We start from the raw sequence: 57,671 nt of genomic DNA, 5'->3' as shown, positions 1-57,671 counted from the left end.
GCTGCTGCTGGCCGTCTGCGACGTGCTTGTCGTGCATCTGCTGCGCCATGGCGAGCAGGCCTGCGGCGGATTCGGCGGCCGGGGTAGCCGCGGCGCGTGCCGGGGCAGCTGCCTGCTCGGCTTCCTTCTTCTTCGCGACTTCAGCGGCCTTGGCGGCTTCAGCAGCCTTGGCCTTGGCCGCGGCTTCGGCTTCGGCCTTGGCGCGGTCTTCCTTCTCGACCTTGACGGGTGCCGGAACCTTTTCCACGACGGGAGCCGCGGCGGCGGAGCTGGCAGGCGTGCCGGCGCCCAGTTCGGCGAGCTTCTTGCGCAGCTCGTCGTTCTCCTGGTTCAGTCGTCGCAGTTCAACGACGATCTCGTCCAGGAAGTCATCAACTTCATCCTGGTCGTAGCCTTCGCGGAACTTGGTCGGCTGAAAGCGCTTATTGACAACGTCTTCTGGCGTCAAAGCCATCTGTTCACCTCGTTGGTCTAGTTAGTCAGTAGGCCTTCCGGCCGTCAAAACTACGGTACCTAAATATGGTCTGGTTCCTCTAATTCAACACCGCAGTGTCAAACCGGAGTTTCTAACTGTTTCAGGCAGCGGACCGGGTCCGCCGCCCACTACGCCGAGATCGGCTGGGAAACCACGAGGAACTTGGCAACCGACATGGCGATGGTGACTGCCACGAACAGCAGCAGGAAGCCGAGATCCAGTGATATTCCACCGAGCCGCAGCGGCGGAATAAGCCGCCGTAGCAGTTTGATGGGCCGGTCTGTGACTGAATACACAGCGTGGGCCGTGACGAGGGCCGCGCCGCGCGGCCGCCAGCCGCGTGCGAACATCTGCACCCAGTCGAAGATCAGCCGGATGATGAGGGCAACAAAGAACAACAGCAGGGCGATATAGACAAGTCCGAAAACAATTCCCATGAGCTAACTCATATCTCCGTGTTCATTCCGGATACCGCAGTGTCCGCTTGATGGTTACGCCTCTATTTCAACACGGATAATTCAGCAAGGATGCCAGACGGGTGTCCTCGCCTGGCATCCTTGACGAAAATAGTCGACTAACTCTGGTTGAAGAAGCTTGCCTGCGTCTCGCTGACCTTCTTGTCGTCGCCGATGACTTCAACGTAGGACGGCGACAGCAGGAACACCTTGTTCGTCACCCGCTCGATGCTGCCGCGCAGGCCGAAGACCAGCCCGGCCGAGAAGTCGACGAGCCGCTTCGCATCCGCCTCGCCCATGTCCGTAACGTTCATGATCACGGGGATGCCGTCACGGAAGCTCTCGCCGATGAGCTTGGCGTCGTTGTAGGACCGCGGGTGGATCGTGGTGATCTGGCGGAGTCCGGTGTGCTCTTCGCGGCTCGAGGCCGCTCGCTTGATGGGTGTCACAGGTGCGCGATATTCCTCTTCAGCGGCGTAGGGCTCTTCCCTGGGGGCCTCGCGGACGGGCGCCGGTGCACGGCGTTCCTCGCGGTCATGCTCCATGGAATCGTCCTCATCCTTGTGCGATGTTTGGTGCTCGGACTCGTAGTGTTCGTCGCCATCGGCGAGCCCAAGATAGATCATTGTCTTGCGCAGAGCGCCGGCCATGGTCGACTCCTAATCGTGTCCGTAAGCGGGCCGATCAATGACATAGCAGCCTTGGAATCCCCGCCATTACCTTCCAATACGTTGAACCTACCGCAACGCCGGACGCGGACCGAGAATATCGGAACCAATGCGTAGGTGTGTCGCCCCGAACCGGATGGCCTGTTCCAGGTCCTGGCTCATGCCTGCGGAAATGCCTGTGGCGCCGGGATAGTCAGCGGTGAGACGGGCGGAAAGCTCCGCGAGCTTCTCGAAGGCCGGTGCCGGATCGGCGCCGAAGGGGGCGACCGCCATGACCCCCGCGAGCCGGAGTCCCGCAGCACCTGCGACCTGTTCGGCCAATGCGGGAACCCCGCTTGGTGCCGCCCCACCGCGGTGCGCCCCTGCGTCCTCGTCCAGGCCGACCTGGATGAAGCAGTCCAGCGGCGGGCGCCCGGTGCGTTCAGTTTCGGCTGCCATCGCCTTGGCCAGCGCGTCTACGACGGCAGCCCGGTCCACGGAGTGCACGGACCCGGCGTACTTCACCACGGACTTGGCTTTCTTGCTTTGCAGTTGGCCGATGAAGTGCCAGTCCAGCCCGAGGTCCTGAAGTTGTGCCGCCTTTTCTGCGGCTTCCTGGTCCCGGCTCTCCCCGACGTCCGTGACGCCGAGGACCGCGAGCCGCCGGACGTCCGCGGCGGGATGAAACTTGGTGACGACAATCAGCCGCGGCGGCTTTACCTGCCGGCCGGCGGCTGCGACGGCGTCCCCGATGCGCCGCTGGACGGCGGCGAGCCGCCCGCGGAGCTGCTCCAGCCGGGGATCGGGCTGCCCGTTGGCGGGATCCGGTGCTTCCATCGGCTCATTCACCGGGCCGACCCAGCGCCGGCCGGCACGGCATCCGTCCACACCAGTCCGGCGAACCGTCCGGTGTGCCGGTCGCGCCGGTAGGAGAACAGGCGTTCGTCTTCCAGGGTGCAGTGGCCGGAGTATTCGACCCGGACACCTGCGTCCTGCAGTTGGCTGCGGACGGCGGCCGGCAGGTCCAGGCCCGGGGTGCCCCGGGACGTCGTGCACCAGGCTGCGGGGACCCGGGCGGCCACCTCGTCGCGCATGTCCGCGGGGACTTCATAGCATCCTCCGCAGACGGACGGGCCAATCCAGGCGCTGAGCCCTGCCGCGCCAAGTTCGATCATGCGGGCCACGGCCGCCGGAACGACGCCGGACGCGACACCGGGTCGCCCGGCGTGCACGACGCCGACGAGGGGATCCTCCCTACCGAGGCTGTCCCCCACCAGGACGATCGGCACACAATCAGCGACCATCACGGCCAGCGGTTCCCCCCGGGACACCATGGCATCGGCAGTCGGGGCGACGGCAGCCGGGGAACCGCCGGCAGCCGACGCGGCGCCGATGGTGGCCACCGCATTGCCATGGACCTGGTTCATGAACTGGAAGCTCCGGCCGTGGAGTCCGAGGGCCGCCTCGAGGTCGCCGCGCCGGTGCCGCACTGCGGCCGGGTCGTCGCCGACATGGAGCGCCAGGTTGCCGGCGGCGGCGTCAGTGAAGGCCACCCAGACGCCGGGCCGGACTTCTGCCCGCCAGGAGAACACTCAGAACACCGCCAAACTTGTTTGCAGAACATCGATCCTACGAGAAAGCACCATGGCGCTGCCACCCGGCAGCGCCATGGTGCTTCAGGATCTACTTGAGGAAGTCAGGGACATCCAGGTCGTCGGAGTGGCGGCCGGACAGGTCCGGCTCCACCACCGAGGGCAGGTCGACGTCGAAGCCCGAGTCGGCCGGGACGGCGGACGGGCGCTGCTGGCCCCAGCCGCCGTAGCTGGAAGCGCCGACCGTGGCGTGCAGCGGCTGGACCTGGGCCGAGGCCGGAGCCTGGGCCGGTGCGGGGGCTGCTGCCGGCACCGCCGGGCGCTGCGGTGCTGACTGCGGAAGGGACTGGTCCATGGACGGCGAGGTGGCCTTGACGTCGTCGAAGCCGGCCGCAATGACCGTCACCCGGGCCTCGTCGCCGAGAGCGTCGTCGATGACCGCACCGAAGATGATGTTCGCCTCGGGGTGGGCCACTTCCTGGACCAGGCGGGCCGCTTCGTTGATTTCGAAGAGCCCGAGGTCCGAGCCGCCCTGGATGGAGAGCAGGACACCGTGGGCGCCGTCGATCGATGCTTCAAGCAGCGGGGAGGCGATGGCAAGCTCGGCGGCCTTGACGGCGCGGTCCTCGCCGCGCGCCGAGCCGATGCCCATCAGCGCGGAGCCTGCGCCCTGCATGACGGACTTGACGTCGGCGAAGTCGAGGTTGATCAGGCCCGGCGTGGTGATCAGGTCGGTGATGCCCTGGACGCCGGACAGCAGGACCTGGTCGGCGGAGCGGAAGGCGTCCAGGACGGAGACGTTGCGGTCGCTGATGGACAGCAGACGGTCATTCGGGATAACGATGAGCGTGTCGACTTCGTCGCGGAGCGCGTCAATGCCGGCCTCGGCGGAGCCGGCGCGGCGGCGGCCCTCGAAGGTGAAGGGACGGGTGACGACGCCGATGGTCAGGGCACCGAGCGAACGGGCGATCCGGGCGACGACGGGCGCGCCGCCGGTGCCGGTGCCGCCGCCTTCTCCGGCGGTGACGAAGACCATGTCAGCGCCGCGGATGACCTCTTCGATTTCCTCGGCGTGGTCCTCGGCGGCCTGCCTGCCGACCTCCGGGTTCGCACCGGCTCCCAGCCCGCGCGTCAGCTCACGCCCGATGTCGAGCTTGACGTCTGCATCGCTCATCAACAATGCCTGCGCATCGGTGTTGACCGCGATGAATTCGACGCCGCGGAGACCGACCTCGATCATGCGGTTGACTGCGTTCACGCCACCGCCGCCGATGCCGACGACCTTGATGACGGCCAAGTAATTCTGCGGAGCTGCCACGTTACGTGTCCCTTGTTCGTGTTCTGTGCGAAAACTGCTGGAGTCGGGCTTGAAGCTTTGAACCTTAACCTTCGAGTTGAAGGTTATAGTTATGTCAAGTAACTCATGCTGTGACGCTATTTGCTATGCAGAGGACATTCAATAACCGGCGCCGCGTGTCGCGGTAATACCGGCGAAATAGCCTCCATTGGTGCCGTGTTGTGATGCGTTGCTCCGGCGCCGGGCGCCGGGGTGGTGCGTCCCCGGCCATCTGATTGACCGCTATCGGGTGACCGGGTGCCTGGGCACGCTGACATCGTAGATCCGGACCGGGTTCTTCGGGTCCGCCGGCGCCTTCAGCAGGGCGGCCAGGACCTTTGCCTTGAGTTCTTTCTCCCCCGCGTTGCCCCAGACGATGGTCTGGCCGTCCACCAGCTTGAGCTCCACGGCGTCCACCGATTTGGCCGAGGCGTTCGAGAGTCGGGCGAGCACATCGGCCGGCAGCGCTCCCAGGACTTCGGTGATGGCGTGGAAGAGGTCCTGGGGCAGCGTGCCGCCTCCGCCGTCGATGACCGGCAGCAGGGTCGAGGCCGGGTCTGCGGCGTCGCTGAGCAACACGCCGTCGGCGTCAACCAGCTGGTGGGCATTGCCCTGCCGGACCAGGGCCACGGGTACGCGTTCGGTCACCGTGACCTGCAGTGTGGAGGGCGGGCGGGCCTGGGTGGTGACGTGCTTAACCTGGACCAGTGGCTGCAGCAGGGCCGTGACGTCGCCGTCGCTGATCTGTGGCAGCGGCTTGCCCTGCAGGGGCGCAAGGGCTGCCCGGACCTGGTCCGCGGTCAGCAGTTTGGTGCCCTGCACGGTGACCGTCTGCAGCGCCAGGACGGGCGAGTAGACGGCCGCGGCGATAATCGCCGCGACCAGCACGGCCAGGGAACCGATGATGCCCTGGCTGATGCGCCTGCGGCGCCTGGCCTTGGGTTCGGGAAAGGACAGCACATTGTCCCGGGCCGTCGGGGATTCCGGTTTGGTTCCGGCTGCGGGGACGGCGGTGGCGCCGGTTGGGCTGCCGTCCTTGGATGCCGAGATGACGTCGGACGGCGCCGAGTCCCCGCGCGCCGACGGCGGCCGGCGCGTTCCGGTCCGGTAGTTGGGGCGCCGGGTGCTAGGCACCGGGGGCTCCGCCGTTCAGGGCCGCGACGATCAGCGGGCCGTAGGACGTGACGTCGCCGGCTCCGACCGTAAGCACGATGTCCCCGTTCCCGGCGGCGGACACGAGGGACTGTACAGCCTCCCGGCCCGGCCCGACGAGCCGGCCGCCTGGGCCCAGGTGCGCGGCGATCAGTTGGCTGCTGACGCCCGGAATCGGGTCTTCGCGGGCCGGATAGATGTCCAGGACCAGTGCGGTGTCGGCGGCGTTGAGCGCCGCGGCGAACTCCGCGGCGAATTCCCGGGTGCGCGAAAACAGGTGCGGCTGGAAGAGGACATGCAGCTTGTGGCCGCCGGCCACCGACCGTGCGGCGGACAGCGCGGCGCGCACTTCCGTGGGGTGGTGGGCGTAGTCGTCGTAGACGCGGACGCCACGGCCGCCGCCCTTGAATTCGAAACGCCGGGACGCCCCGGTGAAGTGTGCCAGGGCGCCGGCGGCCACGGCGGGGTCGACTCCGAGTTCCAGCGCGACGGCGAAAGCCGCCGCCGCGTTGAGGGCATTGTGCCGCCCGGGAACGTGCAGTTCGAGGGGGAAGCGTCCGGCCGGCGTGGAAATTGAGACGTCCCCGGGCCCGCCGTCGTGCAGCACGACCTGGGCGTCTTCACTGGTGCCGTAGAGCACGACGCGGGTGGTACCGCGCTCGAGGGTCCGCAGGGCCAGGGCCCTGGCCCCGGCGTCGTCCGCGCAGGCCACCAGCACCCCGTCCGCCGGAAGCAGGGCGGTGAACCGGTCGAAGGAGGCGTAGACGGCGTCGGCGGTGCCGTAGTAGTCGAGGTGGTCCGGTTCGACGTTGGTCACGACGGCGATCTGCGGGCGGTAGTTCAGGAAGGAACCATCGGATTCGTCGGCTTCCGCGACGAAGATCGGCGTGCTGCCGCTGGCGGCGTTGACGCCCAGTGCCGGGACGTTCGCGCCGATGGCGAAGGACGGGTCGAGCCCCGCGCCCTGCAGCAGGACGGTGATCATCGACGTTGTGGTGGACTTGCCGTGCGTGCCGGCAACGGTCACGGCGGTGTCCTGGGCCATGGCGGCCGCCAGTGCCTCCGAACGGTGCAGCACGGGCAGTCCGGCCTCCCGGGCCGCCGCCAGCTCCGGATTGTCCGGGCGGATGGCGGAGCCGGCGACCACGCTCTGGGCGTCAGCCAGGTTGGCGGCGTCGTAACCGACGCAGATCCGTGCCCCGGCCGCTGCCAGGTCTGCCATGACCGGCAGGTCCTTGGCATCGGAGCCGCTGACCGGCAGGCCCCGGGCCACCATGATGCGTGCGACGGCGGACATTCCCACGCCGCCGATGCCAATGAAGTGCACACGGCCGAGGGATTGCCCGGTGCGGGCGGCCGTGCCGCTGTTGGGGTCTTCGGGCTGGGTCATTGCTCTACCGCTTCCTGCTGTGCTGCTTCACGGGCGTTGCCTGCGCGGACGCCACCGTTTCAAGGACGAGTCCGGCCATGCGCTGGGCGGCGTCCCGGATGCCGAGCCGTTCGGCGCTGGCCGCCATCCGGGCCAGCCTGTCCGGGTCCCGCAGCAGCGGGATGATGTGCCCGCGGACCCACTCGGGCGAAAATGTGCTGTCCTCGACGACCAGCGCACCGCCTGCGGCGACGAGACCGGCGGCGTTGAGCGCCTGTTCGCCGTTGCCGATGGGCAGCGGAACGAAGACGGCAGGGAGGCCGACGGCGGCGACCTCACAGACCGTGGCGGCGCCGGAGCGGGCCAGCAGCAGGTCAGCCGCGGCGTACACCGTTTCCATGCCGTCGACGTACTCGCGCTGCTGGTAGCCGGGGGCAGCCAGCGGCTTGCCGTCGGCGTCGTGCACGGCCTTGCCGCGTCCGGTGATGTGCAGGGTCTGGATCCCGGCCTCCGCCAGGAGTCCAACCGACGCCGCGATGGTGCGGTTGATGCTCTGGGCGCCCGAGGAGCCGCCGGTGACGATCAGGGCCGGGCGCTGCGGATCCAGGCCGAGGGCGGCCCGGGCTTCGTTCCGGGCTGCGCTCCGGTCCAGACCGGAGATTTCCGGGCGCATCGGCATGCCGACGTGCCGGGAGGCGCCCAGCCTGGTTGCCTCGAAGGCCACGGCAACATGGCCGCCGAGCCGTGCACCCACCCGGTTCGCCAGCCCGGGGCGGGTGTTCGCCTCGTGGATGACAATGGGGATCTTCCGGCGCCAGGCGGCGAGGTACATCGGCGTGCAGACGTAGCCCCCGACGCCGACCAGGACGTCAGCTTTGGCCTCGTCGAGGATTCCGCCGGCCTGTTTCACGGCGGCAACCAGCCGTCCGGGCAGCCGCAGCAGGTCCAGCGAAGGCCTGCGCGGGAAAGGGACCCTGCTGATGGTGGCGAGATCCAGCCCTGCGGCCGGAACCAGCCGGGCTTCCATCCCGGCCGGTGTTCCCACCGCGAGGAGCCGGGCTTCGGGGCGGGCCTCCCGGAGCGCGTTCGCGATGGCCAGGAGCGGGCTGATATGTCCGGCTGTTCCGCCGCCGGCGAGGACGACGGACAATGACGACTCGGTGTTCATGGAGGCCTATTTACGCTTTCGTGCCGGATTGCTGGGGGCGGGGGTTCTGCGGGGGGTCTTCCGGTCAGCGGTTGCTCCGGGCACGGGTCCCTTGGCCGTTTTGGCGGTGCTGCCGGCGGGTTTCCCGGCTGCCTTCCCGGCTGCGCCGCGTGCTGCGCCCCGCTTCCGCAGGGTCGCCGCCAGTGAAGCCGGGCCGAACCTCAACAGCCGCTTCGGTTGCAGGCCGGGCGCCATCTGTGCCCGGGCCAGTGACAAGACTACGCCGATCGCGCACAGCGACATAAGCAGCGCCGAGCCACCGTAGGAAATGAACGGGAGCGGGATTCCGACCACGGGGGCCAGCCCGGTGACCACGGCCATGTTGACTGTCGCCTGGCCGAGCAGCCACACCATGATCGTGCCGGCCAGGACCCGGTGGAACATGTCCTTCTGCGCGACGACGACCCGGTAGATGGCGGCACCGAGGATGGCGAAAAGGACCAGGACCACGAAGGTTCCGACCAGTCCGAGTTCCTCCCCGATGATGGCGAAGATGAAGTCATTGTGGGCTTCAGGGATCCAGCTGTATTTCTGCCGGCTTTGGCCGAGCCCCACCCCGAACCACCCGCCGGAGGCGAGTCCGTACAGGCCGTTCGTGGACTGGTAGTTCAGGTCGGAGCCGTCCGCGCAGGTCTGGCCGGTCCAGGACAGGATGCGGCAGACCCGGTTGGGGCTCGTCAGGGCCAGGACGGCCGTGCCCGCGGCAAGGACAACCCCGGCGATGCCGAACAGGTACAGCCGCACGCCGGCGAAGAACAGTGCGGCCGCCGTGATCATCATGACGATCATGGCGGTGCCGAGGTCGTTGCCCATGAGGATCAGGGCGATCACCCCGCCGGCGCCCGGGATTACCACCGGGATCAGGGCGTGCTTGGCCTGGGACAGCAGCTTGGCCTTGCGGTCCAGCACGGTGGCCATCCAGAGGGCAAGTGCCAGTTTCGCCGCCTCGGAGGGCTGGAACGTGAAGGGGCCGACGTCGATCCAGTTCTGGTTGCCGAGGGCGCTTCGTCCGACGAGCAGCACCAGCACCAGCAGCACGAACGCGGCGATGATGGCGATCCAGGCGCCGCGTTTGAGCCACACCACGTTGACCCGCGAGAGCAGGAACATGCCGAAAACGCCGATCCCGGCGAACATCCCCTGCTTGAGGGCGGCGGTGTAGGGCGACTCCCCCGCGGCGATGGCCTCGACGCTGGAGGCGGAGAGCACCATCAGGATTCCGATTGCCGTCAGCGCGAGCGTGGAGCCAAGGATCAGGTAGTACGTGGAGCCGTTGCGGGACTTGCCGGACCCTTCCAGGGCGGACCAGAATCCCTGGTACCAGCCCCGGATTTTCCGGCCGGCCGACTGCGGGCCTTTTGGCGCCTGGGCCGTTGAGGCTTTTGCTGCCGGCGCCTTCGCGGTGGGCTGTCGTGTCGCGGCCGATGCGGACGCGGGCGTACGTGTGGGCGTGCTGACCATTGTTACTCCTCGCCGGTCTGAGCCTGCCCTTCCACGAGCTCGCGGACAGCTTCGATGAAGGTGTCGCCGCGGTGAGCGTAGGAAGAGAACTGATCCATGGATGCAGCCGCCGGGGCCAGGAGCACAGTGTCCCCGGAAGCGGCCAGCTGCGCCGCCGACGCAACGGCCCGGGCCATCACAGTCTCGCTGAAAATCGGCGAGGGGCCTGCTTCGGCGTCGGCCGTTCCGGCAATCTGCACGTCTTCAGTTTCGCCCTTCTCTTCACCGATCACGGGGACATCCGGCGCGTGTCGCCGAAGCGCGGACCGGAGATCGCTCGAGTCCGCCCCGATCAGGACGACGGCCTTGAGCCGGCGGGCATGCTCCTGGACGACCGCGTCGTAGTTCACGCCCTTGGACAGCCCGCCCGCGATCCACACGACGTTCTCGAACGCGGAGAGCGAAGCGGCGGCCGCATGCGGATTGGTGGCCTTGGAGTCGTTGACCCAGAGGATGCCGTTGTGGCTGGCCACGAGCTGGATGCGGTGGTCCCCCGGAAGGTAGTTGAGCAGGCCCTTGCGGACCGCGGCCGGTTCCACCCCGTAGGCGCGGACCAGTGCCGCGGCAGCGAGGGCGTTGGCAACCATATGGCGTGGGGCCACCGGGCCGAGGTCCGAAACGGACGCCAGTTCGGCGGCGCTGTCTTTGCGCTCTGCGATGAAGGCGCGGTCCACGAGGAGCCCCTCGACGACGCCGAGCATGCTGACCGCCGGCGTGACCGTGGTGAAGGCCACCGCACGGCAGCCCTCGACGACGTCGGCGTCCTCGACCATGCGTTCGGTTTCGATCTGCTCGGCGTTGTAGATGCATGCTTTTTGGGTGCGTTCGTAGACCTTGGCCTTGTCGGCCAGGTAGGACGTGTAGGAACCGTGCCAGTCGACATGGTCCTCGGCGACATTGAGGCACACACTCGCCACCGGGGAAACCGAGTGGCTCCAGTGCAGCTGGAAGCTGGAGAGCTCGACGGCGAAGACGTCGTAGTCCACCGGATCGCGCAGGGCGTCCAGGATCGGTGTGCCGACGTTGCCGACGGCGATGGCCTTGAGCCCTGCGGCCTGCAGCATCGCTTCGGTCAGCCCGACGGTGGTGGTTTTTCCGTTGGTGCCGGTAATGGTGAGCCAGTCGGCGGTCTTGCGTCCTTTGCGTTCGCGGACCCGCCAGGCAAGTTCGACATCGCCCCAGACCGGGATGTGGGCCCTGGCCGCGGCGGCGAGGACGGCCTGGTCCGGCCGCCACCCCGGGGAGGTGACCACGAGGTCGGGCTTGGCACCGTCGATCCTGGGCATAGTCGCGACGGCTTCCTCGCCCAGCAGCACCTCGGCCGCCCCGACGATCCGCAGTGTGTCCGCCTGGGCCTGCGCCTTGGGGCCGGTGGCGGCGTCCACTACGACCACGCGCGCGCCAAGTTCGATCAGCGTGTCCGCGGCGGCGAAGCCGGAGACCCCGATTCCGGTCACGACGACGCGCAGCCCGGCCCAGTCGGAGTCCCAGCTGACCAGGTCCCGGATCCGGGGCGAGGTGGCGAGGGGTGCGGGAATTTGACTGGTCACAGCAGTACCACCCATTCGGCGTAGAAGATGCCCAGCCCGGCGGCGACGAAGAGTCCGCACAGAATCCAGAACCGGACGACGACGGTGACCTCGGCCCAGCCTTTGAGTTCAAAGTGGTGCTGGAGCGGGGCCATTTTGAAGAATCGCTTGCCTTTGGTGATCTTGAAGTAGCCGACCTGGATGATCACCGAGAGCGTAATCAGGACGAAGAGGCCGCCGATGAAGGCCAGCAGCAGTTCGGTCCGGGACAGGATGGCGAACCCGGCGACGGCGCCGCCGATCGCCAGCGAGCCGGTGTCGCCCATAAAGATCTTGGCCGGGGAGGTGTTCCACCACAGGAAGCCGACCAGCGCCGCACTCAGGATGGCGGCGAGCAGGGCAAGGTCCAGGGGGTCCCGGACGGTGTAGCAGCCGGCGCCCGCCTGCCGCGGCGAACCGCAGGCCTGGTTGCTCTGCCAGATCCCCATCAGGGTGTAGGCGCCGAAGACCATGATGGAGGCGCCGGCGGCCAGGCCGTCGAGGCCGTCGGTGAGGTTCACGCCATTGGTGGCGGCGGTGATGATCAGGTTGGACCACAGCACAAAAAGGATGGCGCCGACGACCGTGCCGGCGAAGGCCAGGTTCAACCACGGGATGTCACGGACCAGGGAGATCTGGTAGGAGGCCGGCGTGACGCCGTTCTCGTCCGGGAAATACAGCGCAAGGACCGCGAAGATGATGCCCACGGCGGCCTGCAGGACCAGTTTGGCCTTGGCGTTCAGGCCAAGGCTTCGTTGCTTCGAAATCTTGATGAAGTCATCCAGGAAGCCGACGAGTCCCATCCCGACCATCAGGAACAACAGCAGCACGGCCGAGGCGGTCGGACCGGGCGAGTTCGGGTTCATCAGCCACATGACGAGGTGGGTGATGCCGTAGCTCGCGAGCACCGCCAGGACCACGACGGTGCCACCCATCGTGGGGGTGCCGCGCTTCGTGTGGTGCGTGGTGGGCCCGTCATCCCGGATGAATTGCCCGTAGCTCTTCCGGACCAGGAAACGGATGAAAAGGGGGGTGCCCAGGAAGGAAAACAGCAGGGCCAGGCCAGACCCCATCAGCAGTGCAATCACAGCAGCGCACTCCCTTCAGTGGCGGTTCCGGCAGCGTTTCCGGCGGCACTGTCGGCAGTCCGTCGCTCACCGGCACCGGCAGCGGTCCCGGGCGCCTGTGGGGGTAATGCTATCCGATCGCCCAGATGGCGCAGCCCGATGCTGTTGGAGGACTTGAACAGGACGAGGTCACCCGGTTCGAGCTCGGCCTGCAGCAGTTCGTAGGCCTCCTGGGGAGTCTCGGCGAAGACGCACTCGTTGCCCCAGGATCCCTCGTTGATGGCCGAGACATAGAGCGATCGGGCCTCGCGCCCGACGACGACAAGCCGGGAGATGTTGAGCCGGACGACCTGTGTGCCTACCGCGATGTGTTCGCGGATGGAGTCGTCGCCCAGCTCCAGCATGGCGCCGAGCACCGCCCAGGTCCGGCGGCCCCTGCCGAGGTCGGCGAGGGTCCGCAGCGCGGCCCGCATCGATTCCGGGTTGGCGTTGTACGCATCGTTGATGACGGTGACGCCGTCGGCCCGTTCGGTGCGTTCCATCCGCCAGCGGCTGGCGGCCGCCTGGCTGCTGAGGGAGGCCGCGATCCGCGCGGCGGGAACGCCGGCGGCGTGGGCCGCTGCCGCCGCTGCCAGCAGGTTGGCGATGTGGTGCGCGCCGATCAGCCTGGCGGTGACGTGGTGTCCGGCGGCCTCACCCGGCAGGAAAAGGTCGAATTCGGGGTGTCCGTCGGCATTGAGTTCGGCGCCCTCGGCGCGGACCCGCTCTGCACCGGCACGCCCCGGACCGACTCGCTCTTCACCGACCCGCTCTTCACCGACTCGCTCTTCACCGACCCGCTCTTCACCGACTTCGTCGGAGTGGTCGTCGCGGGATGGCTGGGCGGAGTAGCCAAGCACGGTGGCGGAAGTGCGCCCGGCCATGGCCGCGACGCGGGCGTCGTCCAGGTTGAGGACGGCGGTGCCGGTGCCGGCGAGGGCTTCGACGAGTTCGCCCTTGGCCCGGGCGATGTTCTCCACACCGCCGAATTCACCGGCGTGGGCTGTGCCGACCCCGAGAACCACACCGATGTCGGGGCGGACCATCTCCGCGAGGTAGCTGATGTGTCCGACGCCGGTGGCACCCATCTCGATCACGAGGTAGCGGGTGTCGGCGCCGGCCTTGAAGACGGTGAGCGGGACCCCGACTTCGCCGTTGTAGGAACCCTGCGGGGCAACGGTCGTGCCTTCCGCGGCCAGGATCCCGGCCAGCAGGTCCTTGGTGGTGGTCTTGCCGGCGGAACCGGTAATGCCGATCACCGTCAGTGGCTCGCCGTCGGCGGCCCGGCCGGCGCGGATCCGCCGGACGGTTTCCGCGGCGAGGGCGCCCATCGCGAGGACCGGGTCCTGGACCACGACGGCGGGGTGGTTGCGCCCGGCGTCGTCCGCCACGTCATGCTGGACCAGGGCAAGGACAGCACCGCGTTCGAAGGCCGCGCCGACGAAGTCGTGGCCGTCGGCGGTCTCCCCCGGCTTGGCCACATAGAGGGAACCCGGGGTGGCTTCGCGGGAGTCGGTCACCACGGAACCGGGGGTGATGCCGGGGTCCGCGGCCAGCCGGCCGTTGGTTATGTCGGCGATTTCCGCCGCGGTAAATGCAATCATCTCGGTTTAGGACTCTATCCGCTGGTCTTCGAGAACGGTGAATCCCCGAGCTGTCAAGGCGGAGCGGAGCTCCACCCTGTCGTCAAGGGCGTGGTTGACGCCCTTGACCTCCTGCCAAATCTCGTGGCCCCGTCCCGCGACGAGGATGGTGTCAGCCGGGCCGGCGAGTTCCACCGCGCGCCGGATGGCGGCTTCGCGGGGGAAGACCTCAATGATGCTGCTGCCCAGGCCCTCGCTTTCCCTGGCCTCCGTCGCGCCCGCCAGGACGTCGGCGCGGATCCGCGCGGCGTCCTCGTCGTGCGGGTCGTCGTCGGTGACAATGACGGTGTCGGCGAGGCGCGCGGCGATGGCACCCATGGCCGGCCTCTTGCCCTGGTCCCGCTGTCCGGTGGCGCCAAAGACGATGATCACGCGGGATCCCGGTTCCGGGGAGCGGACGGCCTCGAGTGCGCGGGCCAGCGCGTCCGGGTTGTGGGCAAAGTCGACCACCGCGGCGGGGGCGGTGGAAACGAGCTGCATGCGGCCGGGGACGGCGACGGTGAAGGGGTCGCGCGCATCAAGGGCGGCCTGGACGGCGGCGGCATCGTGGCCGGCCGCGAGCACCATGGCCGTTGCCAGCGCCGCGTTGGCGACATTGAAGCTTCCGGGCAGGCCGGTGTGGACCCGCAGTTCCGTGCCGTCGCGGTGGCGGAGGCTGAAGTCCGTGCCCAGGCCGCGCGGCGCCGGACTGTGGACCGTCCAGTCCGCCGTCGCTGTCGCAGTGCCGGCGTCGTGCGTGGCCAGCGTGGTGACCGGGATGCCGGCGGTGGCGGCAAGCTGTACCCCCCAGCGGTCGTCCACGGTCACGACGGCGCTGCGGGCCCTTTCGGGGCTGAAGAGCCGCGCCTTGGTCTGGAAGTACTCCTCCATGCTGCCGTGCAGGTCGAGATGGTCCTGGGTCAGGTTGGTGAAACCGGCGACGTCGAACACGACGCCGTCCACCCGGTGGAACGAGACGGCGTGCGAGGAGACCTCCATGGAGGCCGCGTCGAGGCCCCGCTCACGCATCAGGGCCAGCAGGGCGTGCACATCGGTGGATTCCGGCGTGGTGAGCAGGCTGGGAATCGCTTCGCCGCCGGCCAGGATCTCGATGGTGCCGATCAGTCCCGTCTTCTTCCCGAGGGCCTGCAGCAGGGCGTTGATGAAGTAGGTGGTGGTGGTCTTGCCGTTGGTGCCGGTAACGCCGTAGAGCGCCGGAGCGGGCGCATCCTGCGGCCGGCTCCGGTAAATCAGGGCGGACAGCTGGCCCACGAGGGCGCGCGGTTCTTCGGCCAGCAGCACCGGCACGGCAATGTCGTGGGAGAACGCCAGCAGGCGTGCACCGGCGTCGTCGGTCAGCACCGCCGCTGCTCCCGCCTCCACGGCCTGGGAGACGAAGTCGGCCCCGTGCCGGCTCGCGCCGGGCAGTGCGACGTAGAGGTCCCCGGGCTGCACGGAGCGGGAGTTCAGCGAGATCCCGGTGACCGCGACTGAGGCGGAGGCCCCGGGGACAACGACGCCGATCGACTGACCGATGATTGCCAGCGGCACGGCGGCAACCGCAGTGGGCCGGAATCCCGTGCTGGATCCCGGACCGGACGGCACGGCGGAAGCGCCGGGGGCAAACTGATCTGACAAGTGGGTCTCCGTTGGTGGTGCTGGTGGATCTGGCCGCGCGCGGAGTGATGCTCCGGCCCGCGGGCCCAGTTTCCCGGGACAGGTTCGTGGTGGACGTGCTGGTTCTCGGGTGCTACTTGGCGAACTGCGGCAGCCGGACGGGTTCGCCGGTGGACGGCGGGACGTTGAACGTCCGCAGCGTCTGGCTCATCACCGACCGGAAAACCGGTCCGTTCGAGATTCCGTAGATATCGCCCTTGGGCCGTTGCAGCACCACTTCAACAATAAACCGAGGATCGTCCATCGGCGCCATGCCCACCATCGACGCCGTGAAACCGCAGAAGCCGGCGGTGCCGTCGTCGCAGGGCGATTGTGAGGTACCGGTCTTCGCCCCGACCCGGTAGCCGTCCAGGGCTGCTTCCTTGATCTGGCCCTCCGTCACGGCGCTCTCGAGGATGTCCCGTACTTGCCGGGCGGTGTCCGGGGAAACGATCTGCCGGGCAGGCTGCGCCGGCGCCTTCTCCTCGGTGCCGTCCGGGTTGATGTAGCTGTCAATCAGCCGCGGCTGGAGCATCACGCCGTTGTTGGCGACGCTCTGGAAAGCCCGCACCGTCTGGAGCGTGGACTGCGAGACGCCCTGGCCGAACAGCACGGTGTACTGCTGCCGGCCGTCCCATTCATCGGCGGGGGTCAGGATGCCCGCGGCCTCGGCGGGAAGTCCAATATCCGGCGCTTCCCCGATCCCGAACTTCTGCAGCCAGTCGTGGCGCTGCTCCTTGCTGAGCCGCTGGCCGGCCATGACCGTGCCGGTGTTCATCGACCAGCCAAGGATGCCGGCCAGGGTCCGGTCCTCCGTGCCGTGGGCGAAGGCGTCGCTGAATGTCTGCCCGTCCACGGTGTAGGAGGACGGGATGGTGAACTTTTCCAGCGGGCTCGATTTGCCTTCCTCGATCAGGGCCGCGGCGGTGATCATCTTTTCCACCGAGCCGGGCTCGTAGGCGGCCGTCACGGCCCTCACGCCGCGGTCCTGGGCGTCGACCTTGCCCGGGTCGTTGGGGTCCGGGGAGTTGGTGTCCGCCATGGCGATGATGTCGCCGGTCTTGATGTCCTGGACGATGACGACGCCCCAGTCGGCGCTGAGTTTGTCCCGCTGGCTCTGGATGGCCTGCTGGGCGAAGTACTGGAGGTCCGAGTTCAGGGTGAGCTTGATGTCCTTGCCGTTCACGGCGGGCGTCAGCTGGTCCACGCCCACCGGGATGCGCAGCCCGTCGGCGCCGATTTCGAAGAGCCGTTTGCCGGCAGTTCCCCTGAGGATCTCGTCCTGGGTCTGCTCGAGCCCGGCCTGTCCGGTGGTGCCGTCCTTCAGGAAGCCGACAATGCCGCCGGCCACCGAACCGTTGGGGTACACCCGTTTGCTGGTGCCCACGGTGACGATGCCCGGGATCTGCAGTTTCGAGATGCGGTCCTCGACGTCGGGCTTCAGGTCCTTGGCCACGATGTAGTACGGCTGCTCGCCGGTGAGGGCCTCCTTGACCGTGGCCGTGTCCATACCCAGCAGCGAGGCAAGCTCGGAGATGCCCTGGTCCCGGGAAACCTTGACCAGTTCGTCATTGTCCTCGTTGAACCGGCGGAACGTCTCGGTCTTGGTGTTCACGCGCTGGTCCACGACGACGTTGTAGCGGATCACGCTGCTGGCCAGGACGGTGCCGTTGGCATCCAGGATGCTGCCGCGCTCGGCGGGAAGCTCGACCGGGGTGAGCCGGTTCTGGAGGGCGGCTTCGGCCATGCCCCCCACGTCGAGGCCCTGGACCAGGAAGAGTTTTCCGCCGACGACGAGCAGCAGCGTCAGCATGACGCCCAGTCCCAACCGCAGCCGCCGGGTCGCGCTCGGCGCTTTGGCCTTGCGTGCCTTGCCGGTGCTCTCTGCCACGATGTTTCCTTGCTGCTTGCCGGGCTGGTGGTCCGTCCTGCGCTACTGCCCGGGGACCTTCTGCGCGGGGGCCGGAACAGAGCCCCCGTGGAGTTCGGCGGCCGGCGGAACCGGAGCGACGGCGGCTGCTGGTTCCGGGGTAGCTGCGGCGTCGGGAGTTGCGGCTGCCGGCGCGGCCTCAGCTGCGGGAGCGGCGGGAGCCGCGGCGGCTGCGGCCGGTTTGCGGTTGGCCAGCGGCTCGTTGACGGCGGCGGGCGGAACCACGCGGAGTTGTCCGGCCACGGCGGGCGCGGCGATGACGGCGCCGGGCGCGTCGCCCTTCACTGCGGGCTTCGCCTTGCCGGTCACGGTCAGGGTGGAGAGGTCAATCTGGCCCTTAGCCGTGGCGGCCACCATGCCCAGTTCGGTCGCTTTGGCCGCCAGGTTCTGCGGGGCATCGAAGTTCTGGACCTGCTGGGTCAGGTCCTGGTTTTGCTTCGTCAGGGTGGACTGCTCGCCCCGCAGCTGCACCAGCTGGTACTGCGCGGTGGAGACGGAGATGTTGAGCACCAGCACTGCCATGAGCGCCACTGCGAGGAGGCCAAAGCAGAGCACAACGAACGGGGCGCGGCGCTTGCGCGGGGCCGACCGGACCAGCGAGAGCGGGGTGCGCGCCTTCCGGGACGGGCCGGTGCCGGGAGTGATCCCGGGCAGGGCGCGGGCGGTCGCTGCGGTGGCAACGGGGAATCTGCTGACAACGGTGCTCATGCGGCCCTCCTGGCTTTGATGCGTTCCACGGCGCGGAGCCTGGCCGAGGCGGCGCGTGGGTTCTCGGCGATTTCGGCGGCGGTGGGCACTTCGGTGCCCTTCGTCAGGGTCTTCAGCCCGGCTTTGTGCTCTTCCAGCTCCACCGGGAATCCGAGCGGTGCGGAGGATTTGGAACCGGCCTGGAAAAAGCCCTTAACGATCTTGTCCTCCAGCGAGTGGTAGGACATAACGACAACGCGGCCGCCGACGGCGATCGCGTTGATGGCGGCGGGGATGGCGCGTTCCAGGACATCGAGTTCCTCGTTGACCTCAATCCGGAGCGCCTGGAAGGTGCGCTTCGCGGGATGCCCGCCGGATTTTGCGGCGCCCGCGGGGACCACCCCACGGATCTGTTCGACCAGCTCCCCGGTGGTGGTGAAGGGCTTCACCGCCCGGGCGGTGACGATCCGGTTGGCGATGCGGCCGGCGAACTTCTCTTCGCCCCATTTCCGGATGATCCGGACCAAGTCCTCTTCGCTGTAGTTGTTGATGACGTCGGCTGCGGTCTGGCCGCGGCTGGTGTCCATGCGCATGTCCAGCGGTGCGTCGAAGGAGTACGCGAAGCCGCGCTCCCGCTCGTCCAGCTGCAGCGAGGAGACCCCGAGGTCCATCAGGACCCCGTGGACCTCCGCGAAGCCGAGGTCCGCCAGGATGTCGGGAATCTCGTCGTACACGGCGTGGACCAGGTCGATCCGGTCAGCAAAGGGCTGGAGCCGTTCCCCGGCGAGGGCGAGGGCTTCCTCGTCACGGTCAATGCCGATCAGGTGCAGGTCCGGGAAGCGCTGCAGCATTGCCTCGGAGTGACCGCCCATGCCCAGGGTGGCGTCAATGACCACGGGGGTCTCGCCGCGGCTGCGCGCTGCCTCGAACCCTGGTGCCAATAAATTGATGCACCGGTCCTTGAGGACCGGTACATGCCGTTCGGACGTGGGCTTCGAGTGGTCTGGATCCGTCATACCTGCGTCCTTTCGTGGTCCGGTTGGTTCGTGGAGTGCGGTTGCTGGCTGCGCGTGCCGCTTCTTGATCCAGATCCCCATCCGCGCCTAACCTGCGTCCGCCTGGCTCCGGGGAAGTGAGCCAGGAAAACGGCCGGACGGGCGGCTGGAGATCTCGGTCAAGAATCGTGCAGTGCTGCTGGCGTGGGGTTTCAGAGAATCCCCGGTATGGCGTCGTCGGTCTCCGAGAAGGCCGTTTCCTTTTCGGCGAGGTATTCATTCCAGGCCTGGGCGTCCCAGATCTCCGCGCGGGTTCCTGCACCAATGACGGCGAGTTCCCTGCCGAGCCCTGCGTACTCCCGGAGCGCCTGCGGAATCGTCACGCGCCCCTGCTTGTCAGGTACCTCGTCGGAGGCTCCAGAGAGGAAGACACGGATGTAGTCGCGAGCCTGCTTGCTGGAGATTGGTGCCTCCCGCATCTGCTCGTGAACCCGGCCGAACTCCGCCTCACTGAAGACGTAGATGCAGCGTTCCTGGCCCCTCGTCAGGACCAGTCCCCCGGCAAGCTCCTCGCGGAACTTCGCGGGAAGGATGATTCGACCTTTTTCGTCCAGGCGCGGCGAATGGGTGCCGAGAAACACGGCCCACCGCCCGTCTGTTCGTAGGAAAGCCCAACGTCCCCCTGCTGCCACTACCCTCTTACGTCCTCCACATTACTCCACATCCCTCCACAGTCAACGACATGCCGCTGGTTTGCACACCCATTTGTGGGATCGGCAGCCGCAGCTTCCCTGTCATGGCAAGGAATCACACCTGGGGTGCGCAGTGGAGGGACGGCGGCAGGCCATGGCATCCGGCCATCCAGTGCCGGGCCCTCGTGGGGCCGGTCTGGCGCTCAGGCGCTCTGCCGGCTCGGCGATTCGGCAGGAAGTCGCCGCGGGGGCAGTGTTTAACCCTGCTTAACGGCGAAAGACCCGCCGCAGCGGGTCTTTACGCCATCGGCCTCGTGCCGGTGGTTGAAAGTGGAGCCAGTTGAAGGTGGACGCGGTGCGAAGTGGAGACGTGCAGGAAGGGCGGGCCGCCACGGGTGCGCTCCGGGGAGCTGCACTGCCGGCGTTCAGGACTCCCCGCGGTGCCTCTCGTCCCAGCGTTCCTCAAGATTGCTCATGAACGAACTCCGGGGCTTCCCGGACTTCCGGCCCGCACCTGCGGCTTTGGCCTTGCCGGCGGCCGCGCCACGCATGGTGGCGTAGTAGACCCCCGCGCCCATCACCACAAAGCCAAGGACGCCGACGAAAATGTTTTGGATCGTCACGCCGAAGAGCAGGAGAACGATGCCGGCCAGGGCGGCCAGGACTCCGATCACCAGATGGCGGGTCGACCATGAACGTCCTGCGTCCGAGCCCATCGAGCTGGCGAACTTGGGATCGTCCTCATGCAGCTGCTTCTCCAGTTGCTCAAGCAACTTCTGTTCGTGCTCCGAGAGCGGCATCACGACCTCCTTAAGTCGGCCAACGTCCAGACTGACGCGGCCAGTGTCCCTAAACCCATAACGTGCGGGATTCCCGTGTGGTTCCCAATGGCCGTCGTTGGCCGCATTGGATCCCGGTCGGGGTGTTCAGCTGGTCCTGCATTAGTCCGAACGCTCGATCCTGTCGTTCACAATCTACGTATAAATAAGGATAGTTTGTTGCGCCCTGTTCTGAAAGATGCCGAACGTCCCGTTGACTTCCGAAGGGCCCACCGGCCGTCCGATCAGCCCGAAGTGTTCCCTGGGTCCAGGAGCCGTGCCGGCAGCACGGATTTGGTGCCAAATTTCCTGGTCACCTGGTCCAGAACCTGTTCCGCGGCGCGCCAGTTGTCATCCCGTCGGTCGAGGCTCAGCTGCAGCGGCGCTTGGGCGGCCTCCTCCAGCTGTTCGGCCCGGATCCCCACGAGCCGCACGGTCATGGGGCGTTCGCCCAGTGACTCCAGCAGTTGGACGGCGACGGCGTAGAGCAGCTGGGCACTGTCGATCGGGGTGCTGACCGTGCGGCTGCGGGTGATCGTGGAGAAATCCGCATAGCGCAGCTTGAGGGCGACAGTGCGGGCGTGCATGCCGGAGCTGCGGAGCCGCTCCGCCGTCCGGTGCGACAGGCGCAACAGTTCCCGGTGCAGCAGCGCCTCGTCCGCGGTGTCCACCGCGAACGTCTCTTCCGCACCGATGCTCTTCTCCAGCCGGACCGGGGTGACCGGGCGGGGGTCAATGCCCCACGACAGGCGGTAGACGTGCTCCCCGGAAGCACCAAGCACCTTCCGGAGCGACGGCAGGGGGGACGCCGCAACGTCCGCGACGGTCCGGATGCCCATCCTCGAGAGCACCTCGACGGTTTTGGCCCCGACACCCCAGAGGGCGCTGACCGGCAGGCTGTGCAGGTACGGGACCGTCTCCTCCGGTCCGATGAGCAGCAGCCCGTTAGGTTTGCACCGCGTGGAGGCAATCTTCGCCACGAACTTGCTGGCGGCAATCCCCACGGAGGCGGTGATGCCCAGTTCGCTGCGGACCCGGGTGCGGACAAGTTCGCCGATCCCGCGGGGCGGCCCGAGCCGCCGGATCGCTCCCCCGACGTCGAGGAATGCCTCGTCCACGCTGAGTGGCTCCACGAGGTCGGTAATCGAACCGAAGATGTCCATGATCTGGCCCGAAACCTCGTAGTACAGCTTGTGCCGGGGCTCGATAACGACGGCGGAGGGACACATCCGCATGGCAACCACCATCGGCATGGCGGACTTGACGCCAAAACGCCGCGCCTCGTAGGAGGCCGACAGCACGACCGAACGGTCGGCGGGGTAGCCCACGATGACCGGCTTGCCGACGAGCGCGGGACGGCTGCGCAGTTCGACCGAGACAAAGAACGCGTCCATGTCCACGTGCATGATGCTGCTCCGCCGGAGCTCGCGGAGTTGCGCCTCACCGAGCCGTTGGGCGGCGCCCTGCGGAGACTGCTCCCGCTGCTGTTTATCCTGGTCCGGCCCCACGACTTCAATCCTATGCCCCGGGACTGACTAAACTGGAGGCTGAATCCGGCGTCAACCCCAGGAGGAATGTCCCCGTGAAGGTATTTGGACAGCGCAAACGTGCTGCGGCAGCTGCTCTGGCGGCGGGAGCGCTGTTGGCTGGCCTGACCGCGTGCACGCCCGGCAACCCCGGAACGGCTTCCCCCGGCGCCTCGTCCGTCCCGGCCGCGCCGTCGGCGGACCAGCCATCGACGACGGCGCCGGCCAGCCCGTCGGCCGAACCCGGCACCTCGGCCACCGTCGGCGCCATGGTTCCCGGGTTCCCGGAGCAGCTCCTGCCGGTGATGCCCGGAGCGAAGGTCGTCTCAAGCAGCTTTGACAAGACCACAACACCCGCCACCGCGGCGCTCGTGGGCAGCATCCAGGCCCCGTCGGCCGAGGTGCTCGCCTTCTACACGCAGCACCTGCTGGCCCAGGGCTTCACGGCGGTCCCGGGGGAAACGGTGGGAGCCGTGCCGTCCAAGGACTTCCTCCGCGGCGACAACGAAACGGTCAACATCTCCGTGCTGGAAACCGCTGGGGTTTCGACGTTCACCATCGGCGCCAACGTCGCCGCCGAGTCCGTCAAGTGACTGTCGCGGAGCAGTTGCGCCTGGAGCAGGCTGCGTACGTGGCGGCCGTCGCCGGGAAGCTCACCGATTTCCTGACCACCCGCCAGTCGGTGATGTCCGCGATTTCCCCCGACATCGATCCGCTGATGGGATCCATCTCGAACCTGGTCACGGGCGGAAAGCGGCTGCGGGCACTCATGTGCTACTGGGGCTGGCGGGGCGCCGGCGGCGAGGCCGGGGCCGACGAGGTCGTGACGGCCGGCTCGGCGCTGGAGCTCTTCCAGGCAGCGGCCCTGATCCACGACGACATCATCGACCGCTCGGACACCCGCAGGGGCGGCCCCAGCGTGCACCGGCGCTTCAGCGAGCTGCACGGGACGCAGGGCTGGGCACTGGACAGCGAAAGATTCGGGCACGCGGCCGCCATTCTCACCGGCGACCTGTGCCTGTCCTTCAGCGAGGAAGCCTTTACCGAAATCGGGCAGAGTGCAGCCGCCGGCAGCCGGTCACGGCTGATCTTCAACCTGATGCGTGCCGAGGTCATGGCAGGTCAGTACCTCGACATCCTCGAGGAAGTCGCGGGGCCCCGGCGGGACCGCGCCGGCGCAGTCAGCCGTGCCCAGTCCATCATCCGCTTCAAGTCTGCCAAGTACTCCACTGAACATCCGCTGGCGTTGGGCGGCGCACTGGCCGGTGCCCGCGACGAGCTGCTGCGGGGCTACTCGGCGTTCGCCCTCCCGCTGGGCGAGGCGTTCCAGCTCCGCGACGACGTCCTGGGAGTCTTCGGCGATCCGGTCACCACCGGCAAACCCGCGGGAGACGATCTCCGTGAGGGAAAGCGGACCGTGCTGATCGCCTTTGCCCTCGACCTGGCCGGCCCCGCCGAGTCGGCCTTCATCGACGCAAAGCTGGGCAGCCCGGGGCTGGGCGACGCCGACGTGGACGAGATCCGGCGCATCATCGCCGATTGCGGCGCACTCAAGGCCACGGAAGTCCTGATCGAGGATTTCGGGCGGGCAGCATTCTCCGCCCTGGATCTCCTGCCGCTGGACGAGCTGCCGAAGACGGCGCTCCGAAGGCTGGCTGAGGCAACGGTCAGCCGGGCGGCCTGAGCCGCCGACCAGGCTGCCCCCGAGTAATCAGGCTGCCCCGGCGTCCTGCTGTCTAATCAGCGCGGGCCCCGCATCTGGCTTTTCCAGGTACGGGGCCCGCGTGGGTCAGGAACTGTGGCGGTTAGGCTCCGGGAGCCCGGCGGCTCCTACCAGGCCAGGGACTGTGCCCGGCGCCGGATTTCCGTTTTCCGCCCCTCACGCAGGGCATCGATGGGACGGCCGCGCAGGGATTCATCCGGTGTAAACAACCACGTAATGAGTTCCTCGTCGGAGTAGCCGGCGTCCGCGAGAACAACAATCGTTCCTTTAAGGCTCTCGACGGGATGACCGTCCTGGATGAATTCTGCAGGAACGCAGCGGATCCGGCGTTCACTGACCCTCAGTGCCGCTAATGCGCGTTCGTCAAGGAGCGCATGAACCTTTGTGATCGAAACGTTCATAAGCTGTGCAACATCGGGCAGGGGCAGCCATTCGCCCACGAGGCTTTCTACATTACTCACGGATCAAGATTGCCATGCCGGGAGCCCTGGCGCCTAGTCAGCGCCCACCCGATAAAAGGAGACAGTCCGGACACCCCCTCCGGCCGCCGTGCCCATTCCCGGAACGACACTCCAAGAACTCCTCTTGCTGAATGTCCAACGGTTCTTGTGCTAATTCCCAATTCGTGAGAGATTCACATGGATCACATTTGTAACAGCAATAACACGAGTCACACTGTTAACATCAGTAATGCCGGCCAGACCCGCAGCGTTCGCCGCTGAGAAGAGGACTTTCCCATGACGACGTCACGTTCGCCAAAGCCCACTGCGAGGCACAGCCTGCCGATGATTGCGGCGACGACGGCGGCCCTTCCCGCCGTCGTTCTTTCTTCTTTGGCGATTGCCCAGCCGGCGGCGGCGGAATCCCGGCCGCGGGCCATCCCCGCGACACTGGCGGCCGCCCTGCAGGCCCAGACCGCACGGTCGCTGGCGTCGGCGTTGATCCCGGCCGGTTCCGTCCCGGCGGCCGTTCCGTCCGCCTTCCGCCCCGCCCAGGTGTCTGCACCGGCCGAGTACACGATCGCCCGCGGCGACACGGTCAGCGGAATTGCCGGCAAGTTTGGCCTGGACACCCATGCCGTCCTGGCCTTGAACGGGCTGCAGGCGAACACGATCATCTACCCCGGGCAGACGATCAAGCTCGGCGGCCCGGACGCGGCGCCGGAACCGGAGACGCCGTCCGCTGCCGCCGCCGGCGGCATGTACACCGTCAAGTCGGGCGATACCCTCGGTGCCATTGCTGACCGCCATGGCGTGAAGCTCTCTGAGGTCTTCGGCTGGAACGGGCTGACCATGGGTTCCATCATCTACCCCGGCCAGCAGATCAAGATCGGCGGCGGCACTGCAGCGCCAGCTCCCGCGGCCCCGGCTCCGGCCGCTCCCGCCTCCCCGTCGGGCTCCTACACCATCAAGTCCGGCGATACGCTCTCCGGCATCGCGGCCAGGAACGGGGTGAAGCTCGCCGATGTCCTCTCCGCCAACCGCCTGACGATGAGCAGCATCATCTACCCCGGCCAGAAGCTCGCCCTGCCGGGCGCGTCCATCGCTCCGGCTTCCACCCCGCCCGCTGCGACGGTGACGCCGCTGGTCCCGAGCACTTTCCTCGGCTTCACCTACCCGGCCGCGGTGGTCAGCTCGGCCAATGAGAACAAGGCGCTGCTGAACGCCTCGCCGGTACCCAGCCGGGAACAGATGAAGACGATCGTCGCGGACACGGCCCGCCGCATGGGCGTCGATGCGTCCCTGGCGCTGGCCTTCGCCCTCCAGGAATCAGGCTTCGACCAGCGTTCCGTCTCCCCGGCCAACGCCATCGGCACCATGCAGGTCATCCCGTCGTCCGGCGAGTGGGCTTCGGACCTCGTTGGCCGCCCGTTGAACCTGCTGGACCCGTACGACAACGCCACGGCCGGCGTCGCGATCATCCGGCAGCTCATCCGCACGAGCCCGGACCTGGACACGGCCATCGCGGGCTACTACCAGGGCCAGTACTCGGTCAGCCAGTACGGCATGTACGACGACACCAAACAGTATGTGGAGTCCATCAAGGCACACCGGCAAAACTTCGGCTGAGCAGCCGCGGACAGCCGCTGCCGCGGCGTCCCCCGCTCTGGAAAAGCCCCGGAGCATAACGATACGGGCCCGGATCGCATATTGATTCGGGCCCGTTTCGGTGCAGCGATTAGGATCGTATAGTGCAGGATTACTCGTCGGACCCACTCGTTGGCACCCTGGTGGATGGCCGGTACCTGATTCAGTCCAGGCTCGCCAGCGGGGGAATGTCCACTGTCTATGTGGCCACCGACCGGCGGCTGGAGCGGGATGTGGCGCTGAAGGTGCTGCACCCGCACATGGCCGGCGACCCGCAGTTCCTTGACCGGCTGGGCCGTGAGGCCAAGGCCGCCGCCCGGCTGTCGCATCCGCACGTCGTCGGGGTGCTGGACCAGGGCGAGGATGACCGGGTGGCCTACCTGGTGATGGAGTACATCAAGGGCCACACCCTGCGCGACGTCCTGAAGGACAGGGGCGCGCTCCCGCCGCGCCTGGCCCTGGCCCTGATCGACCCCGTCGTCGAGGGGCTGGGAGCAGCGCACGACGCCGGTCTCATCCACCGCGACATCAAACCCGAAAATGTGCTGATTGCCGAAGACGGGCGGATCAAGCTCGGCGACTTCGGGCTGGCGCGCGCCATTTCGACGTCGACCAGCACCGGCGCGCTGATCGGCACCGTCGCCTACCTCTCCCCCGAACTCGTGCTGGGCCGGCAGGCCGACGCCCGGAGTGACATCTATTCGGTGGGGATCATGCTCTACGAAATGATCACCGGCCGGCAGCCGTTTGACGGTGAGGTTCCCATCCAGGTCGCCTACCAGCACGTCAACTCCGCCGTCGGGGCCCCGTCGGAGCGCGTTCCCGGACTCGCCGCGGAAATCGATGAACTCGTGCAGTGGTGCACCGCGAATGACCCCGACAAACGCCCGGTCGACGGAAACGCCCTGCTCTCCGAACTCCGGCACATCCGGACCAACCTGAGCGACGCCGAACTCGACCTGCAGCCGCCGGCGGCACGTCCGGCGCTGCCGCCGGTACCGCCCGGCCCGCCGGCCCGGCGGCCCGGGAGTGTTCCGGATCCGCGCACCGACCACGGCGCCACCGAAGTCTTCGGCGGCCGGCAGCAGCCCACGGAATTCATCGCCCGCGGCAGCAACCCGACCACGGTGATGTCCGCCGCCCCGCGCCACCCCGGCTACGGTCCGCTGACCGCTCCGGACGAGCCCGCGTACCCCGAGGACTACTTCGATGACGGACCGGAGTCCAGCGTGCCCGCAAACAAGCGGGCGCAGCGCAGGCATGACCGGGACGAGGAAAGGGCGCGCCAGCGGGCAGCTGCCACACCGGTCCGGAGCCTGCGCGAAGGGAACCCCCGGCGGCGCGGCCTGCTCTGGATCCTCGTGCTGGTCATCGCGGCGCTGCTGGCCGGCAGCGCCGGCTGGTTCTTCGGGATGGGACCGGGCTCCCCCGGCACCATACCGGCCCTCACAAACAGGACGGTGGCGGAGGCCGAGCAGCTGCTCCGCGCGGCCGGATTCCAGTCCACCACCAGGCGGGACGTCTTCGACGACGACGTCGGGCCCGGACTGGTGGTCGGATCCGAACCGGCAGCCGGAGAGGTGATCCGGAAGTTCCAGCCGGTGTCCCTGGCGGTCTCCAAGGGGCCCGAGCTGTTCCCCCTGCCGGAGCTGACCGGGAAGACTCTGGACGAGGCGAAGACCGCCCTCAACGCCGCCGGCATGGCCCTGGGGGAAATCGCCGAAACCTATCATGAGACAGCGCCCGCCGGCGTCGTCCTGGCCCAGGCTCCACCGACCGGCGCTCCGGCCCGCCATGGCACGCCGGTGGACCTCACGGTGTCGAGGGGCCCGCAGCCCATTCCGGTGCCGGACGTCCGCGGCAAGAAACAAGGGGAAGCAGTCGAGGCCATCGAGGCCGCCGGACTGAAGGCTGTGATCGCACCTGACACCGTCAATGACCGGTCCGTGCCCAAAGGCGCCGTGGTGGAGCAGGACCCGGCGTCCGGCAACCTGACCCGGGGCGGCGCCGTGACGCTCACCATTTCCAAGGGGCCCAGGCTCGTCGACGTTCCGAGCTTCGTTGGCAAGCAGGTCGACGAGGCCCGCAACGCCCTCGAGGACCTCGGGTTCGAGGTCAAAGTGGAAAACATCTTCGGCGGGTTCTTCGGAACTGTCCGGGAACAGGATCCGGAGGACACCAAGGCCCCGGAAGGCTCCGTTGTCATCCTCAGGGTGGTCTGACCAAGGTCGGCCCCGGTCCAAGTCGACCCAGGCATTAAAAGGCTCCACCCGGCTGAAACCAGCCGGGCGGAGCCTTTCGAAGCCTGGAGCCGCTCTTTAGTGCTTGGACAGCGCGCCGGCCACCAGGAACGCCATCTCGAGGGACTGCATGTGGTTCAGGCGCGGATCGCAGACCGATTCGTAGCGGTCCAGGAAAGACTCCTGGTCCACCGGATCCGCCCCGCCGAGGCACTCGGCCACGTCGTCGCCGGTCATCTCGACGTGCAGGCCGCCCGGGACCGTGCCGAGCCCGTGGTGGACCTCGAAGAAGCCACGCACCTCGTCAATGACGTCGTCGAAGTTCCGGGTCTTGTAGCCGTTCGGCGAGGTCACCGTATTGCCGTGCATCGGGTCGGTGACCCAGAGGACCTGGGCGCCGGACGCGGTCACCCGCTCCACGATCGGGGGCAGCTTCTCGCGGATGTTGCCGGCGCCCATCCGGGTGATGAAGGTCAGGCGGCCGGGTTCGCGGTCCGGGTCCAGCCTGTCGATCAGGCGCAGCGCGTCGTCGCCGCTGGTGCCTGGCCCGAGCTTCACACCAATCGGGTTGCGGACCCGGGAGAGGAAGTCGACGTGCGCGTGGTCCAGTTCGCGCGTGCGCTCACCGATCCAGAGGAAGTGCGCGGAGGTGTCGTACGGGAAGCCCGTACGGGAGTCGATGCGGGTGAGGGCACGCTCGTAGTCGAGCAGCAGCGCTTCGTGGCTGGCGTAGAACTCAACACGCTTGAGCGCCTCGAAGTCGGCCCCGCAGGAAGCCATGAACTTGATGGCGCGGTCGATGTCCCGTGCCAGCGATTCGTAGCGTGCATGGGCCGGGTTCTCGGTGAAGCCCTTGTTCCACTGGTGCACGAGCCGCAGGTCCGCGAAGCCACCCTGCGTGAAGGCGCGGATCAGGTTCAGCGTGGACGCTGACGTGTGGTATGCCTTGAGCATCCGGCTGGCGTCGTGCGCGCGGGATTCCGGCGTGAAGTCGTAGCCGTTGACGATGTCGCCGCGGTAGGCCGGCAGCGTGACGCCTTCGCGGGTCTCATCATTGGAGGAGCGCGGCTTGGCGAACTGCCCGGCCATCCGGCCCATCTTGATGACCGGCATGGCGGCGCCGTAGGTGAGGACGACTGCCATCTGCAGGATGGTGCGGACGCGGGCGCTGATCTTGTCCGCCGTGGCCGCTTCGAACGTCTCGGCGCAGTCGCCGCCCTGGAGCAGGAACGCCTTGCCCTGCGCCGCGGCTGCGAGACGTTCGCGAAGGATGTCCACCTCGCCGGCGAAGACGAGCGGCGGGAGTACGGACAGTTCCTTGATGGAGGCTTCGAAGACGGCCTTATCCGACCAGCTCGGCTGTTGCGAGGCCGGAAGGTCCCGCCATTGGTCCAGGCCGGGATAGTTGGCGGCACCGCTTTGGGCGGTGCTGGTCAGTGCGGAACCCGCCACGGGCGAGCCACTCAGGGAACTGTTCAGGGGGAAGGCCGTAGCCGCAGATAGCTCAGTCACACTCTAAGGATAGTTGCCCCGGCGGAGATCGTCGGACCCGGACCGTCATTGACTGCGCCGGTTCCGTCACACGGTCCGCTCACACACTCCCGGGTGCCGCCGGACCGGCGCCGGCGGGGCCATCCTCCGGCACCCCGGTGGCTTTCCCGGCCAGCCGGAGCTTAACGACGGCGGCGTACTCGTCGACGTATTCCTGGCCGGAGAGGCGCATCAGTTCGTACATTATCTCGTCGGTCACTGACCGCTGGATCAACCGGTCGTCCTCCATGCCGTAGTAGCGGCTGAAGTCCAGCGGCTCACCGAAGATCATCCCGATGCGCCGGATGTTGGGCATCCGCTTGCCAATCGGCTGGACCTTGTCCGTGCCGATCATCGCGACCGGGATCACGGGCACCCGGGCCTGCAGGGCCAGCCGCGCCACGCCCACCTTGCCGCGGTACAGCCGGGAGTCCGGGCTGCGGGTGCCCTCGGGGTAAATGCCCAGGAGCGAACCGTTCTTCAGCACGTCCATGCCGGCATCGAGCGAGCGGGCGGACGCGGCCCCGCCGGAGCGGTCCATCGGAAGCTGGTTGGTGAGCCGGAAGAAGGTGGCTGTCAGCCTGCCCTTGATCCCCTTGCCGGTGAAGTACTCGGATTTGGCGAGGAACACGACCGGCCGGGGCACCATCAGCGGCATAAAGATGGAGTCGGAGAAAGAGAGGTGGTTGGAGGCCAGAATGGCGGCGCCCTGGGCGGGAACGTTGTCCAGGCCCTTGACCCAGGGCCTGAACAGTGTCTTCAGGACCGGTCCGAGAACGAACGTCTTCATGAACCAATAAAACACGTGGTGAACCTCTCCCGAAGGCGTCCGGCCGGCCCCGCAGCGGACCCGGCCAGCACTTCAATGACACCCTACTCTAGTGAGTTTCGTCCGGAACAGTGACACGATGGGCTCATGACCGGAAGCAGCATACCCGCGGAGCCCGCAGCGTTCCGTTATCCCGGCCACGGCGCCAACGCCGGCATCGGCGTGGCGATCTGCCACGGCTTCACCGGCAGCCCCCTGAGCGTCGTCCCCTGGGCCGAGCATCTGGCCCGGCAGGGCTTCGCGGTGTCCGTCCCGATGCTGCCGGGACACGGCACCGACTGGCGCGACCTGGCGCGCCACGCCTGGCAGGACTGGTACGGGGCGTTCGAGACCGCTTACTTGGAGCTCGCCGCCGGAACCCGGCACTGCTACGTGGCAGGACTCTCCATGGGCGGGACCATCGCCTTGCGCGCCGCGGCGCGCCACGACGTCACCGGCGTCGCCGTCGTCAACCCGGGACTGAGTTTCTACGACCGCCGGGTGCGCTACATCGGACTGCTGAAGCACATCCGGCGCACGACTATTCCGGTCCCGGAACAGAACCCGACGGCGGCCGCCACCGAGGACGGCGACTACTCCCGCACCCCGCTGGAAGCCGTCCACCAGCTGAGCCGGCTCTTCAAGGCGACGCTGCGCGAGCTGCCCAGGGTCGCCGCCCCGGCGCTCGTGTTCAAGTCCGAGACCGACATTGTGGTTCCGCCCTCCTCGCTCGAACTGCTGCGGGAGCGACTGGGTTCGCGGGAACTTGCGGTGGTCAGTTTGCCCAACAGCGGGCATGTGGCCACTCTCGACGTCGACGCCCGGCTGATCTTCGATAAGTCCGTTCAGTTCTTCCTGCAGCACTCAGCCGCCGCGGTCCTGCCCGCGGCGCCACCAGACCAACCCGCCACCACCGCCCCGGAGACCCCATGACCATTCCCCTGGACCACACCCCGTTCAGCAGCCCGTTCACCGGAACCGGTTCCCGCACCGGCGTTGTAATCTCGCACGGTTTCACTGGCAGCCCGCACGGCGTCAGGGACTGGGCCGGGTCGCTGGCCGATGCCGGCTTCGCGGTGCGGGCGCCGCTGCTGCCCGGGCACGGTACCAGCTGGCAGGAATTGGCCAGGATCCACTGGCGGGACTGGCACGCGGCGTTGGACGCCGCCTACCTTGAACTTGCCGGGGACTGTGAGCAGGTCGTTGTGGCCGGGCTGTCGATGGGCGGGGCGCTGGCGCTGCGGATTGCCGCCACGCGTCCGGTGGCCGGGGCCGTGCTGGTGAACCCGGGCCTGGTCATTGACGATCCCCGGGCACCGCTGGCGGGCATCCTGAAATTCGTGGTCAAGAGCACCCCGGCAATCGCCAACGACATTCTCAAAGAGGGCATCGACGAGGGGGCCTACCCCCGGACACCGGTCGCCGCGGCCCACGAGCTCAACAAGATGTTCAAGGACACCGTACGGCTGCTCCCCCGGATCACGGCCCCGGTGCGGGTATACCGTTCCGCGGTGGACCATGTGGTCTCCGACTCGAGCATGGTGGCCCTGCGCCGCGGCCTGACCCACGCCCCGCTGGAGGTGATCCGGCTGGAAAACAGCTACCACGTGGCTACGATGGACAACGACGCGCCTACAATCTTCCGCGGCTCGGCCGATTTCATCCGGTCGCTGGTCGCGGGAAGCACCCCGGACCCGCACGCGAGCCAAAAGGACACGGCAGATGACTAGACCGGACTCCAACTCCCCGGACCCGGATTCCAGCGCCAACCAGGACGACGCCGTCTGGCTGGATCTGGTCGCCCGGCTGGAAGGACGGGACCAGCCCGCCAGCCCCGGGACCGCCGAGGTCCTAGAAGCCACGGGTGACACGGATTCCACGGTCGGGACGGAGTCACAGCCCGGGACGGACGAACCTGCCGCGGACGCCTCGGACGCCTCGGACGTCGCCCGGGCCGCAGCGCCCCGGCCCTTCAGCGACTTCGACCCGCTGGGGCTTTCCGGCGGGGCGCCGGTTGAACTCTCCGCCGAGGAACGGCAGGCCCGGAGCGAGGCTGCCGGGGCCGCCCCGGACGGCCCGGAGTCCGCGCCGGGGCCGCGGGACCATGCGGCGGCGGATGACGACCCGTTGGCGCCGGGCGAGTTCGTGCCGGAGGAACCACCCAGCCTCGCCGGGACCGACCCCCTGACGGTGCTGGCCTGGCTCGGCGCAGTGGGCGGGCCCGTCGCCCTGCTGATGTCCGCGATGTTCTGGCGCTCGGCGCCGTTGCTGGCCATCCTCGGAATGGTGGCGGCCTTCGCCGCGTCGCTGGTATTCCTGATCATGAAGCTGCCGGGCGAAAAGGACGAGCACGACGACGGCGCACGCATCTAACTGTGCATGCGGCTGCTGACCCGGGACAGGTCCGCAGCACCGATCAGGCCGGCATTCGGACCGAGCGCCGCGAGTTCGATGTCGGCCGCGGGCCGGAAGCCGCGGCCGGTCAGGTTCCGCGCGAAGGCCCTCCGGGCCGGGCCGGCCAGCAGTTCGCCGGCGTCGCAGAGTCCACCGCCGATCACGAATTTGCCCGGGTCCAGCGCGGCGGCAAGGTTCGCGAGGCCCAGTCCGAGCCACTCCCCAACGTCCTCGAGCAACTCCCGCGAGGTCGGGTCCCCGGCCTTGGCCAGCTCGGTGACAATCACCCCCGTGATGCGCTCCACATGGCCGTCGACCGCGTTGAGCAGTTCCTGGGCCACCGGGGAGTTGGCGTTGGCAAGTTCCCGGGCTTCCCGGCCCAGGGCGTTGCCGGAAGCGTACTGCTCCCAACAGCCCCGGTTTCCGCACTCGCAGCGGTGGCCGCCGGGCATGATGATCTGGTGGCCGAACTCCCCCGCCACGCCGAAGCGCCCGCGTTCGAGGCGGCCGTCCATCACCATGGCACCGCCGATTCCGGTTCCGAGGGTGATGCAGACCAGTCGGCTCTGGCCCTGCCCGGCGCCGAAACGCCACTCGGCCCAGCCGGCCGCGTCGGCGTCGTTAGTCAAGAGCACAGGCCGCCGGAGCAGCCGCTGCAGGTTGTCCCGGAGGGGTTCGTTGCGCCAGGCCAAATGCGGGCTGAACAGCACCGTGCCGCCGTCGAGGTCCATCCAGCCGGCCGCACCAATCCCCACCGACCAGATCCGGTGGCCCTCCGCCAATTCCTTGACCAGGTCCACGATCACCTGTTCGACCGCACGGGGGTCATTGCCCGGAGTGGAGCGCCTGGCCTGGGCGAGGATCCGTCCCTCCGCGTCGACCACCCCGGCCGCCACCTTGGTGCCGCCGATGTCCACGCCGATGGCCAATCCTTTGCGGCCCAGCCGCAGGTGCTCCCGCAGGCCATGCCTGGCCGGTCCGCCGGCCGCGCCGGCCTGCGCCCTGCGCCGCCAGGCGGCCGTCCCGCGGGACAGGCCCAGATGCTGTCCTGGTGGAGGTGTCTGCATGATGCCCTATCCTATTCTCCCGAACGCCAGGGAACGGGCCGCATCGCCCCGCATTACCGGGTCACCCGGCTGCTGCGGCGTTAGCAAAGCGTAAGGTTACTCACGGGTAGGTGTCGTGGAACACACATGCCGCGGTCTGCATACTAGTGTTAGTCGTACCCGTCGCGGGTCCATGGATATCAAAGGAGCTAACGTGCGAGAAATCAGTGTCCCGCCCCTGGTCAACGTCCCCCCGGAAATGAACATCACGGACCTGGTCCTGCGTCAGGCGGCGAAGGCGTCCAATCCGGCGTTGTTCTCGCGCCGTGACGCGGCCGGAGCGTGGCAGGACATTCGGGCCGCCGACTTCCTGGCCGATGTCTCACTGCTCGCCAAAGGCCTGATCGCCAGCGGCGTCGCCGCCGGCGACCGGGTGGGCATCATGTCCCGCACCCGGTATGAATGGGCCCTCGTTGACTTCGCCATCTGGTTCGCCGGCGCTGTCTCGGTGCCGATCTATGAGACTTCCTCGCCCTCGCAGGTTGCCTGGAACCTGGGCGATTCCGGCGCGGTCGCCGCTTTCGGCGAGTCCGCCCATCACGAGAACATCATCCGGCAGGCCGCTACCTCCGAAGGCCTCACCGACCTGGCCCACGTCTGGCAGCTCGAAGGAAAGGGCCTCGACGAGGTCCGCGCCGCCGGGGCGACGGTCAGCAACGAGGAGCTTGAGGCACGGCGCAGCCTGGCGTCCCTCGACGACGTCGCCACGATCATCTATACCTCCGGCACCACCGGCCGGCCCAAGGGCTGCGAGCTGACCCACGGAAACTTCGTTAGCCTCTCCGAAAACACGCTGGCCACCTCGCTGAACAAGGTCGTCCACGAGCAGTCCCGCACCATCATGTTCCTGCCGCTCGCCCACGTGTTTGCGCGCTTCATCTCGGTGCTTGCGGTCGCAGCCGGCGTCACGGTGGCACACACGCCCGACATCAAGAACCTCCTGCCGGACCTGCAGAGCTACAAGCCGACCTTCATCCTGGCCGTGCCGAGGGTCTTCGAGAAGGTCTACAACTCGGCGCTCACCAAAGCCGAGGACGGCGGCAAGGGCGCCATCTTCCACCGCGCTGCCGACACCGCCATCGAATTTTCCCGCGCCCGCCAGGCCGGCAGGATCGGCCTCGGCCTCAAACTGAAGCACGCCGTCTTCGACAAGCTGGTCTACAGCAAGCTCCGCGCCGCCATGGGCGGCGAGGTGGCCCACGCCGTGTCCGGCGGCGGCCCGCTGGGCGAACGGCTGGGACACTTCTTCCAGGGCATCGGCATGCAGATCCTGGAGGGTTACGGGCTGACCGAGACGACGGCCCCGGTCACCGTGAACACCCCGGAGCTGATCAGGATCGGCACCGTCGGCGCCCCGATTCCCGGCAATGCGGTAAGGATCGCCGACGACGGCGAGATCCTCGCCAAGGGCGTGTGTGTCATGCGCGGCTACTACAAGCGCGAGGACCTCTCCGGCGAGTCCTTTGTCGATGGCTGGTTCCGCACCGGCGACATCGGCCAACTCGACGACCAGGGCTTCCTGACCATCACCGGGCGCAAGAAGGAAATCATCGTCACGGCCAGCGGCAAGAACGTCGTGCCCGCCCTGCTGGAGGACCAGATCCGCGCGGACGCGCTGGTCTCACAGGTCCTGGTGGTGGGTGACAACCGGCCCTTTATCGGCGCGCTGGTCACCCTCGACGAGGAGGCCCTGCCCGGCTGGCTGCACCGCCACGGACTGCCCGCGTCAACCACCATCGCAGAAGCCACCGACAACGCGGTGGTCAAGGCCGCCGTGCAGGAACTCATCAACGGCGCCAACCAGTCGGTGTCCCAGGCGGAGGCAATCAAGGCCTTCCGGATCGTGCCCGCCGACTTCACGGAGGCCTCGGGGCACCTGACACCGTCGATGAAGGTCAAGCGCGCCCAGGTGATGAAGGACTTCGAGAACGTCATCGAGGAGATGTACGGCGCTCCGCGTCCCACCCAGGTCTAGGCGGCGCCGCCAACCGCAACGCGGGGTCAGATAGCGCCAGGCTTCGGATGGGCGTTACCTGACCCCGCGTTGCTTTTAAGAAGGAGGAGGGTCCTTCCAGCCTCTCGGCCGGAAGGACCCTCGTTGCTTGTCTCGCGGCGGCGTGGTGCGTGGCGGCTATTCGACGACCAGCAGCAGGTCCCCGCCCTGGACCTGCTCGATCGCGCCGACGGCCAGGCGCGAGACGGTGCCGCGCACCGGCGTCGTGATGGATGCCTCCATCTTCATCGCTTCGATCGTGGCGACGGTGTCGCCGGCCTTGACCGAATCGCCGGCCTTGACGGTCAGCGTGACCGCGCCGGCGAACGGTGCCGCCACCTGGCCGGGCTGGGCTGCGTCGGCGCGCTCGGCGGCCTTGACATTGCTGACCACGGAACGGTCACGGACCATCACCGGGCGGGACTGCCCGTTGAGCGTGCACATCACGGTCCGCATGCCCTTCTCGTCCGGTTCGGAGACCGCCTCGAGCGAGGCGATCAGCCGGACGCCCTTCTCCAGTTCGATCTCGTGCTCGGCGCCGCGCTGCAGCCCGAACAGGTAGTCGCGGGTGTCCAGCACCGAGAGGTTGCCGTAGGTCTCCACGCTCTTCTGGTAGTCCTTCGTCGGGCCCGCGAAGAGGAGCCGGTTGAGGGTCTGCTGCACGGTCCTGGAATCGGACTTGAGTGCGGCGCTGTCCTCTGCGCTGAGCTCGACGTCGCGGACCTTCACGGTGCGGCCCTGCAGGGCCTTGGTGCGGAACGGTTCCGGCCAGCCGCCGGGAGGGTCGCCCAGTTCACCGGACAGGAAGCCGATCACCGAATCCGGGATGTCGTATTTCTGCGGGTTCTCGTTGAAGTCCGCGGGATCGGCGTTGAGGCCCACAAGGTGCAGGGCCAGGTCGCCGACGACCTTGGAGGACGGGGTGACTTTCACGAGCCGGCCGAGGATGCGGTCGGCCGCGGTGTACATGTCCTCGATGGCCTCGAACCGCTCCCCGAGGCCCAGCGCCATCGCCTGCTGGCGCAGGTTGGAGAGCTGTCCTCCCGGGATCTCGTGCTGGTAGACCCGTCCGGTGGGACCCGGGAGGCCCGATTCGAACGGTGCGTAGACGCGGCGCACGGCTTCCCAGTAGGGTTCGAGGGCGCACACGTTGGCCAGGCTGAGCCCGGTGTCCCGCGGTGTGTGGGCCAGCGCGGCGACCAGGGCGGAGGCGGACGGCTGGCTGGTGGTCCCGGCCAGCGAGGCCGAGGCCACGTCAACGGCGTCGACTCCGGCGTCGACGGCCGCCAGCAGGGTGGCCAGCTGTCCGCCTGCGGTGTCGTGCGTGTGCAGGTGGACCGGGAGGTCGAAGCGTTCGCGCAGTGCCGTGACCAGGCGGGCGGCGGCGGCGGGTCGCAGCAGACCCGCCATGTCCTTGATCGCCAGGATGTGCGCTCCGGCGTCAACGATCTTCTGCGCCAGCTCCAGGTAGTAGTCCAGGGTGTACAGCGTCTCGTCCGGGTCCAGCATGTCGGCCGTGTAGCAGAGCGCGACCTCCGCGACGGCGGTGCCGGTCTTGCGGACGGCGCGGATCGCCGGCGCCATCTGGTTGACGTCGTTGAGCGCGTCGAAGATGCGGAAGATGTCAATGCCGGTGGCTGCGGCCTCGTTGACGAACGCGACCGTCACTTCTTCCGGGTACGGCGTGTAGCCAACCGTGTTGCGCCCGCGAAGCAGCATCTGCAGGCAGACGTTCGGCAGGGCCTTGCGCAGCGCGGAGAGCCGGTTCCAGGGATCTTCGCCGAGGAAGCGCAGCGCCACGTCGTAGGTGGCTCCGCCCCAGGCCTCCACGGAGAGCAGCTCCGGGAGGAGCTTGGAGACTGCCGGGCCGGCTGCCACGAGGTCGCGGGTGCGGACCCTGGTGGCGAGCAGGGACTGGTGGGCGTCGCGGAAGGTGGTGTCGGTGACGGCGACGGCGTCCTGCGCGCGGAGGGCCTTCGCGAAGCCTTCCGGGCCCAGTTCCTGCAGCCGCTGGCGGGAGCCTGGACGGGCGGCGGCGTCGTCCAGCTCGGGGAGCTTGGCAGCGGGATCGCTGTGGACCGTGAGTTCGCCGTTCGGCTTGTTCACGGTGACTTCGGCGAGCCAGGTCAGCAGCTTGGTGCCGCGGTCGGCGGAGACCCGGGCCTTGAGCAGTTCGGGGCGTTCGTCGATGAAGGAGGTCGCCACATTGCCGGCGATGAAGTCGGCGTCGTCCAGGACCGCCTGCAGGAAGGAGATGTTGGTGGAGACGCCGCGGATGCGGAACTCGGCGAGGGCACGGCGTGCCCGGGCCACCGCGGCAGGATAGTCGCGGCCGCGGCAGGTCAGCTTGACCAGCATCGAGTCGAAGTGCGGGCTGATCTCCGCGCCGGAATAGACGGTGCCGCCGTCGAGCCGGACGCCGGCGCCGCCGGCCGAACGGTAGCCGGTGATCTTCCCGACGTCGGGCCGGAACCCGTTGGCCGGGTCCTCCGTGGTGATGCGGCACTGCAGGGCGGCACCCTTGAGCTGGACCGTCTCCTGCGAGAGGCCCAGGTCCGCGAGGGTCTCGCCGGCGGCGATGCGCAGCTGCGCCTGCACCAGGTCGACGTCGGTGACTTCCTCGGTGACGGTGTGCTCAACCTGGATGCGCGGGTTCATTTCGATGAACACGTGCTGGCCGGCCCGCTCCCCGACGGTGTCGACGAGGAATTCCACGGTGCCGGCGTTGACGTAGTTCAGCGCCTTGGCGAACTTCACGGCGTCGCGGTACAGCGCCTGCCGGATGCCTTCGTCCAGGTTTGGTGCCGGGGCGATCTCAATGACCTTCTGGTGGCGGCGCTGGATGGAGCAGTCACGCTCGAAGAGGTGCATCACGTTGCCCTCCGCGTCGGCCAGGATCTGCACCTCGATGTGGCGGGGCCGCAGCACGGCCTGCTCCAGGAACATGGTCGGGTCGCCGAAGGCTGCGTCGGCTTCGCGCATTGCGGCCTGCAGCGCTTCGGGCAGGGCTTCGCGGGTGTCCACCCGGCGCATGCCGCGCCCGCCGCCGCCGGCGACGGCCTTGGCGAAGATCGGGAAGCCGATCACGTCGGCGGCTGCGATAAGCTCGTCGACGTCTTTCGAGGGCTGGCTGGATTTCAGCACCGGAACGCCGGCCTTGCGGGCCGCCTCAAGGGCTGCGACCTTGTTGCCCGCCAGTTCCAGGACTTCGGCCGGCGGACCCACGAAGGTGATGCCGGCCGCCGCGGCGGCCCGGGCCAGGCGCGGGTTCTCGGAGAGGAAGCCGTACCCGGGATAGATGGCGTCCGCCCCGGACTCCCTGGCCACACGCACCACCTCGTCGACGTCGAGGTAGGCCCGGACGGGGTGGCCCTCGTCGCCGATCAAGTACGCCTCGTCGGCCTTCTGGCGGTGGATCGAGTTGCGGTCCTCGTTGGGGAAGACGGCTACGGTTTTGGCGCCGAGTTCATAGCCGGCGCGGAAGGCACGGATCGCGATTTCGCCGCGATTGGCCACCAGAATCTTCGAAAACATGCTTCTCCTGCATCATCGCGGGTGTATCGGTAATTGGTCACAGTGTCTAAGACGTGGCCGGGCAAACACAAATCATTGTGGTGACCGTCACAGCGACGCGCGTCACGTGCGCCGGATTAGGCACAGGCCGGTTCCGGTCCCGGTCCCGGCAGAAGCATATCCATGATCTGCCCGCCCCGGCACCCGATGAGACAGGTTTCGTCGGGGCGGCAACATATGATGAGGTGGTGGGTGGCGCATGCACGCCCCGGTTCCGGAGAACGCAGGGGCCGGCAGGACCCCGTCCCGGCAACCGGCGTTAGGTATTGGTTTTTCAAGTGCAAGTAGTCAGCATCAGCAGCCTTAAAGGCGGTGTCGGCAAGACATCGGTGACCACCGGATTGGCATCCGCGGCATTGGCCGCCGGCATCCCCACGCTCGTCGTCGACCTTGATCCCCACGCGGATGCGAGTACGGCCCTCGGGGCCCGGTCCGGGGACCAACAGGACATCGGCCGGATGCTCAAGGCTCCCCGGCGTGCCCGCCTGTCCGAAAACGTGGTCACCAGTGGCTGGGTGGAACGCGCATCCGCCCATGGCGGCGCTCCCGCCGGCCCGGCTTCATCCGTCCTGGATGTGGCGGTCGGCTCGGCGTACACCGGCATCTATGACCGCCCGGATCTGGGCCGCCGGGACCTGCGCCGGCTCTCCGCCCTGCTGGCCGGTGCGGAGAAGTACGAGCTGGTCCTCGTGGATTGCCCGCCTTCGCTGAACGGGCTTACCAGGATGGCCTGGTCGGCCAGCGACAAGGTTGTCCTCGTCGCCGAACCCGGCCTGTTCTCGGTCGCGGGCACGGAACGCACCCTGCGGGCCATCCAGCTGTTCCGGCAGGAATTCGCCCCGAACCTCTCCCCCGCGGGCATCGTCGCCAACCGGGTGCGCAGCGGCTCCGCCGAGCACACCTTCCGGCTCGCCGAGATGGAGTCCATGTTCGGCGGGCTGCTGCTGTCCCCGCACATCCCGGAGCAGGCCAACTGGCAGCAGATCCAGGGCGCCGCCCACTCCATCCATCACTGGCCCGGGGATTCGGCAAAGAACGCCGCCGCCCTGTTCGACGCCCTGCTGGCAAACCTGACGGCCGCGGACGGCCGGCCAGCTGCTGCCCGGGTCCGGGACCGCGTCCGCCGGTAGGCAGATCTCCGCTCATGGAATAAGGCCGCCATCATGTACAGATGGCGGCCTTTGCCGTTGATGGAATCGAAGGCTGCTGCGCTAGCTGATCTTGCGGGCGGCGCGGCGTTTGCTGAGTTCGTCGCCGGGGAACGACTGGTCACTGGCGTGTTCGCTGGGAAGGGCCGCGAGGCTGCCTTCCACTTCCCGCCAGACGCGGCCGACGGCGATGCCGAAAACGCCCTGCCCACCCTGGACGAGGTCGATCACTTCGTCGGCCGAAGTGCACTCGTACACACTGGCGCCGTCGCTCATGAGGGTGATCTGGGCGAGATCCTCGACCCCGCGCTCCCGGAGGTGCTCCACGGCGGAGCGGATCTGCTGCAGCGAAACGCCGGTATCGAGGAGGCGCTTGACGACCTTGAGGACAAGAATGTCGCGGAAACCGTAGAGCCGCTGGGAGCCGGAACCGGCGGCGCCGCGGACTGCGGGTTCGACCAGACCGGTGCGTGCCCAGTAGTCCAGCTGGCGGTAGGTGATGCCGGCGGCCTTGCAGGCGGTGGGACCGCGGTAGCCCGCGTCCTCATCCAGGACAGGAAGATCCTCGGTGAACAGCAGGCCCTGGGCACCGCTGGCGGGCACGGCGATACCAGCCGTCGAGGGCTGTTTGAGCTCGCCCGCTTCGCCTTTCGGACTCACGTGGATCCTCCTTGTCTTGGCTCCCTGCGGAAGATGCAGCTGCAACCAGGTGGCACTAGCTAAACAAAACACAGCTGGATAAAATTCATCCGTGTAATTCTGCCGGGGCCGCACCTTCCAGTGTGACCTGTGCGGCTGTTGCGTGCAATGGGAACTTGTACTTCTGACGTTAGGCCTGCCGGGGCCCAAGGTCAAAGACCTTGGGGGAATTGCCGGGGCGTGTCGAAACTTTCATCCTCGGCTTTAACCTTGGGTGGCCTCAGCCGGCGAAGTCCTCGGGTTCGACGTCGTCGAGGAACTCGCGGAAGCGGCGCAACTCCCCCTCTTCGTCGACGGCGGGACCGGGATGGGTGTCTTCACCCTCGTCGTGTTCGGTGATCCTGACGCCGGCCTCTTCCATCACGGCCTCAGCGCACCAGATCCGGCACTTGGCGCGGAGGGCCAGCGCCAGGGCATCGGAGGCCCGGGAACTGACCGTGGTCCCATTGTCGAACTGGAGTTGTCCGTAGAAGATGTTGTCCTCCACGGCGGCGATATTGACGCTGACAATCGTGTGGCCGAGGGATTCGACGACGTCGATCAGCAGGTCGTGGGTCATCGGGCGCGGCGGCACGACCCCCTGCTGGGCGAGGGCGATGGCGCTGGCTTCGGGAGTGCCGATCCAGATCGGCACGTGCCGCTCCCCGTGGATCTCCTTGAGCAGGACCAGCGGCTGGTTGGAGGGCAGTTCAATCCGCACGCCTACAATTTCCACCTCAATCATCAGATGTCCATCCTCGAGATGCGGTCCAGGACCAGGGCCCGGTGCAGGCTGAGGCACAACTCGCTGATCTCCCGGGCCTCCTCGGCGGCACGGGCGTGGGAAGCGGCATCCTTGCGCGAGGTCAGCGTCGCCACGGCTCGCTCCACGAGCCCGAACTCGCGTTCGGCGGCCGCCTGGAACGGCCGCAAGTGCCGTGGTTCCAGGCCGTGGCCCTCCAACTGGACGCACGCACGGGCGACCTGGAGGGCGTATTCATCGAATTTGCCGTTGACGTGGCCGATCAGGCCGAAGCTCAGCAGCGACTCGAGCATCGGCACGCTCGCGCCGGACTCGGCGCGGAGTTGTTCCTCGGTGAGCCGGCGGACCCGGTTCTGCAGTTCGGACGCCAGTTCCTCGGAGACGATCCGCGGCGAGACCGTGACGCCGGGCGGCAGGTTCTCGGGGCGTTCTCCGCGGTCGATGGCTTCGAGGTAGTCCTTGATGACCTTCAACGGCAGATACTGGTCGCGCTGGAGCGCCAGCACGAAGCGCAGCCGCTCGACGTCGCTTTCGGCGTACTGCCGGTACCCGGCCGGGGTCCGCTGGGGGTTGATCAGTCCCTTTTCCTCCAGGAACCGGATTTTTGACGCGGTCATGCTGGGGAAGTCGTCACTCAGCTGAGCCAGGACTTCCCCGATGTTCAGAACCTGGGGTCCGCGCCGTTCCGCTTGTGCCATGGCCACAGGCAGCTACCCCGGAATCAGACGTTGCCTGCTGCGCGGGCAGGACTCAGGTAGAAGGTGAGGCGGAACTTCCCGATCTGCACTTCGTTGCCGGACTTGAGTTCGACACTGTCGACGCGGTCGTGGTTCACGTAGGTGCCGTTCAGGCTTCCGGTGTCCACGACTTCGAAGCTGCGCGCTGTGCGGCGGAACTCGACGTGCCGGCGGGAAACCGTGACGTCATCGAGGAAGATGTCGGCGTCCGGGTGCCGGCCCGCCGTCGTGATGTCCGAGTCCAGCAGGAAGCGGGCGCCCATGTTGGGTCCGCTGTGTGCCACCAGCAGGGCAGAACCGTACGGCAGCGCCTCAACCGCGGCCCGCTCCTCTACCGAGAGCTTCGGCGTGATGGTCGGTTCATCGCGGACCGGAGTGAGGTTGATCGACGTGGTCTCCGAAGCCTTCACTCCACCCGTGCCAAAACCGTCACCGGTGTTGTTGCGTTCGTGCCCAAACATTGATTCCTCCATTCGTTGCAGGTGTCCCCCCTGCAAACAACGCATGCCGTCCGGAAATGCCCGGCAAATCCGGGATTCACCCCTCGGCGGGACGTTGTTTCGCTGGTTTACCAACGGCTGTTTCAACGGCCCGGCCCGAATGGGCTTCTCTTTAGCCTACCTGTTGTTCGTACTCCGATGCACTGAGCAACGACTCGATCGCGTCGGCTTCCGCGAGCTTGATTTCCATCAGCCAACCATCGCCATACGGATCGGAATTGATCAGGGCCGAGTCCGTGTCGAGCGCCTCGTTGCGGGAGACAACTTCACCGGAAACAGGGGCGTAGATGTCGCTGACGCTCTTGGTGGATTCCACCTCGCCGATGACGTCGTTTGCCTTGATCGTGGTGCCGGCCTCCGGCATCTGGGCATAGACGACGTCCCCAAGCGCGTCCTGGGCAAAATCGGTGATGCCCACGCGCACAACGCCGTCGGCATTCGGGGCAGACACCCATTCGTGTTCTGCGGTGTAGGACAGCTCTTCGGGAATGTTGCTCATGACGGGCCTTTCCTCGGGTCAATCACCAATGTCGGCGGCGGTCACCTGAACTGTCCGCCGCTGAAAGTATAGGCATATCCGGCCGGACCCGGGGAGGACTCTGACATGATGGGGCCATGACCGAACAAGCCGGTAACGGCTAGGCAAATGCCTGAGCTTCCAGAAGTCGCGGCCCTGACGGATTTTCTCGCCGTCCACCTGCGCGGGGCCGTGGTCACGAAGTTCCAGCTCGTCTCCTTCGCGGTGCTCAAAACGGCCGATCCGCCGTTCTCCCAGCTGGAGGGCAGGACCGTGACCGGGGTGCGCCGCTTTGGAAAGTTCGTCAGCGTGGAGGCCGACGGCCTGCATTTGGTCTTCCACCTGGCCAGGGCCGGCTGGGTCCGCTTCACGGACACGCCGCACGATATTCCGCTGAAAATGGGCAAAGGACATCTCGCGGCGCGGCTGTTGTTTTCCGGTGAGTCCGGCCCGCTGGGCCTGGATCTGACCGAGGCGGGCACTAAAAAGAGCCTGGCCATCTATGTGGTCCGCGGTCCGCAGGACGTCCCGGGAATCGCCGCCCTGGGGCCGGACCCGTTCAGTCCCGGGTTCGACGTCGATGCCCTGGCCGGGATCCTGGCCGGCAGTTCCCAGCAGATCAAGGGCGTGCTGCGGAGCCAGAGCGCAATGGCCGGCATCGGGAACGCATACAGTGACGAGATCCTGCACGCCGCCAGGATCTCACCCTTCGCTGTGGCCAGAACCCTGGACCGGGATACGGTCCAGGTCCTCTACGATGCCATCCACAACATTCTGGGGACAGCCCTGCAGGAAGCCAGCGGCAAGCCGCCCAGGGAGCTCAAGGACACCAAGCGAAGCCACATGAGGGTCCATGGCCGGACGGGTGAAGCGTGCCCGGTGTGCGGTGACACCGTTCGCGAGGTTTCTTTTGCGGACACGGCCCTGCAGTACTGTCCGGGCTGCCAGACCAAGGGAAAGATCCTGGCCGACCGCCGGACGTCGCGGTTCCTGAAATAGCCCGCCTGGGAACCACCGCGGAGAAACAGAAAACCCCGCCATTCCCTGATCGGGAATGGCGGGGTAATTGCTTGTTGGTCGGGCTGACAGGATTTGAACCTGCGACCCCTTGACCCCCAGTCAAGTGCGCTACCAAGCTGCGCTACAGCCCGTTAGTCCCGCCGTTCTCCGCCCTGATGATTACTCTCTTGTTTATCCAGAAGAGTTCATCTGAGCAGTCCGGCCGAACCACCTCCAAAAGCTTACACGATTCCGGAGGGTGCCCGCGCCACTTTCAGCATGTCACGGGCAGGTGTGTCGGAATTAACGCTTCTTGCCGCGCTTTTCCCGCACACGCATGTTGACCTCGATCGGCGTGCCCTCGAACCCGAAGGTCTCGCGGAGCCGGCGGGTGATGAAGCGGCGGTAGCCGGGATCCAGGAACCCGGTGGTGAAGAGCACGAACTTCGGCGGCCGGCTGGACGCCTGGGTGCCGAAGAGGATGCGGGGCTGCTTGCCGCCGCGGACCGGGTGCGGGTGCGCGGCAACCAGTTCGCCCAGGAAGGCGTTGAGCCGGCCCGTGGCGATCCGCTTGTCCCAGCTTTCCAGGGCGGTGTCAAGGGCCGGGACCAGCCGGTCCTTGTGCCACCCGGTCAGCGCCGAGATGTTGACGCGCGGAGCCCACGCCACGTGGGCCAGGTCCTGCTCGATTTCGCGCTCCAGGTAGGTGCGGCGTTCGTCGTCCAGCAGGTCCCACTTGTTGAAGGCGAGAACCAGTGCCCGCCCGGATTCGATGGCCAGCTGCAGGATGCGGACGTCCTGCTCGCTGAGCACTTCGTCCACCGCGAGGAGCACAACGGCGACCTCCGCCTTTTCGAGGGCGCTCTGCGTGCGCAGGGAGGCGTAGAAGTCCGCGCCCTGTGCCATATGCTGGCGGCGGCGGATGCCGGCGGTGTCGACAAAGCGCCAGGTGCGGCCGCCGAGTTCGATGAACTCATCGACCGGGTCACGCGTGGTGCCGGCGGTGTTGTCCACAACTACGCGCTCGGAGCCGGCCAGCTTGTTCAGCAGCGAGGACTTGCCAACGTTCGGGCGCCCGATCAGGGCGATGCGGCGCGGACCGCCGGAGCGTTCCAGGCCTTCGATCGTGGAGTACTCGGGCAGAGTGTCCATCACGTGGTCCAGGAGGTCGGCGACGCCGCGGCCGTGCAGAGCGGAGACGGGGTACGGCTCGCCGAAGCCGAGTCCCCAGAGCCTGGCCGAGTCGGCTTCCTGCGCGAAGTCGTCCACCTTGTTGGCCACCATGATGACCGGCTTTTTGGACTTCCGGAGCATCTTCACGACGGCTTCGTCCGTGGCGGTGGCGCCGACGGCGGAGTCGACGACGAACAGCACGGCGTCGGCGAGCTCCACGGCCATCTCGGCCTGTTCGGCGACGCGGGCGTGGATGCCGCGGGCGTCGTGCTCCCAGCCGCCGGTGTCGACGACGGTGAAGTTCCGGCCGTTCCAGGTGGCCGAGTACATGACCCGGTCACGTGTGACGCCGGGGGTGTCTTCCACCACGGCTTCGCGGCGGCCCAGGATCCGATTCACCAGGGTGGACTTGCCCACGTTGGGCCGGCCGATGATGGCCAGGACCGGGTCAAGCTTGACCGGGCCGTCGAAATCCTCGTCGTCGTACGCGCCGCTCAGGAGGGCGGCGTCGTCTTCGTCCAGCTCGTAGTCGTCCAGGCCGGCCCGGAGGGAGGCCGCGCGGAGCTCCGCTTCCTCATCGTCCAGGGCGGCGAGGTGCTCGGCCACCTGGTCCGTGCCGGTGGGCGTGTATTCGTCTTCGCCGGCGCCAAACTGGCCGGAGGTTTGAGTCGTATCGCTCATTGCACTTTCCTTATGGGGTGATCTGCCGGCGTCCCGGCTACTGCTTCATGACGTTCTTGCGGGGAATCCGCGTCGGGCAGGGGCTGCCCGGTTTTTTGGATCGCGTCCTGGACATGGCGGGCCAGCGCGGCGCGGATCTCGGTTCCGGCCCTGTCCATTGAAACACGCCCGGTCTCGCCGGGCCTGCGGCTGACATTGAGGGCCCCGCCGAAGCTGACGTGCAGCCGACGGCGGAACCGCGGAACGGCGTCGAGGTGTTCGCCGGCCTGCCGGGTACCGAGGATGGCCACGGGGACCACTGTCGCACCGGAGTTCAGCGCGAGCCAGGCGACCCCCTTGTTGATGGCGGAGGCTTCGCCGCTCCCCCGCGTCCCTTCGGGGAGGATCCCGACACACCGTCCGGCGTCGAGGACGCTCTTGGCTGTGAGGAGGGCCGCCCGGTCACCCGTGCGGTCGACCGCCAGCTGGCCGGAGGCCCGGAGGACCTGGCCCAGGACGCCGGTGAACATTTCCTTCTTGACCAGGATGTGCATGGCCCGGGGGGAAGCCCCGAACATCACGGGCCCGTCCAGGAAGCTGATGTGGTTTCCGGCGAAGATCACCGGTCCGGTGGCCGGGACGTTGGACCGCCCGGTCACCGAGGTCCGGTAGAGGACATGGTCCAGGGTCCAGCCCACGGGCCGGCTCCAGAGCATTGTCCACGGGGACGGGACCTGGGCCGGCGGCCGCTGCCCGGCGTCAGTCACGGTGGAGCGCCTGGTGGTTGACGATGCCGTGCACGATGCCGAGTGCTGCGTCAACGGTCTGGGCGAAGTCGAGCTCCGAGGAGTCCAGCGTCACCACTCCGTCGGCGGCCCGGGTGAAGTTCACCACGGTTGAGTCCTTCGCGTCGCGCAGGGTCACCTGCGCTGCCAGCTGTTCGGCGTTCTGGCTGCCGCCAAGCTGGATGCCGCGGCGGCGCAGGCGCGCCTCCGCGCTTGCGGTGAGCAGCATCCGCACTTCGGCATGGGGCGCGACGACGGTGGTGATGTCCCGGCCTTCGACCACCATGCGGTGGTGGTGCTTTTTGATTAGTTCGCGCTGCCGGCGGATCAGTTCGGTACGGGCCCCGAGTGTGGTGGCAACGGCGCTGACGGCGGCGGAGATGGCCGGCTCGCGGATCGCGAGCGTGACGTCGGTGCCGCCGACCCGAACGTAGTCCTCCAGCGGACTCGTGCTGATTTCCAGCACAAGGTTCTCGGCTGCAGCCTCGACGGCGGCGCCGTCATCCAGGTCGGTGCCGCTGTCCAGGCAGAGCCAGGTCAGGGCACGGTACATGGCGCCGGTGTCGAGGTAGGCCAGCTTGAGCCGGCGTGCCACCTCTTTGCTGACGCTGGACTTGCCCGATCCGGACGGCCCGTCGATGGCGACGACAAGGCTCTTGCCGGGGCGCAGAATTTCCACGGTTTCAATCAGTTCCTGGGTCATTACTGGAGTACCCGCCATCCACGGTCATTGAGGGCTTCGATTAGCAGTTCGTGTTTGTTGGGCAGCACGGAGATTTCCACCATGCCCACGTTCTGTCCGGAGGAGTGGTCCAGCCGGAGGTCCTCGAGGTTGACGCCGATTTCGCCGATCTCCGTCAGGAGCCTGGCGATCTGTCCGGGCGTGTCATCCACCAGGACCGTCAGCCAGGAGTAGGCCTGCGGCGGTCCGCCGTGCTTGCCCGGGATCCGGGACTGGCCGGCGTTGCCTTCGCTGATCAGCTGGGCAAGGTCCAGCCGGGCACCGGGCGCTGTCGGGTTCTCGAGCGTGCCGATGACGCGGTTGAGGTCCTCGCGGACGCCATGCAGGATCTCCACGACCTTCTCGGCGTTCGCTCCGAGGATCTGTACCCACAGGGTCGGATCACTCGCCGCGATCCGGGTGACATCCCGCAGTCCGTTGCCGGCGAGGGACAGCGCGTGCAGCGGGGTGCCCTGCAGCCGGCTGGCCACAAGCGAGGACACGACCTGGGGCACGTGCGAGACGAGCGCCACTGCCTCGTCGTGTTCCTCGGCCCCGAATTCGGCGACGACGGCGCCGAGGTCCACGGCCAGCGCCCGGGCTGTCTGCAGGGCCCGCGGCAGGGACTCCGCGGACGGGCACAGGACCCACGGCATGGAGGTGAAGAGCTCGCCGCGGGCCGCAACCGGACCCGATTTTTCACGGCCGGCCATCGGGTGGGTGCCCACGTAGCGGCTGAGGTCGGCGCCGCGGCTGCGGAGCTCGGCCTGGATGCCGGCTTTTACGCTGGCGATGTCCACGACGGTGGCCCCGGGGTAGTCGGCGAGGGCGCGTTCGACAACGTCCGCCGTGACATCCGGCGGTGCTGCGACGACAACGAGTTCCGGCTGGTCACCGTCAAGGCGCGCCAAGGGCAGGCCCGCACCGATATCAACGGCGACGGCCTGGTTGGTAGGCGAAGGGTCGGAGAGGTAGACGGCCACTCCGCGGCCCCGCAGCCCCAGCCCGATGCTGGTGCCCAGGAGCCCGGTGCCCACGACCACGACCGGACCGTTGAGGTGGCCGCGGCCGAGGGTGCGAAAGGCGGACACGCCTACAGCCCTACGGATGCCAGCAGGTGGCCGACTTCCTGCCTGCCAAGGTTCCGGATGCTGCCCTGGCGCTGGTCGCCGAGGCCGATGGGGCCGATCTTTACGCGGACCAGGCGGAGCACCGGGAAGCCGACGGCGTCGAAGAGTCGACGGACGATCCGGTTCTTGCCCGAGTGCAGCACAACCTCGATCAGCACGTGGCCCGGGGTGGAGTCCACGAGCCGGAAGGAGTCAACCGACGCGATGCCGTCCTCGAGTTCCACGCCGGCCTTGAGCTCGGCGCCGATGCCCTGCGGGAACGGCCCGCGGACCTGTACCAGGTAGGTCTTGGGGACCTCGTAGGAGGGGTGCGTGAGTCGGTTGGCGAGTTCGCCGTCGTTCGTCAGCAGCAGCAGCCCCTCCGTGGCAACGTCGAGGCGTCCGACGTGGAACAGGCGTTCGCCGTGGTTGTTGCGGACGAAGTCGCTGATGCAGGGACGGCCGTCCGGGTCCTCCATCGTGGAGACAACACCCTTGGGCTTGTTGAACACCATGTAGACCATGTTCTCGTCCAGCTGGATGCGCAGACCATCGACATGGATCACGGCGGTCTTCGGGTCGACGCGGACGCCGAGTTCGGTGACGACCTGGCCGTCAACCTCAACGCGGCCCTCGGCGATCATTTCCTCGCAGACGCGCCGTGAGGCGACGCCGGCCGAGGCCATGACCTTCTGCAGGCGGATGCCGTCGGAGTCGTGCAGTTCGGACTGGGGCACTTCGGCGCGGGGTCCGCGCTTACGGGCCGGCTTGCGCACGGGCCCGAGGCTCTGGCCAAAGCGTTCGCTGCCAAAGGCGCGGGCGCCGGCGGTCCTGGGGGCGCCGGTGCGCGGCTTGGGCTTGAGCGCGCCGGGCGTGCCGGGGGCCTTGCCGAAGCCGGGTTTGCGGGCGGCAGCCTTGCGGGCAGCTTCCTTGCCGGACGGTGCTTTACCGGACGGTGCTTTACCGGACGGTGCTGCGGACTTCCAGTCGCCGGAGGCGGGCCGGCCGGCGGGCGCGCCGTCAGGTCCCTGCAGGTCCGGATCGATGAAAGCCTCTTCGCGGGGCTTGGGGTGCTTGAAGGGGCGGTCTGCGCCGCCCTTGAAGCCGGCTCCGCCGCCGCGGCTGCCGGCGCCGCGGCCTGCACCGCCTGGTGCGCCGCGGCCGGAGCCCTGCGCTGAGTTTTGTCCGGCGCTGTTGCGTCCCGAACTGTTACGTGGTGAACCCTGGCGTCCCGCCTGTGTCATGACCCGTCCTTCGTTTGTTGGCCAACGGCCGCTGTCTCCCGACAACCCCCGCCGGCTGGGGCAAAAAGCCTTTGCCCTGGTGGATACCCGTGCGTAGGCAGTTGTTCCTGCCTACATTCTTCCTGCGTCGTAGAACTCTTCGATGCCTTCCAGCCCCGGAAGATGGGGTGAAAGTTGCGGCAATTCCGACACCGAGCCGATTCCCATGCGCTCCAGGAAATACGACGTCGTGCGGTACAGGTTCGCCCCGGACTCCGGATCAGTTCCCGAGTCCTCGATCAGCCCCCGCTGCGTCAGCGTCCGCACGACAGAGTCAACATTGACTCCTCGAATTGCAGACACCCTCGCCCGTGATACGGGCTGGCGGTAAGCGATGACGGCGAGCGTTTCGAGCGCCGCCTGCGTCAGCCTGGCTGTCTGTCCCTCCAGCACGAATCCGCCGACGATGTCCGCGAACTCAGTGCGCGAATAGATCCGCCAGCCTCCGGCGATATTCCGCAATTCAAAACCCCGGGGGGTGGAACTGAAGCCGTTGAAACTGGCATCGTGCACATCCGGGGCATTAACAGTATAGCCGTTATACTCCCGCTGCAGTTCCACGAGCAGCCCCTCGACGACGTCGACGGTCAGGTTCAGGCCCGAGGCCAACTCGGTGGCCGTCGCCGGCTGGTCGATCACCATCAGGACAGCCTCGAGCGCGGCACGGGCGCCGCCGGGGAGGCTGCCGACGTCGGGGCCGGCGTCGTTGGCCGCTGCTGGGCCGGCTGCAGCGGTTGCCGGCCCGGCTGCTTGTCCGGGCACGGTATTGTTCATGGCTGCTCCTCATATTCTTCGCTCAGGTTTTCGCTGCTCCAGGCGTCCCCATCCGCGGTCCAGCGGATCGTCAGGTCCCCCAGCGGGAGCAATTGTTCGAAGGCCACTGCCTTGTCCCGGAACAGCTCCAGCAGTGCCAGGAAGCGGGCCACGACCACGAGGGTGGACCCGGCGTCGGCGATCAGCGCGCGGAAGGTGAGCGGGGTGCCCAGCCGGAGCCGGCGGCCCAGCAGTTCGGCCTGCTCCTTGACGCTGACGGGGGTGCCGTGAAGGTGGGTGAGGCCGATCTCGGTGGGCGCGGCTTCCCTGGGTTTGAGCGCGGCCTCGGCCAGGCCGGCGAACTGCTGCGGGGTGTGCCGCCAGAGGAGTTCCGGCAGCAGTGCCGCGAAGTGTCCCTCCAGCGCGACCTGCCGCGGATACCGGCGGGCCTCCTGCTCCAGGGTGGACCCCATCATGCCCGCCACCTGTTTGAACGCTTTGTACTGCAGGAGCCGCGCGAAGAGCAGGTCGCGGGCCTCGAGCAGCGCGATGTCTTCCTCGTCTTCAACCTCGCCGGCCGGCAACAGCCGGGCCGCCTTGAGGTCCAGCAGGGTGGCGGCGATGACGAGGAATTCGCTGGCCTCATCGAGCGCCCATTCCTCGCCCAAGTTCTGGAGGCCCTTGATGTACTTGATGAACTCATCGGTGACGGTGGACAGCGCCACTTCCGTGATGTCCAGCTGGTGCTTGGAAATCAGCCCGAGGAGCAGGTCGAAGGGCCCAGTGAAGTTGGCGAGCCGGACCTCGAAGCCCGGCTTCTTCTCGGCCGGTGCCGCCAGCTCCGCCGTGGGAGCAGCCGATTCTGCCACGGCCCCGGTTAGGGCGCGCCGCCGCGCGAAATAAGCTCTTTGGCCAGGTTGCGGTACGCGTCGGCGCCGATGTGGTTGCCGGCGTAGCTGGTGATGGGCTCCGCCGCGACGGTGGCGTCCGCGAATTTGATGGACCGCTTGATGACCGTCTCGAAGACCTTGTCCCCGAAGGCCTCCACGAGGCGGGATATCACCTCGCGGCTGTGCAGTGTGCGGGCGTCATACATGGTGGCGAGGACGCCGTCGACCTGGAGCCGGGGGTTCAGGCGGTCCTGGACCTTGTCGATGGTCTCCACCAGCAGTGCCACGGCGCGCAGGGCGAAGAACTCGCAGATCAGTGGGATGATGACGCCGTGGGCGGCGGTCAGTGCGTTCACCGTGAGCAGGCCCAGCGAGGGCTGGCAGTCGATCAGGACGACGTCGTAGTCATCCTCAACCTTCTTCAGGGCCCGGTCCAGCACTTGTTCGCGGGCGACCTCGTTGACGAGCTGGACTTCCGCGGCGGACAGGTCGATGTTGGCCGGGAGCAGGTCCACGTTCTCGACGCCGGTCTGATGGATGGCGTCGCGGATGTCGACCTTGCGGTCCATCAGGACGTTGTAGACCGTGAGGTCCAGCTCGTGCGGGTTGATGCCGAGACCGGCGGAGAGGGCACCCTGCGGGTCGAAGTCCACGAGGAGCACGCGGCGGCCGTACTCAGCGAGTGCGGCGGCAAGGTTGATGGTGGAGGTGGTTTTGCCCACTCCGCCCTTCTGGTTGACCATGGCGATGACGCGCGCGGGGCCGTGGGATGACAGCGGAGCGGGCTCCGGAAAGTCGCGTTGGGGGCGCCCCGTGGGGCCCATGACGGCATCTTCCAGATCGAGTTCGGTGCCTTCCAGAGTTGCTGAACCCTGTTCGCTGCTCACGTATCTATCCACACTTTCGATGACGGTGATTGTGGTGCCTGGTTTTGCTGCCGCTGGGCCTCCAGGGCCGATCTTGTTCCTCCCAAGGTTACAGCGCCCGACACGGTATTCCGTGAACCTTGACAGCGGCCAAAATTTGAGCCTCAACCTTCTGGTAGAAGTCGAAGGTTACCGGCGTGGCACGCAGAACCGCCCGGACGCTTGCGGCGTCCGGGCGGTCCCGGTCAGCGGCCGGCGGGGCCGGCGCGGCTGGAACAGCTCAGGCGTTGGCCAGGACCGGCTGCTCCGGAGCCACAGCCTCCGGGTCAGTTCCGTGACCGGCGATCATGGTCTCCTCGTTGAAGGGTTCGTTGCCGGAGAGGACCCGTTCGACCTGTCCGCCGTCGATCTCCTTGACCCAGGTTCCGATCAGGACGGTGGCGACGGCGTTGCCGGTGAAGTTGGTCAGGGCGCGGGCCTCGGACATGAACCGGTCGATGCCGACGATCATGCCCACGCCGCCCAGCAGCTGAGGTGCGTGCGCCTGGAGTCCGGCGGCCAGGGTGGCCAGGCCGGCGCCGGTCACACCGGCGGCACCCTTGGAAGCGATGATCATAAAGACCAGCAGCGAAACCTGGGCGCCGAGGTCCAGCGGGGTGCCCATGGCGTTGGCGACGAACAGTGCGGCCATGGTCAGGTAGATGGCCGTGCCGTCGAGGTTGAAGGAGTAGCCGGTGGGAACGGTGACGCCGACGACGGGCTTGGACACGCCGAGGTGTTCCATCTTCGCGATCAGGCGCGGCAGCGCCGCTTCGGAGGATGAGGTGGAGAAGATCAGCAGGTATTCGCGGCCGAGGTACTTCATCAGCCGGAAGATGTTGACGCCGGCGACGATCCTGAGCAGGCCGCCGAGGACCACGACGATGAACAGGGCGCAGGTGATGTAGAAGGCGATCATCAGGGTGGCCATGCTGAAGATGGCCTGCATGCCGGTCGCACCGACGACGGCGGCGATCGCGCCGAAGGCTCCGACCGGGGCCAGCCACATGATCATGACCAGGATGCGGAAGACGAGGGCCTGGCCGTAGCCGACTGCCTTGAGGATCGGGGCACCCTGGGGGCCCATCTGCTGGAGGGCGAAGCCGACCAGGATCGCGCCGAGCAGGGTCGGCAGGACCGGGATGTCGCCGGGGATGATGCCGAGCAGGAAGTCGACGGTGCTGTCCGTGGCCGCCTTCTTGTTCGGGTCGTAGGGGGCGAGCTTGAGGCCCTCGCCCGGGTGGATCAGGTTGCCGACGACCAGGCCGATGGCCAGCGCGAAGGTGGACATCACCATGAAGTAGCCCAGGGCCAGACCGCCGACCTTGCCGACCGTGGCCGCCTTGGCGATGGAGCCGATGCCGAGGACGATGGTGCAGAAGATGACCGGGCCGATCATCATTTTAATGAGTTTGATGAACCCGTCGCCCAACGGCTTGAGGGACTTGCCGACCTCGGGGAACATGAGCCCGACCAGGGCGCCGAGGATAACGGCCGCGATGACCGCGATATAGAGATAATGGGATTTGTCGAGTCCCTTGCGCTTCTTGGCCGGCGTCGCGGCCGCTGACTCTCCTCGCTGAGAGGTCATGGTGTTCTCCTTGGATAGGCTGGACGTCGGTGCGGCACAGGCTGTGGGGCCCGTCACGTCCGTTCTGCGTGTTCCACCATCATTGGGGATTCAGTGACGCGCATCACCGTTGCGTTCATATTGGTCATGGAAGGTGTTGATGATCCACCGCTGGAGCATCGCCCGACGGCTGTTTGTGGCCCATCTGCTGTTCATGCTGACGCTGACGGCCGTTGTCGGCACTGCCGCGTTCGTTGATGCGCGCGACCGGTCCTATGACGAGGCCGGCCGGCGGATGGCCGCCGTCGCGACCGCGGTGGCCGACAATCCCCTGGTGCTGGACGCGGCGGGCGCCGCGGACCCCTCCGCCGTATTGCAGCCCTATGCGATGAAGGTCATGGAGCACGCGGATGCGGATTTCATCACGATCATGGCGCCGGACCGCACCCGGTGGACCCACCCCCGGGATGAGGAGCTGGGCAAACCCTATATCGGGTCCATTGAGGCGGCCCTGAACGGCCAGGTCTTCACCGAGATCACCGCCGGCACGCTCGGCCCCTCCGTGCGCACGATCGCGCCGGTCCAGGACGCGGACGGCACCGTGCGGGCACTGGTGGCCGCCGGAGTGACCGTCCGCACGGTGGACATCGCCGTTTCCGGCCGGCTGACGGCGCTGGCAGCCATCGGGCTGGCGCTGCTGGCCGCCGGATCGCTGGCCTCCTGGCTGCTGGGGCGGTACCTGCGCCAGGTGACCCGCGGCTGGGGTCCGGAGCAGCTCGCCCAGCTCTTCGCCTACTACGAATCGGTGCTCCACTCGGTCCGCGAGGGCGTCATCCTGATCGATCCCAAGGGCAAGGTCGTGATGTACAACGACCAGGCCGCCGAACTGCTGGGACTGGCACCACTCTCCTCCGACGCCGGAGGCGCGCCCGCCGGGTCCGGCCGCGGCGGGCGGCAGGAGGCACCGTCCCTCGAGGCGCTCCCGCTGGCCCCCAGCCTCCGGGAGCTGTTCGAATCGGGAAGGACCGCCTTCGACGAGATCCATCTGACCGGCTCCCGCATCCTCGTCGTGAACCAGGGACCGGCCGTGGGGCCCGGTTCCGCCGGGGGGCGGACGAACGCGGCCGTCTACGGGACGGTGGCGACGATCCGCGACCGCACCGAAATCGAGTCGCTCGGCAGCGAGCTGGAGACCATGCACACCCTCTCCGACGCCCTGCGGGCCCAGACCCACGAGCATGCGAACCGGCTGCACACCATCGTCTCCCTGATGGAACTAGGACGCGGAGCGGAAGCCCTCGACTTCGCCACCGGGGACCTTGAACTCAGCCAGCGGCTGACCGACGACGTGGTGAGCTCCATCGACGAGCCCGTGCTCGGGGCCCTGATCATGGGCAAGGCCGCCGAGGCCCACGAGCGCGGCGTCGAGTTGACCCTCAACACGGCCGGGGACGGGCAGGGTCCGGCCCTGGCGACCGGGCTGGCAGTACAGGACCTCGTCGCGATCCTCGGCAACCTCCTGGACAATGCCATCGACGCCGCCGCCGAGGCACCGGCGCCGAAACTCGTGGAGCTCACCGTGGCAGCGTCCGCCGGGTCCCTGGAAATCAGCGTGGAGGACAGCGGTCCCGGGATCGATCCGCAGGCCGTGGAGGACATCTTCCGGCACGGCTTCAGCACCAAGTCTCCGGGGCCGTTCGGCCGGGGCCTCGGCCTGGCCCTGGTCCGCCAGGCGGTGCAGCGGCTCGGCGGCACGATGACAATCTCGAGCCCGGCCGGGGCCCTGTTCCGCGTCACGCTGCCGACGGCTCCGCCGGCAATACTGCCGGCAGCGCCGCCGGCACCACTGACCACCGAGGGAAAGCCATGAGCAACATCCGCGTACTCGTCGTCGAAGACGAGCCGATCGCAGCAGCCGCCCACGCCGCCTATGTCGGCCGGCTGGAGGGATTCACGGTGGCCGGAGCGGCCCCGGACGGGCATTCGGCGCTCCGGCTGATGACGGAATTCGCGGCTGCGGGCACCCCGGTGGACCTGGTGCTGCTGGACATGAACCTTCCGGACCTGCACGGCCTCGACATCGCCCGCCGCATGCGTGCGGCCGGGCTGTTCGCGGACATCATCGCCATCACCGCCGTCCGGGAACTGACCATTGTCCGCAGCGCGGTGGCCATCGGGGTGGTCCAGTACCTGATCAAGCCCTTCACTTATGCCACCTTCGCGGACAAGCTCACGAGCTACCGTCACTTCCGCGAGCAACTGGCCTCCCCCGCCGCCGGGCAGGGCGGTCCCGGGGCGTCGCAGAGCGATGTGGACCAGGCGTTCGCGAGCCTGCGGGCCCCGTCGGAGCTGCCGCTGCCCAAGGGGCTGGCGACGTCCACGCTGGAATCGGTCCAGGACTTCATGAAGCAGCAGCCCGGGGCCGTGTCGGCCAGCGAAGTGATGGACGCTCTCGGCATGTCCCGGGTGACTGCCCGGCGCTATCTTGAATACCTCGCCGACGCGGGCACGGTCACGCGGACCGCGCGCTACGGCACGCCCGGCCGGCCGGAGAACGAATACCGCTGGGCCCGGCCGGCGTCGTAAGCTTTCACCCCGCCGGGCTGATATGACTTGAGTTAGTCCTTCCCAAACACCTCCGGAGATGTCAGGACGGGATGTATCAGATTCCCTTGGGGCCCCCTGGCGGGTTG

51 protein-coding genes and 1 tRNA gene (1 of these 52 running past the window's edge) are annotated in these 57,671 nt (G+C 67.7%); 12 read left to right on the top strand and 40 right to left on the bottom strand.

Annotated elements, in window-relative coordinates; genetic code table 11:
- From J2X01_RS16645 to dinB, 20 genes are all read right to left on the bottom strand, one after another.
- Positions 1-454 carry the 5' portion of a DivIVA domain-containing protein gene (locus J2X01_RS16645; RefSeq protein WP_310059868.1) on the bottom strand. It extends 245 nt beyond the left edge of the window, so only the first 454 of its 699 coding nucleotides appear in the window; it begins with the start codon at positions 452-454; the stop codon falls past the left edge of the window.
- Between the two features lie 149 nt (positions 455-603).
- A complete protein-coding gene (locus tag J2X01_RS16640; RefSeq protein ID WP_310059866.1) occupies positions 604-912 on the bottom strand; it encodes a YggT family protein in 309 nt (102 codons plus the stop codon).
- Positions 913-1,049: 137 nt separating this feature from the next.
- The gene (locus tag J2X01_RS16635) at positions 1,050-1,580 is read right to left on the bottom strand and encodes a cell division protein SepF (protein WP_024366221.1); all 531 of its coding nucleotides are present in this window, start codon (positions 1,578-1,580) and stop codon (positions 1,050-1,052) included.
- A gap of 87 nt (positions 1,581-1,667) precedes the next feature.
- Positions 1,668-2,414: a YggS family pyridoxal phosphate-dependent enzyme gene (locus tag J2X01_RS16630; protein WP_310059859.1), complete on the bottom strand. Its 747-nt coding sequence runs from the start codon at positions 2,412-2,414 to the stop codon at positions 1,668-1,670.
- Between the two features lie 8 nt (positions 2,415-2,422).
- A complete protein-coding gene (locus J2X01_RS16625) occupies positions 2,423-3,169 on the bottom strand; it encodes a purine nucleoside phosphorylase YfiH/LACC1 family protein (RefSeq protein ID WP_310059856.1) in 747 nt (248 codons plus the stop codon).
- Positions 3,170-3,260: 91 nt separating this feature from the next.
- Positions 3,261-4,487, bottom strand: coding sequence for a cell division protein FtsZ (ftsZ, locus tag J2X01_RS16620; RefSeq protein WP_310059853.1), 1,227 nt, complete (start codon positions 4,485-4,487; stop codon positions 3,261-3,263).
- A gap of 261 nt (positions 4,488-4,748) precedes the next feature.
- Positions 4,749-5,639, bottom strand: a complete 891-nt coding sequence (locus J2X01_RS16615; RefSeq protein ID WP_310059851.1) for a cell division protein FtsQ/DivIB — start codon at positions 5,637-5,639, stop codon at positions 4,749-4,751.
- The gene (gene murC / locus J2X01_RS16610) at positions 5,632-7,047 is read right to left on the bottom strand and encodes a UDP-N-acetylmuramate--L-alanine ligase (protein ID WP_310059848.1); all 1,416 of its coding nucleotides are present in this window, start codon (positions 7,045-7,047) and stop codon (positions 5,632-5,634) included. The genes J2X01_RS16615 and murC overlap by 8 nt, the downstream gene beginning before the upstream one ends.
- Positions 7,048-7,051: 4 nt before the next feature.
- Positions 7,052-8,194, bottom strand: coding sequence for an undecaprenyldiphospho-muramoylpentapeptide beta-N-acetylglucosaminyltransferase (gene murG, locus J2X01_RS16605; protein WP_310059846.1), 1,143 nt, complete (start codon positions 8,192-8,194; stop codon positions 7,052-7,054).
- 6 nt (positions 8,195-8,200) lie between these two features.
- Positions 8,201-9,694: a putative lipid II flippase FtsW gene (ftsW, locus tag J2X01_RS16600; RefSeq protein ID WP_310059843.1), complete on the bottom strand. Its 1,494-nt coding sequence runs from the start codon at positions 9,692-9,694 to the stop codon at positions 8,201-8,203.
- 2 nt (positions 9,695-9,696) lie between these two features.
- Positions 9,697-11,298: a UDP-N-acetylmuramoyl-L-alanine--D-glutamate ligase gene (murD, locus tag J2X01_RS16595; protein WP_310059840.1), complete on the bottom strand. Its 1,602-nt coding sequence runs from the start codon at positions 11,296-11,298 to the stop codon at positions 9,697-9,699.
- Positions 11,280-12,389 carry a phospho-N-acetylmuramoyl-pentapeptide-transferase gene (mraY, locus tag J2X01_RS16590; protein WP_310059838.1) on the bottom strand — a complete coding sequence of 370 codons (1,110 nt, stop codon included), beginning with the start codon at positions 12,387-12,389 and terminating at the stop codon, positions 11,280-11,282. Before mraY ends, murD begins: the two co-directional genes overlap by 19 nt.
- Entirely contained in the window at positions 12,386-14,011 is a 1,626-nt protein-coding gene (locus J2X01_RS16585) for a UDP-N-acetylmuramoyl-tripeptide--D-alanyl-D-alanine ligase (RefSeq protein WP_310059835.1), read from the bottom strand. Before J2X01_RS16585 ends, mraY begins: the two co-directional genes overlap by 4 nt.
- Before the next feature lie 6 nt (positions 14,012-14,017).
- Entirely contained in the window at positions 14,018-15,667 is a 1,650-nt protein-coding gene (locus tag J2X01_RS16580) for a UDP-N-acetylmuramoyl-L-alanyl-D-glutamate--2,6-diaminopimelate ligase (RefSeq protein WP_310059832.1), read from the bottom strand.
- 112 nt (positions 15,668-15,779) lie between these two features.
- Positions 15,780-17,576 carry a peptidoglycan D,D-transpeptidase FtsI family protein gene (locus J2X01_RS16575; protein ID WP_310059829.1) on the bottom strand — a complete coding sequence of 599 codons (1,797 nt, stop codon included), beginning with the start codon at positions 17,574-17,576 and terminating at the stop codon, positions 15,780-15,782.
- A 42-nt stretch (positions 17,577-17,618) separates the two neighbouring features.
- On the bottom strand, positions 17,619-18,323 hold the full coding sequence (gene ftsL / locus J2X01_RS16570; protein WP_310059825.1) for a cell division protein FtsL: 705 nt from the start codon (positions 18,321-18,323) through the stop codon (positions 17,619-17,621).
- Positions 18,320-19,318, bottom strand: coding sequence for a 16S rRNA (cytosine(1402)-N(4))-methyltransferase RsmH (gene rsmH, locus J2X01_RS16565; RefSeq protein ID WP_310059823.1), 999 nt, complete (start codon positions 19,316-19,318; stop codon positions 18,320-18,322). The genes ftsL and rsmH overlap by 4 nt, the downstream gene beginning before the upstream one ends.
- A 191-nt stretch (positions 19,319-19,509) precedes the next feature.
- Complete coding sequence (gene mraZ / locus J2X01_RS16560; protein WP_310059820.1) at positions 19,510-19,938, bottom strand: division/cell wall cluster transcriptional repressor MraZ; 429 nt, start codon at positions 19,936-19,938, stop codon at positions 19,510-19,512.
- Between the two features lie 476 nt (positions 19,939-20,414).
- Complete coding sequence (locus J2X01_RS16555) at positions 20,415-20,789, bottom strand: SCO2097 family morphological protein (RefSeq protein ID WP_310059817.1); 375 nt, start codon at positions 20,787-20,789, stop codon at positions 20,415-20,417.
- 263 nt (positions 20,790-21,052) lie between these two features.
- Positions 21,053-22,315: a DNA polymerase IV gene (gene dinB, locus J2X01_RS16550; RefSeq protein ID WP_374724990.1), complete on the bottom strand. Its 1,263-nt coding sequence runs from the start codon at positions 22,313-22,315 to the stop codon at positions 21,053-21,055.
- A 74-nt stretch (positions 22,316-22,389) separates the two neighbouring features.
- Here dinB and J2X01_RS16545 point away from each other — a divergent pair, with 74 nt between their 5' ends.
- Positions 22,390-22,926, top strand: a complete 537-nt coding sequence (locus J2X01_RS16545; protein ID WP_310059814.1) for a hypothetical protein — start codon at positions 22,390-22,392, stop codon at positions 22,924-22,926.
- Positions 22,923-24,017, top strand: coding sequence for a polyprenyl synthetase family protein (locus J2X01_RS16540; protein ID WP_310059812.1), 1,095 nt, complete (start codon positions 22,923-22,925; stop codon positions 24,015-24,017). The genes J2X01_RS16545 and J2X01_RS16540 overlap by 4 nt, the downstream gene beginning before the upstream one ends.
- A gap of 146 nt (positions 24,018-24,163) precedes the next feature.
- On the opposite strand, the gene J2X01_RS16535 is transcribed toward J2X01_RS16540, so the two are convergent.
- Entirely contained in the window at positions 24,164-24,517 is a 354-nt protein-coding gene (locus tag J2X01_RS16535; protein WP_310059808.1) for an Rv2175c family DNA-binding protein, read from the bottom strand.
- A 276-nt stretch (positions 24,518-24,793) separates the two neighbouring features.
- On the opposite strand from J2X01_RS16535, the gene J2X01_RS16530 reads away from it, so the two are divergent.
- Positions 24,794-26,125 carry a LysM peptidoglycan-binding domain-containing protein gene (locus tag J2X01_RS16530; RefSeq protein WP_310059805.1) on the top strand — a complete coding sequence of 444 codons (1,332 nt, stop codon included), beginning with the start codon at positions 24,794-24,796 and terminating at the stop codon, positions 26,123-26,125.
- Positions 26,126-26,244: 119 nt separating this feature from the next.
- Positions 26,245-28,365 (top strand): Stk1 family PASTA domain-containing Ser/Thr kinase, encoded by a 2,121-nt coding sequence (locus tag J2X01_RS16525; protein ID WP_310059939.1) that lies wholly within the window; start codon positions 26,245-26,247, stop codon positions 28,363-28,365.
- A gap of 96 nt (positions 28,366-28,461) precedes the next feature.
- Here the strand turns inward: J2X01_RS16525 and J2X01_RS16520 are convergent, their stop codons facing one another.
- A complete protein-coding gene (locus tag J2X01_RS16520; RefSeq protein ID WP_374724989.1) occupies positions 28,462-29,895 on the bottom strand; it encodes a class II 3-deoxy-7-phosphoheptulonate synthase in 1,434 nt (477 codons plus the stop codon).
- Between the two features lie 79 nt (positions 29,896-29,974).
- Complete coding sequence (locus J2X01_RS16515) at positions 29,975-30,718, bottom strand: lysophospholipid acyltransferase family protein (protein ID WP_310059802.1); 744 nt, start codon at positions 30,716-30,718, stop codon at positions 29,975-29,977.
- Between the two features lie 111 nt (positions 30,719-30,829).
- Between J2X01_RS16515 and J2X01_RS16510 the strand changes: the two genes are divergently transcribed.
- Genes J2X01_RS16510 through J2X01_RS16500 form a run of 3 tightly spaced genes read left to right on the top strand, consistent with a single transcriptional unit; the run spans position 30,830 to position 33,094 of the window.
- Complete coding sequence (locus J2X01_RS16510; RefSeq protein ID WP_310059799.1) at positions 30,830-31,654, top strand: alpha/beta hydrolase; 825 nt, start codon at positions 30,830-30,832, stop codon at positions 31,652-31,654.
- Complete coding sequence (locus J2X01_RS16505; RefSeq protein ID WP_310059796.1) at positions 31,651-32,451, top strand: alpha/beta hydrolase; 801 nt, start codon at positions 31,651-31,653, stop codon at positions 32,449-32,451. Before J2X01_RS16510 ends, J2X01_RS16505 begins: the two co-directional genes overlap by 4 nt.
- The gene (locus tag J2X01_RS16500) at positions 32,444-33,094 is read left to right on the top strand and encodes a flagellar biosynthesis protein FlhF (protein WP_310059793.1); all 651 of its coding nucleotides are present in this window, start codon (positions 32,444-32,446) and stop codon (positions 33,092-33,094) included. Before J2X01_RS16505 ends, J2X01_RS16500 begins: the two co-directional genes overlap by 8 nt.
- Here the strand turns inward: J2X01_RS16500 and J2X01_RS16495 are convergent.
- Entirely contained in the window at positions 33,091-34,182 is a 1,092-nt protein-coding gene (locus tag J2X01_RS16495) for an ROK family glucokinase (protein WP_310059791.1), read from the bottom strand. The two genes, J2X01_RS16500 and J2X01_RS16495, sit on opposite strands and share 4 nt — an antisense overlap.
- Before the next feature lie 193 nt (positions 34,183-34,375).
- On the opposite strand from J2X01_RS16495, the gene J2X01_RS16490 reads away from it, so the two are divergent.
- On the top strand, positions 34,376-36,196 hold the full coding sequence (locus J2X01_RS16490) for an AMP-dependent synthetase/ligase (RefSeq protein WP_310059788.1): 1,821 nt from the start codon (positions 34,376-34,378) through the stop codon (positions 36,194-36,196).
- A gap of 156 nt (positions 36,197-36,352) precedes the next feature.
- Here the strand turns inward: J2X01_RS16490 and J2X01_RS16485 are convergent, their stop codons facing one another.
- Positions 36,353-39,748: a pyruvate carboxylase gene (locus J2X01_RS16485; protein WP_310059785.1), complete on the bottom strand. Its 3,396-nt coding sequence runs from the start codon at positions 39,746-39,748 to the stop codon at positions 36,353-36,355.
- A gap of 317 nt (positions 39,749-40,065) precedes the next feature.
- On the opposite strand from J2X01_RS16485, the gene J2X01_RS16480 reads away from it, so the two are divergent.
- Positions 40,066-40,917, top strand: a complete 852-nt coding sequence (locus tag J2X01_RS16480) for a ParA family protein (protein WP_310059782.1) — start codon at positions 40,066-40,068, stop codon at positions 40,915-40,917.
- Positions 40,918-40,998: 81 nt separating this feature from the next.
- Here the strand turns inward: J2X01_RS16480 and J2X01_RS16475 are convergent, their stop codons facing one another.
- The 5 genes from J2X01_RS16475 to gcvH form a co-directional block, all read right to left on the bottom strand.
- Complete coding sequence (locus J2X01_RS16475; protein ID WP_310059780.1) at positions 40,999-41,595, bottom strand: MerR family transcriptional regulator; 597 nt, start codon at positions 41,593-41,595, stop codon at positions 40,999-41,001.
- Between the two features lie 259 nt (positions 41,596-41,854).
- Positions 41,855-42,358 (bottom strand): bifunctional nuclease family protein, encoded by a 504-nt coding sequence (locus tag J2X01_RS16470; protein WP_310059778.1) that lies wholly within the window; start codon positions 42,356-42,358, stop codon positions 41,855-41,857.
- Entirely contained in the window at positions 42,358-43,074 is a 717-nt protein-coding gene (ftsR, locus tag J2X01_RS16465) for a transcriptional regulator FtsR (protein ID WP_310059776.1), read from the bottom strand. Before ftsR ends, J2X01_RS16470 begins: the two co-directional genes overlap by 1 nt.
- 23 nt (positions 43,075-43,097) lie before the next feature.
- Positions 43,098-43,574, bottom strand: coding sequence for an FHA domain-containing protein (locus J2X01_RS16460; protein WP_310059772.1), 477 nt, complete (start codon positions 43,572-43,574; stop codon positions 43,098-43,100).
- 151 nt (positions 43,575-43,725) lie between these two features.
- Positions 43,726-44,112 carry a glycine cleavage system protein GcvH gene (gcvH, locus tag J2X01_RS16455; protein ID WP_310059769.1) on the bottom strand — a complete coding sequence of 129 codons (387 nt, stop codon included), beginning with the start codon at positions 44,110-44,112 and terminating at the stop codon, positions 43,726-43,728.
- Positions 44,113-44,259: 147 nt separating this feature from the next.
- Between gcvH and J2X01_RS16450 the strand changes: the two genes are divergently transcribed.
- Positions 44,260-45,129 (top strand): Fpg/Nei family DNA glycosylase, encoded by an 870-nt coding sequence (locus tag J2X01_RS16450; RefSeq protein WP_310059766.1) that lies wholly within the window; start codon positions 44,260-44,262, stop codon positions 45,127-45,129.
- A 75-nt stretch (positions 45,130-45,204) separates the two neighbouring features.
- On the opposite strand, the gene J2X01_RS16445 is transcribed toward J2X01_RS16450, so the two are convergent.
- The 10 genes from J2X01_RS16445 to J2X01_RS16400 all read right to left on the bottom strand — a co-directional run bounded on the left by J2X01_RS16445 (position 45,205) and on the right by J2X01_RS16400 (position 54,999).
- Positions 45,205-45,281: transfer RNA gene (locus tag J2X01_RS16445), tRNA-Pro, on the bottom strand.
- A 151-nt stretch (positions 45,282-45,432) separates the two neighbouring features.
- Positions 45,433-46,983 carry a ribosome biogenesis GTPase Der gene (gene der, locus J2X01_RS16440; protein ID WP_310059763.1) on the bottom strand — a complete coding sequence of 517 codons (1,551 nt, stop codon included), beginning with the start codon at positions 46,981-46,983 and terminating at the stop codon, positions 45,433-45,435.
- Entirely contained in the window at positions 46,980-47,678 is a 699-nt protein-coding gene (locus J2X01_RS16435; protein WP_310059934.1) for a lysophospholipid acyltransferase family protein, read from the bottom strand. The genes der and J2X01_RS16435 overlap by 4 nt, the downstream gene beginning before the upstream one ends.
- A 43-nt stretch (positions 47,679-47,721) precedes the next feature.
- Positions 47,722-48,450, bottom strand: coding sequence for a (d)CMP kinase (cmk, locus tag J2X01_RS16430; RefSeq protein ID WP_310059760.1), 729 nt, complete (start codon positions 48,448-48,450; stop codon positions 47,722-47,724).
- Positions 48,450-49,559: a prephenate dehydrogenase gene (locus tag J2X01_RS16425; RefSeq protein ID WP_310059757.1), complete on the bottom strand. Its 1,110-nt coding sequence runs from the start codon at positions 49,557-49,559 to the stop codon at positions 48,450-48,452. The genes cmk and J2X01_RS16425 overlap by 1 nt, the downstream gene beginning before the upstream one ends.
- 2 nt (positions 49,560-49,561) lie before the next feature.
- Entirely contained in the window at positions 49,562-50,821 is a 1,260-nt protein-coding gene (locus J2X01_RS16420; RefSeq protein ID WP_310059753.1) for a pseudouridine synthase, read from the bottom strand.
- Positions 50,822-50,932: 111 nt separating this feature from the next.
- Complete coding sequence (scpB, locus tag J2X01_RS16415) at positions 50,933-51,634, bottom strand: SMC-Scp complex subunit ScpB (RefSeq protein ID WP_310059750.1); 702 nt, start codon at positions 51,632-51,634, stop codon at positions 50,933-50,935.
- Entirely contained in the window at positions 51,631-52,482 is an 852-nt protein-coding gene (locus J2X01_RS16410; protein WP_310059747.1) for a segregation and condensation protein A, read from the bottom strand. The genes scpB and J2X01_RS16410 overlap by 4 nt, the downstream gene beginning before the upstream one ends.
- Positions 52,483-52,490: 8 nt before the next feature.
- On the bottom strand, positions 52,491-53,390 hold the full coding sequence (locus J2X01_RS16405) for a ParA family protein (protein ID WP_310059744.1): 900 nt from the start codon (positions 53,388-53,390) through the stop codon (positions 52,491-52,493).
- A gap of 259 nt (positions 53,391-53,649) precedes the next feature.
- Positions 53,650-54,999 (bottom strand): cation:dicarboxylate symporter family transporter, encoded by a 1,350-nt coding sequence (locus tag J2X01_RS16400; protein ID WP_310059741.1) that lies wholly within the window; start codon positions 54,997-54,999, stop codon positions 53,650-53,652.
- A gap of 139 nt (positions 55,000-55,138) precedes the next feature.
- On the opposite strand from J2X01_RS16400, the gene J2X01_RS16395 reads away from it, so the two are divergent.
- Positions 55,139-56,848, top strand: coding sequence for a sensor histidine kinase (locus tag J2X01_RS16395; protein WP_310059737.1), 1,710 nt, complete (start codon positions 55,139-55,141; stop codon positions 56,846-56,848).
- Entirely contained in the window at positions 56,845-57,564 is a 720-nt protein-coding gene (locus tag J2X01_RS16390) for a response regulator (protein ID WP_310059734.1), read from the top strand. Before J2X01_RS16395 ends, J2X01_RS16390 begins: the two co-directional genes overlap by 4 nt.
- The last annotated feature ends 107 nt before the right edge of the window (positions 57,565-57,671 follow it).

Source organism: Arthrobacter ginsengisoli (assembly GCF_031456935.1).
Lineage (GTDB): Bacteria > Actinomycetota > Actinomycetes > Actinomycetales > Micrococcaceae > Arthrobacter > Arthrobacter ginsengisoli.
Note: the sequence above shows the minus strand (reverse complement) of the source record. Positions and strands in the feature narration are given on the sequence as shown.

Excerpts from the sequence above, each read along its gene's own strand:
- J2X01_RS16640 (WP_310059866.1), bottom strand. The coding sequence starts at position 912 with ATGGGAATTGTTTTCGGACTTGTCTATATCGCCCTGCTGTTGTTCTTT.
- J2X01_RS16635 (WP_024366221.1), bottom strand. The coding sequence starts at position 1,580 with ATGGCCGGCGCTCTGCGCAAGACAATGATCTATCTTGGGCTCGCCGAT.
- J2X01_RS16630 (WP_310059859.1), bottom strand. The coding sequence starts at position 2,414 with ATGGAAGCACCGGATCCCGCCAACGGGCAGCCCGATCCCCGGCTGGAG.
- murC (WP_310059848.1), bottom strand. The coding sequence starts at position 7,047 with ATGACCCAGCCCGAAGACCCCAACAGCGGCACGGCCGCCCGCACCGGG.
- murG (WP_310059846.1), bottom strand. The coding sequence starts at position 8,194 with ATGAACACCGAGTCGTCATTGTCCGTCGTCCTCGCCGGCGGCGGAACA.
- ftsW (WP_310059843.1), bottom strand. The coding sequence starts at position 9,694 with ATGGTCAGCACGCCCACACGTACGCCCGCGTCCGCATCGGCCGCGACA.
- murD (WP_310059840.1), bottom strand. The coding sequence starts at position 11,298 with ATGGGTGGTACTGCTGTGACCAGTCAAATTCCCGCACCCCTCGCCACC.
- J2X01_RS16585 (WP_310059835.1), bottom strand. The coding sequence starts at position 14,011 with ATGATTGCATTTACCGCGGCGGAAATCGCCGACATAACCAACGGCCGG.
- ftsL (WP_310059825.1), bottom strand. The coding sequence starts at position 18,323 with ATGAGCACCGTTGTCAGCAGATTCCCCGTTGCCACCGCAGCGACCGCC.
- rsmH (WP_310059823.1), bottom strand. The coding sequence starts at position 19,318 with ATGACGGATCCAGACCACTCGAAGCCCACGTCCGAACGGCATGTACCG.
- J2X01_RS16555 (WP_310059817.1), bottom strand. The coding sequence starts at position 20,789 with ATGCCGCTCTCGGAGCACGAACAGAAGTTGCTTGAGCAACTGGAGAAG.
- J2X01_RS16530 (WP_310059805.1), top strand. The coding sequence starts at position 24,794 with ATGACGACGTCACGTTCGCCAAAGCCCACTGCGAGGCACAGCCTGCCG.
- J2X01_RS16510 (WP_310059799.1), top strand. The coding sequence starts at position 30,830 with ATGACCGGAAGCAGCATACCCGCGGAGCCCGCAGCGTTCCGTTATCCC.
- J2X01_RS16505 (WP_310059796.1), top strand. The coding sequence starts at position 31,651 with ATGACCATTCCCCTGGACCACACCCCGTTCAGCAGCCCGTTCACCGGA.
- J2X01_RS16500 (WP_310059793.1), top strand. The coding sequence starts at position 32,444 with ATGACTAGACCGGACTCCAACTCCCCGGACCCGGATTCCAGCGCCAAC.
- J2X01_RS16495 (WP_310059791.1), bottom strand. The coding sequence starts at position 34,182 with ATGCAGACACCTCCACCAGGACAGCATCTGGGCCTGTCCCGCGGGACG.
- J2X01_RS16485 (WP_310059785.1), bottom strand. The coding sequence starts at position 39,748 with ATGTTTTCGAAGATTCTGGTGGCCAATCGCGGCGAAATCGCGATCCGT.
- J2X01_RS16470 (WP_310059778.1), bottom strand. The coding sequence starts at position 42,358 with ATGATTGAGGTGGAAATTGTAGGCGTGCGGATTGAACTGCCCTCCAAC.
- ftsR (WP_310059776.1), bottom strand. The coding sequence starts at position 43,074 with ATGGCACAAGCGGAACGGCGCGGACCCCAGGTTCTGAACATCGGGGAA.
- J2X01_RS16460 (WP_310059772.1), bottom strand. The coding sequence starts at position 43,574 with ATGTTTGGGCACGAACGCAACAACACCGGTGACGGTTTTGGCACGGGT.
- gcvH (WP_310059769.1), bottom strand. The coding sequence starts at position 44,112 with ATGAGCAACATTCCCGAAGAGCTGTCCTACACCGCAGAACACGAATGG.
- J2X01_RS16450 (WP_310059766.1), top strand. The coding sequence starts at position 44,260 with ATGCCTGAGCTTCCAGAAGTCGCGGCCCTGACGGATTTTCTCGCCGTC.
- der (WP_310059763.1), bottom strand. The coding sequence starts at position 46,983 with ATGAGCGATACGACTCAAACCTCCGGCCAGTTTGGCGCCGGCGAAGAC.
- J2X01_RS16435 (WP_310059934.1), bottom strand. The coding sequence starts at position 47,678 with ATGCTCTGGAGCCGGCCCGTGGGCTGGACCCTGGACCATGTCCTCTAC.
- cmk (WP_310059760.1), bottom strand. The coding sequence starts at position 48,450 with ATGACCCAGGAACTGATTGAAACCGTGGAAATTCTGCGCCCCGGCAAG.
- J2X01_RS16420 (WP_310059753.1), bottom strand. The coding sequence starts at position 50,821 with ATGACACAGGCGGGACGCCAGGGTTCACCACGTAACAGTTCGGGACGC.
- scpB (WP_310059750.1), bottom strand. The coding sequence starts at position 51,634 with ATGAACAATACCGTGCCCGGACAAGCAGCCGGGCCGGCAACCGCTGCA.
- J2X01_RS16400 (WP_310059741.1), bottom strand. The coding sequence starts at position 54,999 with ATGACCTCTCAGCGAGGAGAGTCAGCGGCCGCGACGCCGGCCAAGAAG.
- J2X01_RS16395 (WP_310059737.1), top strand. The coding sequence starts at position 55,139 with ATGATCCACCGCTGGAGCATCGCCCGACGGCTGTTTGTGGCCCATCTG.
- J2X01_RS16390 (WP_310059734.1), top strand. The coding sequence starts at position 56,845 with ATGAGCAACATCCGCGTACTCGTCGTCGAAGACGAGCCGATCGCAGCA.